Annotated in this window: 55 protein-coding genes (2 of these 55 cut by a window edge); 19 read left to right on the top strand and 36 right to left on the bottom strand. The window is 65.1% G+C overall.

Annotation, left to right across the window (positions count from 1 at the left end; all coding sequences use genetic code 11):
- The 8 genes in view from BN976_RS04445 to BN976_RS04480 are tightly spaced (at most 40 nt apart) and all read right to left on the bottom strand, a layout consistent with a single transcriptional unit that may run on beyond the window.
- Positions 1-1,168, bottom strand: partial view of an MCE family protein gene (locus tag BN976_RS04445; RefSeq protein WP_036368272.1) — the 5' portion only. 287 nt of this gene lie to the left of the window's left edge; the window shows 1,168 of its 1,455 coding nt (coding positions 1-1,168); its start codon is at positions 1,166-1,168; its stop codon lies beyond the left edge, outside the window.
- A gap of 3 nt (positions 1,169-1,171) precedes the next feature.
- Positions 1,172-2,314: an MCE family protein gene (locus tag BN976_RS04450; RefSeq protein ID WP_051558284.1), complete on the bottom strand. Its 1,143-nt coding sequence runs from the start codon at positions 2,312-2,314 to the stop codon at positions 1,172-1,174.
- Entirely contained in the window at positions 2,311-3,651 is a 1,341-nt protein-coding gene (locus BN976_RS04455; RefSeq protein WP_036368274.1) for an MCE family protein, read from the bottom strand. Before BN976_RS04455 ends, BN976_RS04450 begins: the two co-directional genes overlap by 4 nt.
- A complete protein-coding gene (locus tag BN976_RS04460; protein ID WP_036369197.1) occupies positions 3,648-5,006 on the bottom strand; it encodes an MCE family protein in 1,359 nt (452 codons plus the stop codon). The genes BN976_RS04455 and BN976_RS04460 overlap by 4 nt, the downstream gene beginning before the upstream one ends.
- Complete coding sequence (locus BN976_RS04465; protein WP_036368276.1) at positions 5,003-6,031, bottom strand: virulence factor Mce family protein; 1,029 nt, start codon at positions 6,029-6,031, stop codon at positions 5,003-5,005. The genes BN976_RS04460 and BN976_RS04465 overlap by 4 nt, the downstream gene beginning before the upstream one ends.
- A gap of 40 nt (positions 6,032-6,071) precedes the next feature.
- Positions 6,072-7,460 (bottom strand): MCE family protein, encoded by a 1,389-nt coding sequence (locus BN976_RS04470; RefSeq protein ID WP_051558285.1) that lies wholly within the window; start codon positions 7,458-7,460, stop codon positions 6,072-6,074.
- Between the two features lie 4 nt (positions 7,461-7,464).
- Positions 7,465-8,319, bottom strand: a complete 855-nt coding sequence (locus tag BN976_RS04475; RefSeq protein ID WP_036368279.1) for an ABC transporter permease — start codon at positions 8,317-8,319, stop codon at positions 7,465-7,467.
- Entirely contained in the window at positions 8,316-9,125 is an 810-nt protein-coding gene (locus BN976_RS04480; RefSeq protein WP_036369202.1) for an MlaE family ABC transporter permease, read from the bottom strand. Before BN976_RS04480 ends, BN976_RS04475 begins: the two co-directional genes overlap by 4 nt.
- A gap of 150 nt (positions 9,126-9,275) precedes the next feature.
- On the opposite strand from BN976_RS04480, the gene BN976_RS33505 reads away from it, so the two are divergent.
- Complete coding sequence (locus BN976_RS33505; protein ID WP_145977912.1) at positions 9,276-9,563, top strand: hypothetical protein; 288 nt, start codon at positions 9,276-9,278, stop codon at positions 9,561-9,563.
- 88 nt (positions 9,564-9,651) lie between these two features.
- Here the strand turns inward: BN976_RS33505 and BN976_RS31955 are convergent, their stop codons facing one another.
- The 11 genes from BN976_RS31955 to BN976_RS04535 form a co-directional block, all read right to left on the bottom strand.
- Entirely contained in the window at positions 9,652-10,530 is an 879-nt protein-coding gene (locus BN976_RS31955; RefSeq protein WP_051558286.1) for a hypothetical protein, read from the bottom strand.
- 27 nt (positions 10,531-10,557) lie between these two features.
- Positions 10,558-11,997, bottom strand: a complete 1,440-nt coding sequence (locus BN976_RS04490; RefSeq protein WP_036368282.1) for an aldehyde dehydrogenase — start codon at positions 11,995-11,997, stop codon at positions 10,558-10,560.
- 26 nt (positions 11,998-12,023) lie between these two features.
- The gene (locus BN976_RS04495; RefSeq protein WP_109489537.1) at positions 12,024-13,211 is read right to left on the bottom strand and encodes a cytochrome P450; all 1,188 of its coding nucleotides are present in this window, start codon (positions 13,209-13,211) and stop codon (positions 12,024-12,026) included.
- A 41-nt stretch (positions 13,212-13,252) separates the two neighbouring features.
- Positions 13,253-14,230 (bottom strand): PDR/VanB family oxidoreductase, encoded by a 978-nt coding sequence (locus BN976_RS04500; RefSeq protein WP_036369205.1) that lies wholly within the window; start codon positions 14,228-14,230, stop codon positions 13,253-13,255.
- A gap of 61 nt (positions 14,231-14,291) precedes the next feature.
- Positions 14,292-15,083: an IclR family transcriptional regulator gene (locus BN976_RS04505; RefSeq protein ID WP_036368287.1), complete on the bottom strand. Its 792-nt coding sequence runs from the start codon at positions 15,081-15,083 to the stop codon at positions 14,292-14,294.
- Positions 15,083-16,135: an AraC family transcriptional regulator gene (locus BN976_RS04510; protein ID WP_145977913.1), complete on the bottom strand. Its 1,053-nt coding sequence runs from the start codon at positions 16,133-16,135 to the stop codon at positions 15,083-15,085. The genes BN976_RS04505 and BN976_RS04510 overlap by 1 nt, the downstream gene beginning before the upstream one ends.
- Before the next feature lie 66 nt (positions 16,136-16,201).
- Entirely contained in the window at positions 16,202-17,425 is a 1,224-nt protein-coding gene (locus tag BN976_RS04515; protein ID WP_036368292.1) for an NAD(P)/FAD-dependent oxidoreductase, read from the bottom strand.
- Positions 17,426-17,430: 5 nt separating this feature from the next.
- Positions 17,431-17,754 carry a 2Fe-2S iron-sulfur cluster-binding protein gene (locus BN976_RS04520; protein WP_036368295.1) on the bottom strand — a complete coding sequence of 108 codons (324 nt, stop codon included), beginning with the start codon at positions 17,752-17,754 and terminating at the stop codon, positions 17,431-17,433.
- Positions 17,755-17,794: 40 nt separating this feature from the next.
- The gene (locus BN976_RS04525; RefSeq protein WP_036368298.1) at positions 17,795-18,205 is read right to left on the bottom strand and encodes an SCP2 sterol-binding domain-containing protein; all 411 of its coding nucleotides are present in this window, start codon (positions 18,203-18,205) and stop codon (positions 17,795-17,797) included.
- 13 nt (positions 18,206-18,218) lie between these two features.
- Entirely contained in the window at positions 18,219-18,530 is a 312-nt protein-coding gene (locus BN976_RS04530; protein WP_036368301.1) for an EthD family reductase, read from the bottom strand.
- 19 nt (positions 18,531-18,549) lie between these two features.
- Entirely contained in the window at positions 18,550-19,890 is a 1,341-nt protein-coding gene (locus BN976_RS04535) for a cytochrome P450 (RefSeq protein WP_036368304.1), read from the bottom strand.
- A 179-nt stretch (positions 19,891-20,069) separates the two neighbouring features.
- On the opposite strand from BN976_RS04535, the gene BN976_RS04540 reads away from it, so the two are divergent.
- Positions 20,070-21,086, top strand: a complete 1,017-nt coding sequence (locus BN976_RS04540; protein WP_235621967.1) for an AraC-like ligand-binding domain-containing protein — start codon at positions 20,070-20,072, stop codon at positions 21,084-21,086.
- 76 nt (positions 21,087-21,162) lie between these two features.
- On the opposite strand, the gene BN976_RS04545 is transcribed toward BN976_RS04540, so the two are convergent.
- From BN976_RS04545 to BN976_RS04570, 6 genes are read right to left on the bottom strand one after another with little or no spacing between them, the layout of a single operon-like run.
- Positions 21,163-21,621: a MaoC family dehydratase gene (locus BN976_RS04545; protein ID WP_036368306.1), complete on the bottom strand. Its 459-nt coding sequence runs from the start codon at positions 21,619-21,621 to the stop codon at positions 21,163-21,165.
- Positions 21,618-23,237 (bottom strand): acyl-CoA synthetase, encoded by a 1,620-nt coding sequence (locus BN976_RS04550; RefSeq protein WP_235621968.1) that lies wholly within the window; start codon positions 23,235-23,237, stop codon positions 21,618-21,620. Before BN976_RS04550 ends, BN976_RS04545 begins: the two co-directional genes overlap by 4 nt.
- Positions 23,234-24,118, bottom strand: coding sequence for an amidohydrolase family protein (locus BN976_RS04555; protein ID WP_036368308.1), 885 nt, complete (start codon positions 24,116-24,118; stop codon positions 23,234-23,236). The genes BN976_RS04550 and BN976_RS04555 overlap by 4 nt, the downstream gene beginning before the upstream one ends.
- Positions 24,119-24,120: 2 nt before the next feature.
- A complete protein-coding gene (locus BN976_RS04560) occupies positions 24,121-25,038 on the bottom strand; it encodes an SDR family oxidoreductase (protein WP_036368309.1) in 918 nt (305 codons plus the stop codon).
- Positions 25,039-25,072: 34 nt separating this feature from the next.
- Entirely contained in the window at positions 25,073-26,179 is a 1,107-nt protein-coding gene (locus tag BN976_RS04565; RefSeq protein ID WP_036368310.1) for an NAD(P)-dependent alcohol dehydrogenase, read from the bottom strand.
- 27 nt (positions 26,180-26,206) lie between these two features.
- On the bottom strand, positions 26,207-27,691 hold the full coding sequence (locus tag BN976_RS04570; protein ID WP_084182205.1) for an aldehyde dehydrogenase family protein: 1,485 nt from the start codon (positions 27,689-27,691) through the stop codon (positions 26,207-26,209).
- Between the two features lie 182 nt (positions 27,692-27,873).
- On the opposite strand from BN976_RS04570, the gene BN976_RS04575 reads away from it, so the two are divergent.
- Positions 27,874-28,323, top strand: a complete 450-nt coding sequence (locus BN976_RS04575) for a MarR family winged helix-turn-helix transcriptional regulator (RefSeq protein WP_109489538.1) — start codon at positions 27,874-27,876, stop codon at positions 28,321-28,323.
- Between the two features lie 23 nt (positions 28,324-28,346).
- Here BN976_RS04575 and BN976_RS04580 read toward each other — a convergent pair whose 3' ends face one another.
- A complete protein-coding gene (locus BN976_RS04580; RefSeq protein ID WP_235621969.1) occupies positions 28,347-30,029 on the bottom strand; it encodes an FAD-binding oxidoreductase in 1,683 nt (560 codons plus the stop codon).
- Between the two features lie 260 nt (positions 30,030-30,289).
- Between BN976_RS04580 and BN976_RS04585 the strand changes: the two genes are divergently transcribed.
- The gene (locus BN976_RS04585; protein WP_036369220.1) at positions 30,290-31,465 is read left to right on the top strand and encodes a 4-hydroxybenzoate 3-monooxygenase; all 1,176 of its coding nucleotides are present in this window, start codon (positions 30,290-30,292) and stop codon (positions 31,463-31,465) included.
- A gap of 91 nt (positions 31,466-31,556) precedes the next feature.
- Here BN976_RS04585 and BN976_RS04590 read toward each other — a convergent pair whose 3' ends face one another.
- The 3 genes from BN976_RS04590 to BN976_RS04600 all read right to left on the bottom strand — a co-directional run bounded on the left by BN976_RS04590 (position 31,557) and on the right by BN976_RS04600 (position 34,189).
- Positions 31,557-32,213, bottom strand: a complete 657-nt coding sequence (locus tag BN976_RS04590; RefSeq protein ID WP_084182206.1) for an MBL fold metallo-hydrolase — start codon at positions 32,211-32,213, stop codon at positions 31,557-31,559.
- Positions 32,210-33,295: an S-(hydroxymethyl)mycothiol dehydrogenase gene (locus BN976_RS04595; protein WP_036368313.1), complete on the bottom strand. Its 1,086-nt coding sequence runs from the start codon at positions 33,293-33,295 to the stop codon at positions 32,210-32,212. The genes BN976_RS04590 and BN976_RS04595 overlap by 4 nt, the downstream gene beginning before the upstream one ends.
- Positions 33,296-33,442: 147 nt before the next feature.
- Entirely contained in the window at positions 33,443-34,189 is a 747-nt protein-coding gene (locus BN976_RS04600; RefSeq protein WP_036368315.1) for an IclR family transcriptional regulator, read from the bottom strand.
- A gap of 82 nt (positions 34,190-34,271) precedes the next feature.
- On the opposite strand from BN976_RS04600, the gene pcaH reads away from it, so the two are divergent.
- The 13 genes from pcaH to BN976_RS33510 all read left to right on the top strand — a co-directional run bounded on the left by pcaH (position 34,272) and on the right by BN976_RS33510 (position 47,103).
- On the top strand, positions 34,272-35,036 hold the full coding sequence (gene pcaH, locus BN976_RS04605; RefSeq protein WP_036368318.1) for a protocatechuate 3,4-dioxygenase subunit beta: 765 nt from the start codon (positions 34,272-34,274) through the stop codon (positions 35,034-35,036).
- The gene (gene pcaG, locus BN976_RS04610; RefSeq protein WP_036368320.1) at positions 35,029-35,589 is read left to right on the top strand and encodes a protocatechuate 3,4-dioxygenase subunit alpha; all 561 of its coding nucleotides are present in this window, start codon (positions 35,029-35,031) and stop codon (positions 35,587-35,589) included. Before pcaH ends, pcaG begins: the two co-directional genes overlap by 8 nt.
- The gene (locus BN976_RS04615; RefSeq protein WP_036368323.1) at positions 35,582-36,811 is read left to right on the top strand and encodes a lyase family protein; all 1,230 of its coding nucleotides are present in this window, start codon (positions 35,582-35,584) and stop codon (positions 36,809-36,811) included. The genes pcaG and BN976_RS04615 overlap by 8 nt, the downstream gene beginning before the upstream one ends.
- On the top strand, positions 36,808-37,590 hold the full coding sequence (locus BN976_RS04620) for an alpha/beta fold hydrolase (RefSeq protein WP_036368325.1): 783 nt from the start codon (positions 36,808-36,810) through the stop codon (positions 37,588-37,590). Before BN976_RS04615 ends, BN976_RS04620 begins: the two co-directional genes overlap by 4 nt.
- Positions 37,591-37,619: 29 nt before the next feature.
- Positions 37,620-37,976, top strand: coding sequence for a 4-carboxymuconolactone decarboxylase (gene pcaC / locus BN976_RS04625; protein WP_051558339.1), 357 nt, complete (start codon positions 37,620-37,622; stop codon positions 37,974-37,976).
- Complete coding sequence (locus BN976_RS04630; protein WP_036368330.1) at positions 37,973-39,166, top strand: thiolase family protein; 1,194 nt, start codon at positions 37,973-37,975, stop codon at positions 39,164-39,166. The genes pcaC and BN976_RS04630 overlap by 4 nt, the downstream gene beginning before the upstream one ends.
- On the top strand, positions 39,163-39,846 hold the full coding sequence (locus tag BN976_RS04635; protein WP_036368332.1) for a 3-oxoacid CoA-transferase subunit A: 684 nt from the start codon (positions 39,163-39,165) through the stop codon (positions 39,844-39,846). The genes BN976_RS04630 and BN976_RS04635 overlap by 4 nt, the downstream gene beginning before the upstream one ends.
- On the top strand, positions 39,843-40,520 hold the full coding sequence (locus BN976_RS04640) for a 3-oxoacid CoA-transferase subunit B (RefSeq protein WP_199558887.1): 678 nt from the start codon (positions 39,843-39,845) through the stop codon (positions 40,518-40,520). Before BN976_RS04635 ends, BN976_RS04640 begins: the two co-directional genes overlap by 4 nt.
- A 73-nt stretch (positions 40,521-40,593) precedes the next feature.
- Positions 40,594-42,921 carry an FdhF/YdeP family oxidoreductase gene (locus tag BN976_RS04645; protein ID WP_036368337.1) on the top strand — a complete coding sequence of 776 codons (2,328 nt, stop codon included), beginning with the start codon at positions 40,594-40,596 and terminating at the stop codon, positions 42,919-42,921.
- 942 nt (positions 42,922-43,863) lie between these two features.
- Complete coding sequence (locus BN976_RS04650; protein ID WP_036368340.1) at positions 43,864-44,112, top strand: DUF2188 domain-containing protein; 249 nt, start codon at positions 43,864-43,866, stop codon at positions 44,110-44,112.
- Positions 44,113-44,116: 4 nt separating this feature from the next.
- Entirely contained in the window at positions 44,117-44,734 is a 618-nt protein-coding gene (locus BN976_RS04655; protein WP_235621970.1) for a hypothetical protein, read from the top strand.
- A 760-nt stretch (positions 44,735-45,494) separates the two neighbouring features.
- Positions 45,495-45,668: a hypothetical protein gene (locus tag BN976_RS33725; RefSeq protein ID WP_158497997.1), complete on the top strand. Its 174-nt coding sequence runs from the start codon at positions 45,495-45,497 to the stop codon at positions 45,666-45,668.
- Between the two features lie 7 nt (positions 45,669-45,675).
- Complete coding sequence (locus BN976_RS33510; protein WP_145977914.1) at positions 45,676-47,103, top strand: hypothetical protein; 1,428 nt, start codon at positions 45,676-45,678, stop codon at positions 47,101-47,103.
- Positions 47,104-47,293: 190 nt separating this feature from the next.
- On the opposite strand, the gene BN976_RS33730 is transcribed toward BN976_RS33510, so the two are convergent.
- The 3 genes from BN976_RS33730 to BN976_RS32400 form a co-directional block, all read right to left on the bottom strand.
- Complete coding sequence (locus BN976_RS33730; RefSeq protein ID WP_158497998.1) at positions 47,294-47,446, bottom strand: hypothetical protein; 153 nt, start codon at positions 47,444-47,446, stop codon at positions 47,294-47,296.
- Between the two features lie 639 nt (positions 47,447-48,085).
- Positions 48,086-49,711: an exonuclease domain-containing protein gene (locus BN976_RS31960; RefSeq protein WP_158497999.1), complete on the bottom strand. Its 1,626-nt coding sequence runs from the start codon at positions 49,709-49,711 to the stop codon at positions 48,086-48,088.
- A gap of 442 nt (positions 49,712-50,153) precedes the next feature.
- The gene (locus BN976_RS32400; RefSeq protein ID WP_158498000.1) at positions 50,154-50,300 is read right to left on the bottom strand and encodes a type II toxin-antitoxin system Phd/YefM family antitoxin; all 147 of its coding nucleotides are present in this window, start codon (positions 50,298-50,300) and stop codon (positions 50,154-50,156) included.
- A 381-nt stretch (positions 50,301-50,681) separates the two neighbouring features.
- Between BN976_RS32400 and BN976_RS32405 the strand changes: the two genes are divergently transcribed.
- Positions 50,682-51,056, top strand: a complete 375-nt coding sequence (locus BN976_RS32405; RefSeq protein ID WP_036368350.1) for a type II toxin-antitoxin system RelB family anti-toxin — start codon at positions 50,682-50,684, stop codon at positions 51,054-51,056.
- A 105-nt stretch (positions 51,057-51,161) separates the two neighbouring features.
- Here BN976_RS32405 and BN976_RS34270 read toward each other — a convergent pair whose 3' ends face one another.
- Positions 51,162-52,349, bottom strand: a complete 1,188-nt coding sequence (locus tag BN976_RS34270) for a TniQ family protein (RefSeq protein ID WP_235621996.1) — start codon at positions 52,347-52,349, stop codon at positions 51,162-51,164.
- 201 nt (positions 52,350-52,550) lie between these two features.
- On the opposite strand from BN976_RS34270, the gene BN976_RS04680 reads away from it, so the two are divergent.
- The gene (locus BN976_RS04680) at positions 52,551-52,763 is read left to right on the top strand and encodes a helix-turn-helix domain-containing protein (RefSeq protein ID WP_036368353.1); all 213 of its coding nucleotides are present in this window, start codon (positions 52,551-52,553) and stop codon (positions 52,761-52,763) included.
- 9 nt (positions 52,764-52,772) lie between these two features.
- Here BN976_RS04680 and BN976_RS04685 read toward each other — a convergent pair whose 3' ends face one another.
- The 3 genes in view from BN976_RS04685 to BN976_RS04695 are tightly spaced (each overlapping or abutting the next) and all read right to left on the bottom strand, a layout consistent with a single transcriptional unit that may run on beyond the window.
- On the bottom strand, positions 52,773-55,343 hold the full coding sequence (locus tag BN976_RS04685) for a TniQ family protein (RefSeq protein ID WP_036368356.1): 2,571 nt from the start codon (positions 55,341-55,343) through the stop codon (positions 52,773-52,775).
- A complete protein-coding gene (locus BN976_RS04690; RefSeq protein WP_036368359.1) occupies positions 55,340-56,521 on the bottom strand; it encodes an ATP-binding protein in 1,182 nt (393 codons plus the stop codon). The genes BN976_RS04685 and BN976_RS04690 overlap by 4 nt, the downstream gene beginning before the upstream one ends.
- A protein-coding gene (locus BN976_RS04695) for a TnsB C-terminal domain-containing protein (protein ID WP_036368360.1) crosses the window boundary here: on the bottom strand, positions 56,518-57,671 show its 3' portion. The gene runs 1,015 nt beyond the window's last position; 1,154 of the gene's 2,169 nt are visible here — the last part of the coding sequence; its start codon lies off the right edge, out of view — the gene reads right to left on this strand; the stop codon is at positions 56,518-56,520. Before BN976_RS04695 ends, BN976_RS04690 begins: the two co-directional genes overlap by 4 nt.

The following is a 57,671-nucleotide window of genomic DNA, read 5'->3' on the forward strand; positions in this document are numbered from 1 at the left end:
CTTTGACCGTGGCGGCGCGTTTGCCGGGTCGCGTCGCGCAGGGCAGGTTGCGCGCTCCGCGCACGGCAAGCGCCGAGTCCTGCGGCACACGGCAGTAGAGGTCGCCGGCGATGCGGTCGGGATAGTCCACCGCGGCCGGTGGTCGCTGCTGGGTGGCGGGCAGGTAACCGGTCGTGCACGGTGGCGGGAGGTTGATGTTGAGGTTGAACGACAGGAAGAAGCCTTTGTAGTCCTGCTTGGTGTTCCGGTTGGCCAGACCCGCGCCTTGGAGGACTTCGATGCCCGGCGGTAGCAGTACGAGCAGCTGTTCGAGATTGGGTTGGTAGGTGACCGCGACGTCGGCGACGCTGACGAGGTTGCTCAACAGCACGGGCACGGTCGGTTTGACGCGGTCGATGAGTGCGCGCGCCTCCTCGACAGCCGCGGGGCCCTGGTTCAGCACGCCCTGCAGGTCGCCGTCCTGGTCGCGCAGTTGCCCGGTGACGCTGGCGATGTTGGCGGCCCAGCGTTGGATGGAGTCGGCGGTGTCGGTCTGGGTGTCCAGGACGGGCTTGGCTTCATCGACCAATGCGGTCAGTGAATCCAGGTTGGCGCGCGCGTCAGCGGCGAGATTTGTTGTGCCGTCTACGATTCGGGACAGCTCGGGTCCGAGTCCGCCGACGGCGGTGTAGGCCTCGTCGATGGCTGTGCGCAGGTTGTCGTTCGGAATTGCCTGCAGGCCGCGGTTGGTCGCGGTGAGCAGGGCGTTGATGTCGGGTGGCACGACGGTGCGGTCGAGCGGGATGACGTCGGCGTTCTTCAGTGCGGGGCCGTCGCCGCTGTTGGGAACGAGTTCGACGTACTGCTCGCCGACGGCGTTGGTGCTGTGCACCTGCGCCTGCAGGTCGGCGGGGATCGGTATGTCCGAATCGAGCGCCAGGACGGCGTTCACACCGGAGGGGGTGACCTCCATGTCCTGCACGCGTCCGACCTCGGTGCCGCGGTAGGTGACGTTGGCGTTTTTGTAGAGCCCGGCGGCCTCGGAGAGGTTGACGGTCACGGTGTATTCGCCGATGCCGAAGAACCGGCTGGGCACGTGCATGATGAGCGCGGCCATCAGGGTCCCCGAGACGAGGGTGACGATGGCGAAGAACGCGAGTTGCAGTTTCACGCGTCGGTTGAGGTGCATCGGTCAGGGCCCCTGGTTCAGGTTGTACGGCGCCAGAATGGGATTGACCGCCGTGTACGGGCTGGGGAGTTGGCCGATGGTGCGACCCCACTGCATCTCGAGTTCGGTGAGGTCGCCTTCGAACCTGGTGCCGGTGAAGAACGAGGAGTCGAGTCTGCTGAGGGTGAGATCGGCGATGACGCTGATGTTGGCGTAGTCACCGCGGAACCACTTGTTCAGGTTCTCCTTGGAGAAGGGGTAGGTGGTCAGCAGGCTCAGCGATCGCGTCAACGCGGGTCCGGCGTCGGCCAGCGACTTCAGCACTGGACCGAGGTCCTTCAGTTCGGCGACGAGCGCGTCCTTGGTCTGATTGACCGAGTCGGCGGCGAGTGCGCTGAACTTGCCGAGTTGGTCGACGGCGTCGATGAGGTTGTCGCGCTGGTCGTTGAGCACCGTGAGGGCCTGGGGCAGCGTGTCGAGCGCGCGGTCGAGCACCGGCTTCTGTGCGGCGAACTGTCCGGCGAGCTTGTTGATGCTGTCGGTGGCCTCGATGATGTCCTGGGTCTGTTCGTTGACCCGCGCGGTGAATGTCTGCAGCTGACCGAGCAGGGTCCGCAGCTGGTCTTGCCGCTTACCGCCGAACGCGGTGTTCAGCGCGGTGGTGATGTCCTGTACTTCTCCGATGCCGCCGCCGTTGAGTAGCAGCGAGGCCGCGGCCAGTGTCTGTTCGGTCGACGGGTACGCCGCGCCGTCGGCGAGTTCGATGAGTGAGCCGTCGTGCAGTCGGCCCGAGGGTGCCGCATTCTGCGGTGGGGCGAGCTCGATGTGCAACGATCCGAGCAGGCTGGTCTGTCCCACGGTGGCGGTGGCGTTGGCGGGCAGAACGACGTCGCCGTTGAGCCGGATCGTCAACAGCGCGTGCCAGTCCTGGCGCTCGATTCGGGTGACGGTGCCGACGTTGACGTCGCCGACGCGGACCCGCGAATTGGGTTCGATGTTGTTCACGTCCGGCAGCTGGGCCTGAATCGTGAACGCCCCGTCCCCGACCCCTTGTGCGCCCGGCAGCGGCAGGGTGTTCAGACCCTTCCAGTCGCTGCACCCGGTCAATGCGCCGGTGGCGGCGACAGCGGTGAGCAGCGCCGCTGCGCGGCGCGTCGCGCGGCTCACGATCCCGCTCCGGGCGGTGCCATCATGCCGGGCAGTCCTGCAGCAGGGTCGGTGTCGACGACCTGTGTGGCTGGCGGCACGGCCTCGGCCGGCAGCAGGGGTCCCGGAGGTGGCGCATCGGGCACGGGCCCGGCCTGGGGTGCGGCGGCGGCCGGCTGCGGCGGAACGAAGTCCGGCCTCATCCAATCCTCGCTGTAGGTGACCTCGTTGGGCCGCACGCTGGGTCCGACAAACGGGTTCACACCGAAGGGCAGGAAGTTGTATTGGCGGTTCTTCACGATGGGCGCCAGATACTGCACACAGAGCTTCGAGGACTGTTCGGCGTTCAGCCGCGACGCGGCCTGGATGGCGCCGCAGAGGAACGAAATCGGGTTGGCGAAGTTGTTGAGTGCCAGAGCACCGGTCAGTGTGCCCTGCGCGGGTTGGTAGATGTTGATGAAGTTGGCCAGCGTGTTGGGCGCGATGTGCAGGAATTGTTCGAGGTCGCCGATGCTGTCGTGGGCGGCTTGCGACACCGACGCCAGTTTGTCGGTGGTGGTTCCGAGCGATTCGCGGTTCTCGGCGACGAAGCTCTGCACGTCGCCGACCACCGAGTTGAGATCGCGTACGGCGTTGGCGACCTGGCCGGGGTCGGCGGCCAGCGCGCCGGTGACCGATGCGAGATTCTGGTTGAGCTGGCGGATCAGGTCGGTACTGCCCTGCAGTGCGGACACGAGCATCGACAGGTTCTTGATGCTGGTGAAGGTGTCGTCGCTGTGGTCACCGAGCGCCGAGACCGTCTGCGACAGTCTGATGATGGAGTCGCGGATGGCCGGGCCGTTGCCGCGCAGGTTGTTCGCGGTCGTAGTGACGAACTCGCCGAGTGTGCTCACCCCGCCGGGCTGGGTGGGTTGCAGTGTGTCGGTGAGCTTTTCCAGTTGTACGCGGAAGTCGTCGAACTCAACGGGCACTGCGGTGCGGTCCTCGGGGATCACGGCGTCGTCGGTCAATGTGGCTCCGCCGGTGTAGGGCGGGGTGAGCTGAATGGCACGGGAACTGACCAGTGTGGGTGACAGGATCGCAGCCTTGACCTCGGCGGGTACCGCGTACTGGTCGTCGATCCAAAACGAGATCTTCACGCGTGTCGGCTCGGGGTCGATGGCGGCGATCTTGCCGACGTTGACTCCGCGGATGCGGACGTCGTCGCCGACGAACACGCCGTTGCTGTTCTCGAAGTACGCCACGATCTGTTTGCGCGACACCGCCTGGGTGGCGGACACGATCAAATAGCCGCCGGCGATCAGTGCGGCCACCAATGCCGCGGCGATGCCGATGCGGAGTGTCCGACGGTCCTTCATCGAGTGGGCTCCTCAGCGTTGGGGGCCGCCGCGGGCGGCTCACCGGGTGCGAGTTGGAACACCGGTGGGGTCGCGGTGGCGTTCGGGTCGTTGCCGGGTCCGGGGGCGGGCGGACCGGGTGGGGGTCCCCCCGGAGCCGGGGCCGGTCCCGGATCTCGGTAGGGGTAGCAACCGGTCGGACCGGGCAACGGCACTCCCGGTGGGCCGCAGCCCTGGTCGCCGGGATTGCCGGTGATCGCGTCGGGCAGTGTGAGGTTGGGGTCCCCTCCCTGGCCGGTGCGCGGCATCGGGATCGGCAGGCTGGGGATGCCGGGCTGGCCGGTCTGCGGGTCGACCCGTTCCGTAGGTGCCAGGACGTTCGGGTCGAGCCCGAGATCGGAGAACGCGGCGTCGATGAACGGCTGCGCGAACTGTCCGGGGACGAGGTTGGCGAGGTAGGCCTTGAAGAACGGACCCGAGGCCAGGGTCTCCCCGAGTGCCATCGCGTAGGTCGAGAAGCCGCGGATCGACTCCTGCACTTGGGTTTTGCGGTTGTCGACGATCGTCAGCACCCCGTTGAGGCGATCCAGCGTGGGCTTGAGGCTTTCGCGGTTCTCGGCGATGAAGCCCTTGATCTGCCGGGCCAGTGCCGAGACGTTGCCCGAGATCTGCTCCAGGGCGGCGTTCTGCGCGCGAAGTGCGACCAGCAGCGCGTTGGTGTCGCGGATCAGGCCGACCACTTCGTCGGTGCGCTCCGACAGGACCGTCGTCGCCTTCTTTGCGTTCTCCAGCAATGTGCGCAGTTGTGCGTCGCGCTGATTGATTGAGTCCGAGAACCGTGCCACGCCGTCGACGGCCGCGCGGATCTGAGGCGGGGTGTCACGCAGCGTGTCCGACAAGGTGGCCAGGGAGTCAGACAGCTGGGTAGTGTCCAGGCCGCTGATCGTGGAGGTCAGGTCGCCCAGGGCGTCGGGCAGCTGGTAGGGCGAATTCGTGCGGGCCATCGGGATGGTGTCGCTCAAGTGGCCGTCGCCGCGCGGGGTTACCTCGACGACCTTGTTGCCGAGCAGGCTCTTGGTCTTGATGGCTGCTTCGGAGCGCTCGCCCAGACGGATGTCGTCGTCGACGGTGAATTCGACGAGCACTCCGTCGGGGGTGAGGCTGATCTTCTGAACCTGGCCGGCGCGCACACCCGAGACCTGCACTGGGGCATCGGAGGTCAATCCGCCAAGTTCGTCGAAATAGGCTGAGTACGTGTCGGTTCCCGAAAGGAACGGGATGCGCGTGAAGTTGAAGCCGATGACCACGGCGGCCAGGACGGCGACCGTGCCGATAGCGCCGATCACGGCGAGGTTGCGTTCCCGGAAGGGTTTCATCGCGGCGTGCACCTGCCCGAGTCCTGACCGGCGATCTTGATGTAGACGGGTTGGCCGCCCTTGCCGTTCACCTTGAGTGCCAGGTCGCAAAGGTAGAAGCTGAAGAAGTCACCACTGAGTCCCTGTCTGTTCAATGTGCGGTAAGCGTCGGGCAGCGTGGCGAGCAGGTTGTCGAAGTATTCGTGGTCGGCCAGGACGGTGCTGGCCACGCGGTCGGTCTGGTCGAGAGTGGTCTTCAGCGGCGGCCGGGCCTGTGACAGCAGGTCGGCGATCGACCCGGCGGCCTCATTGGCGTAGGCCACCCCGTTGCTGATGTCCTGCTTACGGCCTTCGAGACCGTGAATCAGTTCCGACAGTGAGTCGACCGCCGAGCCGAACTTCTCGCTGTGGTCGCCTAGCGATCCCAGCACGGAGTTGAGGTTGCCGATCACCTCGCCGATGAGCTGGTCCCGGTCGGCGAGCGTGTTGGTCAGCGCTGCAGTCTGATCCAAGACCGCGCCGATGGTGGCGCCCTGGCCCTGGAACGCGGTGATGAGCTGGTTGGTCAGCGTGTTCACCTGGGTGGGGTCCAGGGCGCGGAACAGCGGGCGGAAGCCGCCGATGAGGGCGTCGAGATCCAGGGCGGGTGCAGTGCGCTCCAGCGGGATGGTGCCGCCGGGTGCGAGCTTGGTGGTACCGCCCGCACCCTCCTCCAGCGCGAGGTAGCGACCGCCGATGAGGTTGTCGTAGCGAATCACCGCGCGGCTGCCGCCGGTCAGCACCACGGTGTCATCGGCACTGAAGGCGACGTCGACGGTGGAGTCGTCGCGGACGTGGAGGCTCTTGACCTTGCCGACCTCGACGCCGGCGATGCGCACGAAGTCGTCTTCCTCGAGGCCGCCGACGCCGGCGAAGATCGCGTTGTAGGTCTTCTCGGGTTCGAATCGCAGTTGTGCGAACACAGTCACCAACGCGAAGGCACCCGCGGCGCAGAGGGTGACGAACAGCGCTAGGCGCCATAGCGTCCCGGACAATTTCGCGCGCAAAGTCTTTGGCCTCTCTTTGAGATCGGACGTCGGTGGTGGGTCAATTGCCTGCCGGTGGTGCCGCGGCGTCGGGCACGGCCTGCGGCCCTTCGGGTGCCGGTGGCGCGGGCGGGACACCCGGATACAGCGGGGTGCCGTCGGGCCCGTACAGCGGTGCCCCATAGGGCGGCGCACCGGGGTACGGGATCGGTCCGGGTGCCGGGCCTCCGGGGTAGCGGATGCGGGGTGGCTCCGGGATCGCCTTGGTGACCGGGAAGTAGTTCGCCAGGCCGGGGAACCCGATGCCGGGGTTGGGTCGCAGATCCAGACCGGTGCCGAACCCGGTGTTGGCGATCAGTGCCCTCACCGGCCAATTCTTCGCGACGTCGGGCAGTGAGCCGCAGCCGGGCTTGCCGCCGGGCCCGCCCTTGGCCGCATTGATGGGGAGATTGGCCGGGTAGCGGTAGGGGTCGTCGCCGAACAGGAGCGCGGCGTCCATGATCAGCGACTTACCGTTGGCGCCGCCGGTGTAGTCGGCCAGTCCGTCGTCGAGTGCGGTCTTTGCGCCGACCAGCATGCAGGTCAGCGACGGGTTGTACTTCATCAGGAGGTTTGTCGTCGGTTCGAGCAGGTTCACCGTCCTGATTAGGTTGTCCTTGCTGGGCCCGAGCAACTCCACGCCGCTGCGCGACAGACCGGCCACGCCGACGAGCAGCGCGTCAACCTGCTGGGCCTGATTGCTCACCGTGGTGCTGGTGGTGGCCACCGCGTCCAGAACGCTGATGAGATTCTGCGCCGCTCCGGAGTAGACGTCGGCGACGTCGCGGACGGCGTGCAGGTCCTCGCGGACGGTATCGGTGCGCGGGATCAGTTGCGTCAGTACGACGTTGGTGTCCTCGGTGGCCTGCCCGATGCGTTCGCCCTTGCCGCTGACGGCTTCGTTGACCGCCGAGAGGATGGAGTTCAATTTCGCTGGGTCGATCTGATCGAGCAGGGTAACCAGGTTTTGGAAGACTGTGTTGACCTCAAGGGTGGTGTTCAGCGAACGCAGCACCGTGCCGGCGGCGATACGCTGCGGGCTGGGTTGGTCGGGGTAGATCAGGTCGACGTACTTCGATCCGAACAGGGAGGTCGCGTTGATGCGCGCCTCGACGTTGGCGGGGATCTTGTCGACCTGATCGCGGTCGATCTTGAGCGTGATGCTGGCGGTGTCGCCGCCCCCGGCGATGGTGGCGACGTGGCCGACCTGCACACCGCGCATCTTCACCTTCGAGTTCGGTTCCATCACCAGACCGGAGCGGTCCGCGGTCAGGGTGACAGCCAGGTCGCGGCTGAAGTCGCGATTGAAGGCAGCCACGCACAGGGCGACGAGTCCGACGATCGTGACGATGAGGGCCAGTGCCAGCCATTCGGAGGCGATGCGGGGGCCCGTCTTGCGTTCGGTGGACACTGTTCTACCCCGAGAAGTTGAAGTTGCCGGTCTGGCCGTAGAGCGCCAGAGTCACGAAGAGGATGACGAAACCTGCAGCGACAAGCGATGTTCGAGTGGCTTGGCCCACCGCGCGTCCCACCCCCGCGGGCCCGCCCGATGCATTGAAGCCGTAGTAGGTGTGGATCAGCATCACCACGATGCACAGCACGATGACGGTGATGAACGAGTTGACGACGTCCCCGGGGATCAGGAACGTCCTGAAGTAGTGGTCGTAGACGCCGGTGGACTGTCCGTACAGCACGGTTGTGCCGAACCGCGCTGCGAAGTACCCCATGAGTAGCGAGACGCAGTACAGCGGGACGACCACGATTACGCCCGCGGCCACTCTGGTGGAGGCGAGATACGCAACGGAGCGGATGCCCATGACCTCGAGTGCGTCGATCTCCTCGTTGATGCGCATCGCACCCAGTTGGGCTGTGGCACCCGCGCCCAGGGTCGCTGAGAACGCGATGACCGCGGTGCCCAGGCCGATGAGACGAGTGAAGAGGAACGCCGACCCGAAGCCCGTCAGCGCTTCCACGCCGAGTTCGGAGAACTGATTGAACCCCTGCGCGGCGACGATGGCACCGGTGGAGATGTTGAGGAAGGTGATGACGACGACGGTGCCGCCGATCATCGCGAGTGCGCCCGTGCCGAGGCTCATGATGGCGATCTGACGGAGCAGTTCGGCCTTGTAGTGCACGGCGACGTCGACGATCGAGCGCAGCGTCAGTCCGTAGAAGCGCGCCTGCTCGCCGATCTGCTGCAAGCCGCCGCGGATTCCGGTTGCTCGACTCAGGACACGTGGAAAGCGTTGTCGCACAGCGGTGGCGGTCATTTGGTCACCTCGAAACCGATGGCAGTGACGACGATGTTGATGACGAAGAGCAGCACGAAGGAGAAGACCACCGTCTCGTTCACGGCGTTGCCCACGCCGGCGGGACCGGTACGCACGCTGATGCCCTGATAGCACGCGATGAGGCCGGCGCTGAGGCCGAACAGCGTGGCTTTGATCATCGAGACGACGACGTCGCTGAGCCCGGTGATGAGTGTGAGGCTGGCGACGAAGGCGCCCGGCGTGACGTGCTGGAAGAACACCGAGAAGAAGAATCCGCCGGTGAGGCCGGTCAGCGTCACCAGCGACGACAACAGGAACGCGACCACAGTGGCTGCGAGCACCCTGGGGGCGATGAGCGCTTGGATCGGGTCGATGCCCATCACTCGAAGGGCGTCGAGTTCCTCGCGAATGGTTCGGGCCCCGAGGTCGGCGCACATCGCGGCGGCACCCGCCCCGGCGACGACCAGCACGGTGACGAACGGCCCGATCTGATTGACCGCGCCGAGAGCGGCGCCGGTGCCCGAGAAGTCGGCGGCGCCGAATTCGACCAGCAGCACGTTGAAGGTGAAGACGGTTAGCACCACATACGGGATGGACAGCATCAGCGCCGGCAGCAGAGCGACGCGTGCCAGAAAGACTGTCTGCTCCAGAAACTCCCGCCAGGCGTACGGGGGGCGCACCATGGTGATCATCGTGTCGAGGGAGAAGGCGAAGAAGCCGCCCACGCTCCGTAGCGGAGCGAGCGCCGCCGTTTGACTCAAGTGGCCGGTCCCCGATCGACGACGCAGGAAGGACGTGGCGCTCATCGACACAACCCCCCGCGCCATGCCGTTCGGCGCGCGGTCCGACACCGGTGGGATTGCATGCTGTTGGAGCTCCTCTGTCGTTCGCGGCGTGTAGACGCTTGGTCGGTTCGGCGAGTGTCTTTTCGTTTGCGGTGCGCGACACTGCGTGTGGTGATCGTGACGCCGACCACAAGAAGTCTTGCGGCGCCAGCGTCCGTCGACAATCCGTTGTACGCGCCCTGGAAACGTCGTGTTTACCGTGCCGCCGCGGTGTTCTCGCAGTTCATCGCGCCGGTACGGTGCCGAGGGGACAACCCGGTATCCGAAAAGCGCGACGGACGGATCGGGGCCGCGATCTCCGCCGCCGAATGTTGGCGTTCGACATACCGCGATGAAGAAATTAACGCGCAGGAAGGCCGGATGTCGAGTTTGGACTTCGCCGGTCCGCCAAGCACTTAACATAGAATGGTCCCCGAAAGACGTTGTCCTACAACGCCGCATGCCCGCCGCGGAGAATCGCGACGGGCATGAGCATGGGGGTGGGGGATCAGGCGGCTACGAGCTGACCCTTCTGCGCTCGCATCTTCTTCTTCGCCGGCGTGGAGTGCTTGGGGTCCGGCAGAACCTTCTCCTGCATCAGGAACGTCATCTTCAGCCCGAACTCGAAGAACTTCCGGGTCAGGGGATGGACATCGGGGATCCTGTGGACGCGGTGCACGGGTTCGTCCCACAGCGCCATGATCATCTTACGGCCGATCCATCGAGTTCCCTTGGGAAACCACCGATTCTGGAACTGTTCGATGACGGCCTCGCACGTCATCCCGCCCTCGGGTGAGTACTCCCAGTCGGTGCCTTCGTAATCGGCCATGTACTGAAGCATTCCGTCGAAGTCGTCCGGGAAGTCCGTGACCGGGCCGTTGGCGGTCCACATGAGCTTGGCGATCTCCGCCCAGTACAGGTGACAGGCGATCCTCTGATTCTCGGTATAGCCGGGCAGTCCGATGCGGAGCCTGAGGCGGTGCATGTCCGCACCGATCCAACACATCGTGTACACGAAGTCCTCGTTGTGGGCGAAGTTGCCCGGCATCTTCTTCTCCATGGCCATGTGCAGTCGATTGACGTGCTCGACCGATTCCTTGGTGGCCATGCTCGACGGTCCGTGCTCGAACCATCTCCAGAACGCGTCGGCGGTGTCCTTCTCGCGCTTGTCCTGATGCTTGATTATTTTCCCACTGCCCTTACGTGCGATGGTCTCCCCGCCCCACGGAGGCAGGATGAAGTGCGGAAAGCCCGTCGAGTAGAGAACGTTCATCTCGAAGTCGCCGACGTAGTAGCACGTCGACAACTGCCAGATGCGCTCGTAATCACGGCGCGGATCGAGCCTTTCGATCTCCTTGGCTATCCACTTGTATCCCTTGGCGCTCATCGTCTTTGATCCTTTCAAGGTCCGCTGTCAGGAGTAGATGGTCTGCACGTTGAGGTAGGCGTTGAGGCCGTCGGGCCCGAGTTCGCGTCCGATGCCGCTGTCCTTGACGCCGCCGAACGGTGCGCTGGGATCGGGCAGGTAGCGGTTGATCCCGATCGTGCCGGTTTTGATCCGGCGCGCTACCGCGCTACCCCGTTCCGGATCGGAGGTCCAGACGGTGCCGCCGAGCCCGTAGCGGGAGTCGTTGGCGATGCGAACCGCGTCGTCGACATCGCGGTACCGAATGACACCGAGGACCGGGCCGAAGATCTCTTCCTGGGCGATGACCGAGTTGTTGTCGACGTCGGCGAACACGGTGGGGGTGACGAACCAGCCCCGGTCGCGGTCGCTGCGCTGGCCGCCGGTGACGACGCGCGCGCCGTCGCCCTTGCCTTTGTCGATGAAACCCTCGACGCGGTCGCGGTGTATGGCCGACGCCATCGGACCGATCATGGTGTCGGGGTCGAGTGAGTCACCAACCGGAAGGCTGGATACGAAAGCGGCCAGCGTGTCGACGATCTCGTCGTGGCGGTTGTCCGGCGCCAGGATCCGCGTACCGAGGTAGCAGGTTTGGCCGTTGTTGACCAGCAGGCTCTCGAACAGACGCTCGCCCATTGTCTCGGGGTTGAGGTCGGCGTCGTCGAGAACGATCGCCGCCGACTTCCCTCCGAGTTCGAGCGTGACCGGCCGGAGCAGCCGCCCGCACGTTTCGGCGATGAGTCGTCCCGCCGACGTGGATCCGGTGAACGCCACCTTGTCGACGTCGGGATGTCCGACGAGGTACGCGCCCACATCCCGCCCACCGGGTACGACGTTGACCACGCCTGCCGGAATCGAGGTCTCGGCAACGGCTTCGGCGAAAAGGAATGCGTCGAGTAGCGTCTCCGGTGACGGCTTCAGCACGATCGTGCACCCGGCGGCGAGCGCGGGTGCGATCTTGAAGGACGCCAGGGTCTGCGGGTAGTTCCACGGCGAGATCGCCGCGACGACCCCCATGGGTGCGCGGCGGACTGTAGAAGTGCCGCCGAGCAGGTGAGGTTGGGACGTCTCGAACGACGTCTTTCGCAGGAGGTCCGCGTAGTACCGCAGCACGATCAGGGGGAAGCCGCCTTCAAGCTGCCCCGCGATGGTGATCGGCATTCCGTTCTGTGCGGATACGCGACGCGCCATCTCGTCGGATCGGGATTCGAGCTGCGCGGCGAGTTCCTCGATCGCCTCCGCACGGCGCAACGGATCCCACGACGCCCAGCCGTTCGGGTCGTCGAACGCCCGCCTCGCCTCGCTGACGGCGGCGTCGACGTCGGCCTCGCTGGCAGCGGGTACCGAGCCAATCGGTTCCTCGGTGCTGGCCGAGGACAATTCGTAGGTGTCGCCGGACGCCGGCGTCACCCAGTCGCCCCCGATGAAGAGACGGTCGTACGTGGTCATGGTCGCGGTTCTCCTTCGGACGGCAATCAGGCGGGGGTGAGCGTGATGGGCAGGGTCTCCCAGGCACGCAGGGTGTTGTTGTGATGACGACGCGGTGTGCCAGTCATGGCGATGGACTCGAACCGCTGGGTGAGCGCGACGAGCAGGGCTTCGGCTTCCAGCCGTGCGACGTGCTGTCCGACGCATTGGTGGATCCCCATGCCGAACCCGACGTGTCCGGAGGGGTTTCGGCGCAGGTCGAACTGATCCGGATCTGCCCATCGCCGGGGATCGCGATTGGCCGAGCCGAGGAACATGAGGATCTTCTTGCCGTCGGGGACCACGTGGTCGCCGATCGCGATGTCCTTTGTCGCCGTGCGGAAGAACGTCTGCACCGGCGACTCCCACCGAACCGCCTCGTCGAACGCCACACGCGCCAATGCCGGATTGTCCCGTACGGCCCGCCACTGGTCGGGATGGTGGGCAAATGCCGCCAAGACCGCCGATATTCCCAGCACGGTGGTGTCCACGCCCGCGGACAACAGCGAGCGCACCACGAGGGGGGCCTGCTCGTAGGTGATATCACCCCGGTCTGCGGCCGCCCATATCTGTGCGCCGAACGTCGGTTGGCCGTCGATCACCTCGTCACGGAGCGCGGCTCTCTCACACTGTGCCATCACCCACGCCGACAGTTCACCGATCCGGTGCGCACCCTTCGCGACCAGTTCGTTGGAGGGGCCGAAAGCGTTGAATAGGTGGTCGCCGTACGGCAGCAGGTTGTCGCGGCCGGTGCGGCCGATGCCCACGGCGTCGGGAAACACCCGCAGCGGGAAGACCCGCGCGATGTCGGCGACGGCGTCCACCTCGCGGCGATCACACAGTTCGTCGACGAGGGCTGCCGCGTCGGCGATCCAGTTGTCGCGCAGTCCCTTCAGCGCGCGAACGTTGAGAATCGCGGAGAGGACCCCTCTGGGCGCGTCGTGGCGAGGGGGGTTGCTCTCGAGCAGGAGACTTGGTGGGCGCCAGGGCTTCTCGTATCTGAAGTTGCTCAACCCCACCCCCGCTGCGGACTCAAAGGACTGCCAGTCGATGAGCGCGGCGTGGACGTCGTTGTACCGGCCCATGCCGTACACGTCGTAGCGGGAGAGGTACACGATGGGTCCGCGCTCCCGCATGTTGCGGTGGAAGTCCGAGGGGTCTTCCAGGATCGTCGGTCCGAACGGATCGTCGGACATTCGGGGCAGGAGCGGAGTTGCACTGAGGGTCACGGTCGGCCTTACAGATCAAGTACGAGTCGGTCGGAACACGCGCGCGAGACGCACGGCAGCATGACGGTGTTGCTGGAACGTTCGTCGTTTGTGAGCAGTGAGTCGCGGTGATCGGGGACGCCGTCGACGACGGTGGATTCGCACGTTCCGCACAGACCCCTCCCGCACGACGAGAGAACGGGAACACCGGCCTCGGAGACGACGTCGAGAATCGACTGGTGGGGTTGCACGGTGACGGTGACCCCAGAACGTCGCAGTTCGACCTCGAACGGAGTGCAACGAACGGGTGACGCCAACGGTTCGGCGACGAAACGTTCGATGCGGACGGTTCCCGGCTTCCTATCGCCGCCGACCGCCTGGACGGCCGCCAGAAGGGGCGCTGGTCCGCAGCAGTACACCTTGCCGTCGGCGGGAAGTGCCTTGATGGACTCCCGAATCGGCAACAGCCCGTGCGTGTCCTGAGGCCGGATTCGGACCTGCCGCCCGTACCGTGACAGCTCGTCGACAAACGCCATCGACGCCGCGGTGCGGCCCCCGTAAAGCAACGTCCACGACGCGTCGACCATCTGCGCTTGGTGAATCATCGGCAGGATGGGGGTGATGCCGATCCCGCCGGCGATGAATAGGTAGTGCTCGGCGGGGGCCATCGCGAAGTTGTTGCGCGGCCCTCCGACGCCCACGACGTCACCCACTTTCAGGTGGTCGTGGACGTAGGCCGACCCGCCGCGACCGTCGGGTTCCCTCAGGACCGCGACCTGGTAGGTGTGTGCGTCCCATCGATCGCCGCACAGGGAGTACTGACGTATCCGGTCACCGGGCAGGAACAGGTCGATGTGGGCTCCCGGCGCCCAGTCCGGCAGTCGAGCGCCGTCGGGCTTTCGGAGCACGAGCCGGCGCACGCCCTCGGCGATGACCTCGGCGGATACCACCTGCAGGGCAAGGTCCGTGTTCGCGCCGGCGCTGGTACGCATGGGCGTCGCGGGCAGCGAAGTGGTCATGGTCATGACGATCCCCTGTGAGTGTCCTGACTCACAACGTCGCTTCCATTCAATGAGAGCGAAGTTGGTGCAATGGCGGCGCGGGCGGGATCACGGGTGTGCTCAGTGCGCGGTGGATGCCTCGACTGCTTGCCAGCAGAGCCGGAACGTGGCTGATGGCGCTCGCATCGCGCGGCACGATCGCCGACAGCGCCCCCACGACCCGCTCGCCGGAATCACGAATTGGGACCGCGATCCCGGTGGCGTCGTGGTGGATGTGTCCCGCGCAGAGGGCGTAGCCGTTGCGGCGGATGTCGACCAACGTGGCTCGCAACTGGGCGCCGTCGCCGATGGTGTGCTCGGTGAATACCTCGAGGTGCCCGTTCGTGATGCGCTCCTGCATCGCGTACGGACTGTTGGCAAGGAGAACCAGACCCGATGACGAGGCGTGAATGGGCAGGCGACCCGCTATGCGCGTCACGTTGATCACCGCACCGGGAGCACTGAGCCGTTCGATGAACAACACGTCGTCGCCATCCAGGACTCCGACTTGTACGTGGTGCCCCACTACGGAGTGCAGGTCTTCGAGGAACGGCATGGCGGCATCACGCAGGTTCCTCATCGGCGAGGCGCGAGATGCCAACTCCCACAGTCGTATTCCTATGCGGACACGACGTTGGGAGTCACGTCGCAAAAGACCGTGTTCGACCAGTTCGTCGATCAATCGCGATGCGGTCGACAGCGGCAGGCCCGCCCGTTCGGCGATGTCGGACACCGACACCGCGACGTTGTTCGAGTCGAACACCTCCAGAATCCTGACGGCGCGCTGCAGCACCGACTCTCCGGAGGGGGATCGAGCCATCAGGACAGCGTCGCATCCGCACATTCGTCGGTGGCGTGAATCGGCGAACGCGTTCCGTAGCGTCGAACGCCGGTGTTCAGCGCGGCCGACGGGCTCTCGCCGAAGGTCTGTCGGTACAGGCACGCGAAGCGACCGAGATGGGTGAAGCCCCACCGGTGAGCGATCTGGGTGACCCCTTCGTCGCCGGTCGCGCAGCGGAGGTCGTCACGAGCCTGGCGCAATCGAGCCTGACGCACGTAGCGCATGGGCGTTGTGCCGAAAGTCGCTCGAAAACCCTCCTGCAGCGCGCGCACACTCAGTCGGGCGTGCGCGGCGATTGACGTGACGTCGAGCGGCTCACCCAGATTGTCCTCGATGTAGTCGACGGCTCGCTGGATGGTTGGCGCGCGTACAGCTGACGAATCGACGTGGAGGGCGTCGGTGTAGTTGTGACGCGCGGCCAGCATGAGGCCGGTCATGATGCTCGCGGACAGGCTCTCCGCCATGAGCGGGTGGAGGCAGATCGATTCCGGGCGGTGTACTTGAACCGCGAGGTCGCGGAGCATCGACCACCACTGCGCGCAGCGCGGTTCAGTGAGATCGATGGCCATGTCGAACTGAATCGGTTCGACGGTGTGGCGATTCAGCATCTTCGCCAGATGCCGTTCGGCCGAGGTTCTATCGATTTTGACGGCGAGCACCCAATCGCGGCCGTCACCGAATCCGCGCATCATCGTCTGCCGGTCGTGCCGGTACACGGCCGCGCGCGACGGTGTCGCGACCACGCGGTCGGTCCCGCAGCTGGTCTCCAGCCTCCCTCGCATGGGGATGTTCACCTGGTAGGCGTCGTCGAGTGCGGCGGTGCCGATCTGCACTTCGGTGCCCCACGACAGCCAGCCCAGCGTGACGGCGCCGAGGTCGACCCCGTCGATCTGCAGCGCGAAGCGGGACGTCGCCCCCAGCACCGCGACGCTGTGCGGATAGAACACCCGCGCGCCGACCGCGCGCGATTCGTCGACGTCGCGGCTACGGATTGATACGCGTCGACGGGTATCGGCAAACTCTACGGACATCGGCACATCACACCAGCGCAACGCGCTACAGTCTCACTGGCCATTTCACTGGGCGAAAACCTCCGCTCAGGTCGTGACGAGGGACTTCAGGTCGACGCCGACATCAGCCGCTTGTTCGGGCGTGATCGCGCACCGCCCCGCCAGCAGCTTCCTGGCGGCCATGTGGTCGCGGGCGGCGTTCACCGATTCGACCCCGAGGAGTACGTCGCCGCCAAAACAGAACACCGAGAATGAGCCCCGCCCGGGGTCCCCGCGAAGAATTGCACGGTCGTATCCAGTTACGAGACCGGCCATTTGAAGCTTGCTGTCGAACTGTTCGGTCCAGAACCAGGCGACCCTGTCGTAATCGCTCGCCTGGCCGGTGAGTCGCGCGGCGACGCAGCGCGCATGGTCGACGGCGTTCTGCACCGATTCCAGGCGGACGAGGCCGGGCCGTGAGGGCAGCGGATACGCCGCACAGTCGCCTACCGCGGAGATGTTCGCGTCCTCGGTGCTCAGCATCGAGTCGACGACGACACCGTTGTCCACGGCGAGGCCGGCCGCTGCGGCGAGTTCGGTGTTCGGTATCACGCCGATGCCGACGACGATCACGTCGGCGTCGATCCGCTCCCCCGCCGTTGTGATGACAGTGGCTGCGCGGCCGTCCTTCTCGGCTATCTCGCCCACGCCGGTGTTCATCAGCAGGCGAACGCCGTTGGATCGGTGAAGGTCGGCGTAGTAGTCCGACATCTGCCGGCTCACGGCGCGGCCCATTGGCCGCTCGGCGGCTTCCACGACGGTGACGTCGGCGCCGTGCGCACGGGCGGCCGCGGCGACCTCGAGGCCGATGAAACCGGCGCCTATCACCACTACCGAGGCACAGGACTTCAGGCGTGCGGTGAGTGCGTGCGCCTCGTCGAGGGTGCGCAGATAGTGCAGACCGCCGAGATCAGCGCCGGGGACATTCAGCCGCCGGTTGCGAGTCCCGGTCGCGAGCACCAGGTGTTGGTAGGTCTGGGCCGTCCCGTCGGCCAGCCTGACACTCCCTGCGTCGCGGTCGATCCCGGTCACGTTGCGTCCGCAGCGCAAGTCGATGTTGTTGCGGTCGAAGTAGGCGGCAGGTCTCAGTGCGATGTCGTCGCTGTCGGTGGGTGCTTTGAGGAACTCCTTGGACAGCGGCGGCCGCTGGTAGGGTGCGCACCTCTCATCGCCGAGGATCACAATGGGATCGTCGAACCCCTTGCTGCGCAATGCGACTGCCGTCTCGACTCCCGCCTGGCCGGCCCCGACGATGACGACTGGTGCGGTCATGACGTTCAGGCCTGTTCGTCGGGTAGACGCACCACGATGCCGTCCAGGTCGTCAGTCACCGGGATCTGGCACGACAGGCGACTCTCCCCGGTGCGGGGGCTGGCCGTGCCGTCGAGCATCTCGTCCTCCTCGTCGGTGATCGGCGGAACGCGGTCGGCCCAGGCTTCATCGACGTAGACGTGGCACGTGGCACACATGACCTGGCCTCCGCATTCGCCGACGATGCCGTCGATGTCGTTGGCGATCGCCGAGTGCATGATCCGTTTGCCGGCGGCGACGGTGACGTCCTGCTTGGTGCCGTCCGGATGGACGTACGTGATGGTAGGCATCGTGAATCCTCTTGTGTTTAAGCGTCTTCGAGACGGGTTACTAAGCGAGGAGATCCTCGCGCCCGGCGTCTTTGAGGTCCTGGATGTAGATCGGGTAGAGGAACTTCGTGTTCGGCACCAGCTTGAGCACCTTCATGATGGCACCCTCGGCCTTGACCTGACCCTTGGCCATCGCCAGGGTCATGTTGACCTTGCCCTGCCAGAAGCGGTTCGCCGTATCGGTGTCCATCTTCAGTGTCGCGTTGGGGGTGACCGACCCCTCTTCCGCGGTGGTGTAGACGGCCTTGTTCGGCATGTCGAGAACGACCGAGCTGTCCGGGTCGGTGCACGAGACCAGCAGCACGGCACCCGTCGCGGACAGCTTCGGTCCCAACTCTGGGTCCTGGTAAGCCTTTTCGAAGATTCCACCGACGAATTTGCGGAGGTCTGAGGGATGGGAGTACTTGGGCATGGATCAATTCCTTTCAGGGAATGCTGATGTCGTCGTTGCGGAAGGCCAGGGTGGCACCGCCGGTGGCGAAGTTCGCGATGTCGGCGGCTGCGGCCTGTCCCTCGGGTGAGGACAGCCCCGCCGCGGCGTCCTCTCTGCTGGCGAATCCGATGTCGGCGAGCATGTACACCGCCGGCGGGGTGCCGTCGAGCGATTCGCATCGTCCGGCGACGAACTGCTGCACACCCGGAATCTGCGCGGCGAGAGCGAGGTGAGTTCCGCTGTAGTACTCGTCGAAGACCGCGGGGTCGTCGGGGTGGCCGTAGCTGATCAGTACGCGATACACGGTGCGGGCTCCAGTCGAGTCAGGGCCGGTCGGCCGGGATCGGGTTCGCGGCGGGATCCCAGTGCACGAGAACGTGTTCGGGCCCTCGGAACGACGTATTGGGCAGATAGGTGTACTCCTGGCCGTCGACGAGGTGCATGTGCGGCAACCGGGTCGCGAGGATCTCCAGGAAGATCTTCATCTCTGTGCGAGCGAGGGTGGCGCCCATGCAGGTGTGCGTCCCTAGTCCGAAGGTGAGGTGTCGGCGCGAGTTGGAACGGTGGATGTCGAACCTGTCCGGCTCGTCGAACACCGTGTCGTCCCGGTTGGCCGAAGCGGTCACGATCAGCAGCCGCGAACCGGCCGGGATCTCGACGCCTCCGACGGTGACGTCGTCGGTGGTCATCCTGCGCCAGGCGACCACCGAGCCGGCGTAACGCAGGCACTCCTCGACGACCTTGGGGATCAATGACAGGTCGTTGCACAGTTCGTCCCAGGCCTCCCGGTTCTCGAGCAGGGTGCGGAACGCATTGGCGGTCGCATTGGTCGTCGTCTCATGAGCGGCGAGGATGCCGCTCATCATGATGTTCTGCAGGTAGTTGTCGGTGATCAGCTCCGGGTTGACGGCCTGCGCGCGGATGGCATGCGGAATCCAACCCGGTGCATCGGGCGTCTCCTTGAGTCGCTGAACCAGCGAACCCGCGAACTCCCAGAACTGACCCATGCCCGTGGCCACGCGCTCCTGTTCGGACTCGTCCGGCCTTCCCCAGGTGAACAACGTCTGCTGCATGCCGAACTGGCGGCAGGTCTCGATGTCCTCGTCGGGGACCCCGAGGAACATCAGCGCCACGATGCAGGGCACCTCGTAGATCAGGTCGTCGATCAGATCGGCTTGACCACGCTTGATGAACCGGTCCACGTACTCGGTGATGACCTCGTGGATGCGGGGAGCCAGCACCGAGACAGAGTCGATCTCGAAGGGTTCCATCAGTGCGCGACGATGCGCCGTGTGCATCGGCTCGTCCTCGTTGACGATAGTCGGCCCCGGCGCGAAGTCGTACTTGTCCAGGATGTCGATAGCCTCTTCGCTGATCGGGGTGATCTGCTCCAGGGTGATGGCCGCGGAGAACGTGTCCGGGTCGCGGAAAATCGCCTTGACGTCCTCGTACCTCGTCACGACCCAGTAGTCGAGGATCGGGCTGTAGAAGACCGGCTCCTCGCGGCGTGCACGCGCCAGGCTGTCCGCCGGATTGACCTGGTAGGCGCCCGTGAACGGATCGAACTGGGCCGCCATCGACGACACCGGACATCCGGTGGGCGTCACGGCGTGAGTCACAGGGCATCCACCGGTGTCGGCGGCGGTGTCGGGCTGAGCGGTCATGGTCTCTCCGAAGGGGCTGGTGTGATCTCTGGCACTTCCTTCCTGCGAAGTTAGGCCCAGCTACCGAGCACCGTCGATCCACCCAACGCGCCCCTCTATCCCCTTTGCGCGGCGGTTTCAATGGTGATGATTATCAGGGTTCCTTGCATTCTCCGGTGTGACTCTGGTCTCATAGACGGGTGGCAAGTGAGTTGGCTTTACCCGCGCGGCCGTCGATGTCGATGTGCAGCCGAGACATAGAAGAGGCGCAGACCATCGGCGGGGCGATCTACTACCCGCACCGCGTCGACGTCTTGGGACACGCCTCCGACTTCTCGATGCACATCGATGCCGCTCAGCTCGGTCCGGTGACGATGGGTTGGCTCTCGTACGACACGGAGGTGCAGGTCGGTACGGGCGCGCTGACCGCGGCGTACCACGTCAACATTCCCGTGCGCGGTGAGCTGAAGACCGGGTCCGGCGTGGACCGCGTGATCGCCACGTCGACGCGCGCGGCGGTGTATCGATGCGACCGACCGACCGTCATGCGCGGCTGGCGTGACGACCAGTGCCGCATGCTGGCGGTGAAGATCTCCCGCCCCGCGCTCGAGGAGCAGCTCGCGACGCTGCTCAACCGCCCCGTCGACGGCCCCATTCAGTTCGCGCTCCCGCTCGACCTGACCGAGGTGCGAGCACAGCAGTGGTGGACGTTCCTGCGCGATCTCGCCAATCAGATGAGCACTCCGGACGCGCTGTGCCGGCACCCGATGATGGCGGCGAGCCTCGCCGGCAGCGTCATGACCGGCCTCCTGCTCGCCGCGCGGCACAACTACCGCGAGGAACTCGACGCCGATGCCCAACCCGCGCGTCCCGCCACCATCCAGCGCGCCGTCGAGTACATCGAGGAGCATCTCGCCGAGCCCATGGATGTTGCAACCATCGCCGCACACGTCCGCCTCAGCGTGCGCTCGCTGCAGGAGGGCTTTCAAACCTCCTTGGGCACAACGCCTATGCGGTATGTTCGCGACTTGCGGCTGCGCCAGGCCCGCCGCGATCTCGTCGCCGCGGATCCCCGCTCCGACGGTGTCGCGCAGATCGCGATGCGTTGGGGATTCACACATCTGGGCCGTTTCGCCGGGCAGTATCGCGATGCGTTCGGGGAGTCGCCGTCGGACGCGCTGCACGGTTCGCTGCTCGTCGACGCAGCCCACGCCTAGCGGCACCGGAGAAGTGCGAACGCGCCGCAGGTGGCTGCGGCCGACTGGCGCAACCACCTCCGCCGCGTACGGGGGTTCAGGCGTAGTAGCGGTAGACCATCTCGGCCACCACGGCGGGCTTCTCGCTGCGATTCGATTCGACGGTTCCGTTCACGGTGACCTGGTAGCCGCCGCCGGATACCTCCTCCACCGCCGCGACGGTCGCGGCGAGCCGCACCTTCGCGCCTGCGGGAACGGGCGCCGGGAAGCGAACCTTGTTGAGTCCGTAGTTGATCGCCATGCTGAGTTCCTTGATCTCCAGGAGCTCCGACCAGAGCGGGATTAGCAGCGACAACGTCAGGTATCCGTGGGCGATGGTCTCCTTGAACGGACCGTCCTTCGCCTTCTCCGGGTCGACGTGGATCCACTGGTGGTCGTGGGTCGCGTCGGCGAACAGGTCGATGTCCGACTGGGGGATCTCCAGCCAGTCGCTGTGTCCGAGGTCGCTACCGGCCAGCGAGGGCAGATCGTGCGGGGTGGTGATCGTCGTGGTCACAATGTCCTTTCAGGGGTTGTTGTTCGATTCGGTGTTGATTTGCTTGCACTGAGCCGCAATTCGGTTCTGCGGATCTTGCCCGTGGCGTTGCGGGGGATGGCGTCGATCACCTCGAAGTACTTGGGGATTTTGTAGCGCGCCAGTTCGGTGGACAACGCCGTGCGTGCGGACTCCTCATCGAAGCCGGAATCTTCAGGAACCACGTAGGCCAGTCCGACCTCACCCCACTTGTCATCGGGCACGCCGACTACGGCCGCCGACGCGATTCCGGGCAGACGTTCCAATGCGGCCTCGACTTCGACCGGATAGATGTTCTCACCGCCGGAGATGATGATGTCCTTGACGCGGTCGACCACGGCGGCCAGACCGTCCTCGCCGGTGGCGATGACGTCGCCGGTCCGATACCAACCGTCGTCCGTCAACGCCGCAGCGGTGTCGTCCTCGCGCTGCCAGTAGCCCGCGAACATGTGCGGTCCGCGCACGACGAGTTCCCCGGACTCTCCGGGGCGCGGCGGTCGCGCGCGACCGTCGTCGATCATCGCCACGTCGGTGAAGAAGTGCGGCACGCCGATCGCGGTGGGTCGGCCCGCGGCCGTCTGGTCGGTGGCCATGTAGACACCGGCGGCGGCCTCGGTCATGCCGTAGCCCTGGAGTAGGGGTACACCGCGACGCAGCCACTCGACGGCGACCCGCTCCTGCACCGGGGAACCTCCGTACACCACGGTGCGCAGCGAAGTGAGATCCGTTGCCTCCCAATTAGGATGGTCGCACAACATCTGCAGGATCGTCGGGACCGCGGAGAATCCGGTCACTCTACCGACGGTGATCGCATTCAGAACCACCGCGGGATCAAAACGGCTGACCGGGCGCACCTGTCCGCCCTTGAACAGGGTGGGCAGGGTGACCTGACCCAAACCCGTCACGTGGAAGATCGGAGCGATGCACAACGTCCGGTCGCTGGACGTGACGTCGAAGTGTGCCAGCTGGTTCACGGTGTTGAACGTGACGTTGCGATGAGTCAGCACAGCACCTTTGGGTGCGCCGGTGGTCCCCGACGTGTACAGGATCAGGCAGGGGTCGTCGAAGTCCACGGCGGGGAATGCACCATCGGGTCGACCCTCCTCGACGAACAGTTCGTAGGGCCGATGCGCCGCGTCGAGATTCGCGTCCTCCAGGGCCAGGACGGTCCTCAACGGCGCCGGTGACGAACCGATCTCGTTGACGATCTGCGCATGGCTGGCGGCGACGACGACGAGCACGCTCGCTCCACTGTCGTCGAGTATGTAGGCGATCTCGCGGGCGGTCAACCTGGTGTTGAGCGGAACGAAGACCCCGCCCGCCAACCCCGTGGCGAACAGCGCTTCGAACGCGCTCACGTCGTTGGGCCCGAGATAGGCGACGCGCCCACCGGGCGCCAAACCGTCCGTGAGCAGTGCCGCCGCGAGTCGCGCAGTGCGCCTGGCCAATTCGCCGTAACTGAGACTGCGACCGTCCTGGACCAGGGCGGTGGCGTCGGCGTTGATGCGGGCGCGGCGCCACGGCCAACTGCCGAGCCCGTAGTTGTGTCCACCCGCGTACAACGCGGCGTCCAGTCCCACCGTGGTCGGGGTGCTCACGGTGTGCCGAGTTTCAGCGCGGCGATGGCGTTGTGCTTGACGATCAGCGGGCGGACCTCGTCCTTGATCGGCAGGTCCGCGAAGTCCTTCATCCACCGGTCCGGGCTGATGAGCGGGAAGTCGGAGCCGAACAGCACCTTGTGCTTGAGCAGGCTGTTGGCGTACTGCACCAACTGCGGGGGGAAGTACTTCGGGGACCACCCCGACAGGTCGATGTACACGTTGGGCTTGTGGGTCGCCACGGCGAGGGCCTCGTCCTGCCAGGGGAACGAGGGGTGCGCGATGATGATGGTCAGTCCGGGGAAACGGGCGGCGACCTCGTCGAGCGCCATCGGATTGCTGTAGCGCAATCGGATTCCGCCGCCACCGGGAAGACCGGCGCCGATGCCGGTCTGTCCCGAGTGGAACAGCGCCACCATTCCGAGTTCCTCGAGCGCTTCGTAGAGCGGGAACACCGCCGGGTCGTCGGGCCAGAACGCCTGCAGGCTGGGGTGGAACTTGAACCCCCGCACCCCGTGCTCGGAGACCAGCGCGCGAGCCTCCTCCACGCCGGCGGCCCCCTTGGCCGGATCGACGCTACCGAAGGGGATCAGCACATCGGGGTGTCGGCGCGCGGCGGCGGCGATGTCCTCATTGCGGATCCGGCGATGCCCCAGGGCCGACTCGGCGTCGACGGTGAACACGACCGCGGCCATGTCGCGTTCGCGGTAATAGGCCGCCAGCTCGTCGAGATTCGGTGGTCCCGACTCCGCGCCGAAGTACTTGTCTGCACCGGCGCGCAGCGGCTCGGGTAGCGAATAATGTCCGCAGCCGTCCGTTTCGGCGTGCGTATGTACGTCGATCGCGACGATGCGGTCGAGATCCAGACCGGTGGCACCCATCGTCACGCGTTGGCGGTTGTCGGGATCTGCGGGAGTGCGATGCCGTAGGTCTGCTGCTGCTCGCCGATGCTGGAGTCGAACGCCTCGGCGATGGCGTCGGCACTCCAACCGCCGTCGTGAAACGCCGACGCGATCTCGGCCGGATGCGACCAGAGCGCCAACCGGTCACCGCCGATGCCGATGCACTGACCGGTGACGTGTGCGGACGCGTCCGATGCCAGATACACCACGAGACCCGCGACGTCCTCCGCCGTGCCGAACGACGCCGCACGGCGCACGACCGAGGGAATAGGCTTGCCCGCCTTCAGATCTTCGACGTAGGGAGCGAGGAACGGGATCGTTTCGGTCATGGCGGTGGCCGCATTGGGAATGATCGCGTTGACGGTGACGTTCGCCTTGGCGCACTCCATGGCCCAGGTCCGCGCCATCGCGGCGATGCCTGCTTTAGCCGCTGCGTAGTTCGTCTGCCCGAAGTTTCCGCGCTGGCCGGCGGGTGAGCCGGCGAGGATCAGGCGTCCCCCCTCCTTGGCCTCGCGGAAGTGACGCACCGCCTCGCGGGCACACAGGAAAGTTCCGCGCAGGTGTACCGCGATGACCGCGTCGAAGTCCTCGGCGCTCATGTTCCACAGCACCTTGTCCCGCAGGATGCCTGCGTTGGTCACGACGGCGTCGAGGCGGCCGAACTCGGCGACGGCGCGTTCGACCAGTCCGGAAGCGGCCTCCTCGGTGCCGACGGCCACCGTGTGGGCGACCGCACGACCACCGGCGGCGACGATGGACTCCGCGGCGGCCTGTGCGACGTCGTCGTTCACGTCGTTGACCACTACCGCTGCTCCGGCGGCGGCGAGCGCCTGTGCGTACGCCAGCCCGAGGCCTCGCCCGCTACCCGTGACGATCGCGACCTTGCTATTCAGATCCATTACTCGGCTTTCCTTTTCGTGGGTGTGCCCGCGGTCAGAACCGCAGCACCGGCTTGATCGCCGCGCCGCTGATCATGTCGGCGACGGCGGAGTTGATATCGGTGAAGTCGTAGAAGCTGACGAGCTTGTCCAGGGGGAATCGCCCCGAAGCAACCAGGTCGACCAGCACGGGAATCAACGTCTGAATTTCGCTGTCCCCCAGTGTCAATCCGACGACGCTGCGGCCGGGGATCATCGCGTTGACGTCGAGTTCGACGGTGGTGCCGAACGGCGGCGCTCCGACGATCACGGATGTGCCCCGCGGCGCGAGGGCGTCCACCGTGGTGCGGAGAACGCCGACGTTGCCGGTGGTTTCGACCGCGCCGTGCACGCCCAGTCCCCCCGTGATGGTCGTGACGGCATCGCCGACGTCCTCGGTGGTGGCGTCGATCGTGTGCGTGGCACCGAGGGACTTGGCCAACTCCAGTCGTGCGGGGACCCGGTCCACGGCGATGATGCTGGCAGCCGGGGTCAGCCGGGCCGCCATGACCGCTGACAGTCCCACCGCGCCCGCACCCGTGATCAGGATGTGCTGGCCCGGAGCGGGTTTCAGTACGTTCCAGACCGCGCCGGCTCCGGTCTGGACGCCGCAGCCCAGCGGAGCCAGCAGCTCCAGCGGCGCCGCCGGATCGACCTTGACGACGCTGCGCTCGTTGACGACGGCGAGACGGGCGAAGGAGGACTGTCCGAAGAAGTGTCCGCCGAGCGCGTGTTCGCCGCGTGCGATGGGACTGGTGCCGTCGGGACGGGTGCCTCCGATCAGGTTCAGCGGCAACCAGGTTCGGCAGTAGGCGGGGTGTCCGTCTCGGCAGCTGTCACACGCACCGCAGGAGGCGAAACTGCAGAGTACGTGGTCTCCGGGCGTCACTCCGCGCACGGCGGCGCCGACGCGTTCCACGATGCCGGCGCCCTCGTGTCCCAGCACACCGGGCAGCGGGAAGGGCAGCGCTCCCGAGGCGACGCCCAGGTCGGTATGGCACACTCCCGCCGCGACGACGCGCACCAGTACTTCGTGAGACTGCGGTTCGTCGAGTTGAACCTCGCCGAGTTCAAATGCAGCACCGCCTGTTTCGACGACGGCGGCGGTAGTGGTGATCGTCATGGTGGCTCCTCAGCTCTCTCGCGTGTCCTACAGCGCGATCACGACGGACTTGGTCTTGGTGTAGGACTCGAGTACTTCGGGGCCGTATTCGCGGCCGAACCCGGACTGCTTGACTCCGCCGAACGGGATCGCGGGATCCAGCAGGGCCCAGTCGTTCACCCAGACGATGCCGGCGTGCAATTCCGCGGCGACGCGGTGTGCGCGGCCGATGTCAGCGGTCTGCAATCCGGACGCCAGCCCGTACGGCGTGCTGTTCGCCAGTGCGATCGCCTCGGCCTCGTCGGTGAAGGACTGCACGGTCAGGACCGGTCCGAAGATCTCCTCCTGGACGACGGGGCTGTCGTTGTGCACGTCGGCGATCACGGTGGGCGCATAGAAGAATCCCCCACCCGCGTCGATACGGCTTCCACCGGTGACGACGCGTGCACCCCCGGTACGGGCCTGGCTCACGTAGTCGTCGACCTTCTGCAGATGCCGCTCGGCAACCATCGGACCCATGAGCGTCGTGGTGTCGAAGGGGTCGCCGACGGGCACGGTGGGCACCGCCTCGGCCAGGATTCCCAGCACGGTCTCGTAGATCTCCGCGGCGACGAGCAGGCGCGGACCGCCCATGCAGAACTGGCCGGCGTTGAACGTGAATGCCTTGATGATCGCTGGAATCGCGCGCTCGAGGTCGGCGTCGGCGAACACGATGTTCGCAGCGTTACCACCCAGCTCGAGGGTGATGGGCTTGAGCGCCTCACCCGCCAGAGCTCCGGCGTGGCGGCCGATTCCCGTCGACCCGGTGAATGCGATCTTGTTGACGTCGGGGTGCCGCAGGAGCGTCTCGCCGACAACCTGACCCGGACCGGTGACGACGTTGAGAACACCAGCGGGGACACCTGCCTCGCTGAGGATCTCCGCCATCACCAGAGCACTGAGCGGCGTCTCGTCGGACGGCTTGTGGACCACGGTGTTACCCGCTGCCAGTGCGGGTGCGAGTTTGGTGCTCGACAGGATCAGGGGGAAGTTGAACGGCGTGATGGCGCCAACGACACCCAGCGGTTCCCTGCGGGTGTAGGCGTGTGCGGGAAGGGGCGTCGGCCGGGTGTGCCCACCCAGTGTGTGCGCCAGGGCTGCAGCGTACTCGTACTGATCAGCGGCGGTTAACACGTCGACCGGTCGGCACAGCGTGACCGGTTTGCCGACGTCGATACTCTCGACGGCCACCAACTCGTCGGCGCGGCTGCGGATGAGTTCGGACGCACGGGTCAGCACCCTGGCCCGCTCCCGCGCGGGGAGGTCCGACCACCGACCGTCGTCGAACGCCGTACGCGCCGCCAACACGGCGGCGTCGACGTCGGCGGCCTCCGCCGCTGCTACTCGGGTGATGACCTCGCCGGTGGCGGGATCGAGAACCTCGGTCTGCCGGCCGCCGTCAGCGCCGCGCCAGCGCCCGTCGATGAACAGCCCGTAGGACTCAGCCAGCTCGGGACGCGGAACGGTGGTCGGGGCTTCGGTGGTGGTGGTCATGGACGTTCCTTCGCTATCGCTGCTGACGCCAGGTTTGCGTGGGCAAGGCTCACCGGCCGGCGGGATCGGCACGCCGGCCGGCGGTGTCCTGGTGGGGTGCCGTAGCCGTCGCCGACGGCGCCGCGGCCCGTTAGAGTAGGCAGGAAACCTGATACTCCCGCTACCGATCGGAGCGCGCCGCTGTGACCGCAGTGGAATCTGAAGGTGTTGGCCACCAGCAGCATCCGTCGTTGCTGTACGCGATCAAGCAGGTCGAATTGGCAATCAGGTCGCACCTCGACACGCTCTTGAAGCCGTACGGCATCACGGCTCTGCAGTACACGGCGCTGACGGTGTTGCAGCACAGTGCTGACCTTTCGGCCGCTGATCTGGCGCGCCGTTCGTTCGTCACGGCCCAGTCGATGGGCGAGATGGTCGACACTCTGCAGCGGCAGGGGCTGGTCAGCAGGCATACCGATCCTCAACACCGTCGCCGGATGCTGATGACCCTCACCGCCGACGGTCGCCGACTGCTGGCCGAATGCGATGACGCCGTCAACGCCCTGGAGGCTGCCATGGTCGCCGGTCTGAGCTGGCGCCAGCGTCGAGCCCTGCGCGTCTACCTGGACAGCTGCCGAGCCGCGCTGCACTGACCGCACCCCGGCGGTGGTCGCCGTCATCGGTGCGACGCGTCCCTGAGGTGCTTCGGCCACACACCCGACTTGCCCGGAGCGATAACACCGTTGGGGTCGAGTGCGTCCTTGATCTGCTCGTGAAACTTGAGCAGCGCGCCGTCGCCCCAATTGAAGGTGGCCATGACCTCGTCCATGAGCGCGTTGTGGGTACGGTATTCGCCGTAGCCGGCTTCGGCGGCCTCGCGAACGAGGACGCGCGTCATCTGCAGAGCCTCTTCACGGACGTCGGGCTGCGTGGTGTCGTAGACGAACAGGCACACGTGGTGCATCTCGCGCAGGCCGATGATGAATTGCGCCGCGTAGTCCTTGTTGTAGTCGTTGGCGCGGTCGCGAACCATCGTGAACTGCCTGAGCGCATCACGGCCATCGGGGGCCGACACCGGCGAGAAGCAGATGTGGCCGCCGTTGGGCACCCAATTGAGCAGTTCCAACTCGTCGAGACTCGGGACGCCGTTGTTGATCTTGTGACGATCCTGGAGCACGTGGCCACCGCGGTCGTTCCGCTCGTCGTTCGTGAAGAACCGCGCTCCGGAGATCTGGCCGAACGCCTCGCGGATCATGCCGTAGTACATCTCGATCACCGGCGGGGGTCCGTAGAGTGTGCCGTAGAAGTTCCAGTAGCCCAGGTCCAGTTCGCGTTTCATCGTTTCGATCGCCTCGGCGGGCATCGGACCCTCGCCGTCGAACCACTCACTGCGCCGCGAGACCGCGGCGGCGTCCATGAAGATGTTGCGCAGTACCGGGACGTTCTGCAGCGGCGCCATGTTGATGCGCAGCGGCAACATGATGTCAATGATCTGCTCGAGATCCTCCTCGCGATCGAAGGTGATCAGGAAGGACTGCGAGCCCGGCGGTTTGGGCATCAACGCGATACCCATCTTGGTCACGATGCCGAGGTTGGACTGAGTGAAGAGACCGTCGGGATACGGGCCGAAACCGTACGGGAACAGCTGCCAGGTGTTGCTGCCGGGCAGTGCGCCCATCCCGGTGCGCATGACATCACCCTGTGGCAGAACGACTTCCAGACCGGTCTGCCACATGAAGTGATCGCCGTACGGTGTGTAGCCGACGCCGCGGTCCAACGCGTTGCCCACGACGCTGCCCCACCCCAGGTCCGGACAGTCGAGCATGAGGTTGATGTTGTTCGCCTGGAGATACTCGTAAAGGTCGAAGTAGGTCACACCGGGTTCGAGCAGTGCGTACCCGAACCGCTCGTTGACCTCCAGGATCCGGTTCATCCGTTCGCCGGTCTTGACGATCACGGCACCGGACAGCCGGGGCGAGGCGCCACCGTAGCCGTTGTTCTTACCCGTCGACACCGGTTGCAACGGGATACCGAATTCATTGGCGATCAGGACGATGTCGCGGACCTGCTCGGTGCTCTCCGGTGACACAACGGCCGACGGCAGGTATTCGATTTCGGCGCCGACCGGATAGGGATCCTGGAAAGCGGCAAGGTCCTGCTCTGCCGACAACACCCACTTGTCGCCGACGACGTCGCGGAATCGCTGCAGTGCCGCGTCGAAATCCTGCTCGCTGACTCCGGGAGGGAGAATCCGTGCCATGTTGGTCTGCTCCTCGATCGAGCGCCGTACCGTGCCGCCGTCAGCGGCTGCCGTCGCGCCGGGTTGAACCGTGGAAATGGTCCACGCTCCTTGCGTCATCGAGTCTTCCGTTATGCGCGGCGGCCCTCAATCCGCTGTGCGCGGCCAATGACGGCGCGGCGGGAATTTCCGAATGCGCATGTCAAGCCCGTGATCAAGCACCGTCGCAACAGTGACTATCCGTATTGCGCGCAACCGAGGAGTCGAGCGTCGGGCGATACCGTGATGTTGAGCGACCACCCTGCCCCGACCGGTGTCATGCTTTCGTTCAGTGAAATTCGGGGGTGGGTGAACGGTGGCCGATGTCGTTCACTGGCGGTATGCGCACTCAAGTCGCCATCATCGGCGCCGGCCCGGCCGGCATGTTGCTGTCTCATCTGCTGGCCGCTGACGGTGTCGACTCCATCGTCATCGAAGCCCGCACCGAGGAATACGTTCTCGCCCGTATCCGCGCCGGCATCCTGGAGCACTCGTCGGTGGAGTTGCTGCGGTCGGTCGGCCTCGGCGATCGGCTGTCGCGCAACGGAATCGAGCACCGCGGTATCTACCTACAGACACCGGGCGAGCGGCGTCACCTCGACTTCGTCGACCTCGTCGGTCGCAGCGTGTGGGTGTACGGGCAGACCGAGGTGCAGAAAGATCTCGTCGCCGCGCGGCACGCCGCTGGCCAGCAGATCGTGTACGAGGCCGCTGACGTGGCCGTGCACGACATCGAAACCGAACGGCCGTACGTCACTTTCACCGTCGACGGCGCCCAGCAGCGCGTCGAGGCTGACGTCATTGCCGGCTGCGACGGCTCGTTCGGCCCCAGCCGCGCCGCCGTCCCGAAAACGGTGAAGCAGGTGTGGGAGAAGACCTATCCCTACTCGTGGCTGGGCGTTCTCGCCGACGTACCTCCGTCGACCGACGAATTGATCTACGCCTGGCATCCCGACGGGTTCGCGATGCACTCCATGCGGTCGGACACGGTGAGCCGCCTGTACCTGCAGGTGCCCAACGACACCGACGTCGGATCCTGGTCCCACGACAGGATCTGGGACGCGCTGTCGACGCGCCTGGGTGCCGGTATCGAGGGCTGGACCTTGCAGACCGGCCCCATCACCGAGTCCAGCGTGCTGCCTATGCGTAGCTACGTGCAAACGCCTATGCGCCACGGGCAGCTCTTCCTGGCCGGCGACGCCGCGCACATCGTGCCGCCCACCGGCGCCAAGGGCCTCAACCTCGCCATCGCCGACGTGTCCCTTCTCGCACCGGCGTTGATCGCGTTGCTCAAGAAGAGCGACCCCGAGCAAGCCGCGAATTACTCGGCGAACGCGCTGCAGCGTGTGTGGCGGTGCACCCACTTCTCCTGGTGGATGACCAGCATGCTGCACATCAGCGGCGATTCGTTCGATGCTCAGCTACAGCAATCCCAGTTGAGGTGGGTCGCGTCCAGTCGTGCCGCGGCGATGGGACTCGCCGAGAACTACGCCGGCTTGCCGCTCAACATCGGCTGACGGCTAAAGACCCAACGAACTGGGCCCGGCGGTGATCCGCCGGGCCCTAGTCGTCCCCATGAAAATCGCTCGTCTTAATCCGATGTGCACTTCAGTGGCCGCGGGCGATCCACTCCTCGAGGTGCGGCGCCTCACCGCCGATACTGGTGGCGTCGCCGTGGCCGGTGTAGACGTGCGTGTGCGCAGGCAGCGTCATGATCCGTTCCCTGATGGACTCGATGATCGTCGGGAAATCGGAGAACGACCGACCCGTCGCACCCGGACCACCTGAGAACAGCGTGTCGCCGGAGAACAGCGCGTCCGCTTCCGGCAGGTACAGGCACACCGATCCGGGCGAATGTCCCGGCGTGTGAATGACGGAGACGTGTGTGCCCACGAATCCGATCCGCTGAGAGTCGTCGAGGGCCATGAACGGCGTGTCGTCGTGCACTGTGCGCCAAAGCATCTCGTCTCCAGGGTGCAGAAGCACCGGGGCGTATAGCCTCTCCCCGAGTTCCGTGGCGACGTTGACGTGATCGTTGTGACCGTGGGTGCAGATCACCGCGGTGACGTCTCGACCGTCGACCGCAGACGCGATGGCGTCCGCGTCGTGCGCGGCGTCGACCACGATGACGTCGGTATCGGTGCCGATCAACCAGACGTTGTTGTCCACCTCCCACGTTCCTCCGTCGAGGCTGAAGGAACCGGAGGTGACGACGCGCTCGACCCGCAGGCCCGCCCGCTCGGCGACCAGGGCGGGGGTCGTCACAGCACGACCACCGATCGAAGAACGTGGCCGTGGTGCATGGCATCGAAGGCCGTTTCCACGTCTTTCAGGGTGATGCGCTCGGACACGAACCGCTCCAAAGGAAGTCGACCCTGCTGATACAGAGCGACCAGAGTCGGGAAGTCCCGCTCGGGTAGGCAGTCCCCGTACCAAGACGATTTCAAGGCCCCGCCGTGCGAGAAGAAGTCGATCAACGGCATCTCCAACCGCATGTCCGGCGTCGGCACCCCGACGAGGACGACGGTCCCGGCGAGATCGCGAGCGTGAAACGCCTGCGTCCACGTCTCCGGCCGCCCCACCGCGTCGATCACGACGTCAGCTCCAAATCCATCTGTCAGGTTGCGAATCGCCTCGACCGCGTCCACGTCGCCGGCGTTGACAATGTGGGTCGCTCCGAAATCGACCGCCCATTCCAGCTTCTTCGGATCGCGGTCGACCGCGATGATGGTCGATGCACCCGCCAGGTGAGCACCCGCGATCGCTGCATCGCCGACGCCGCCGCAACCGATGACTGCCACGGAGTCTCCGCGACCGACACCCCCGGTGTTCACCGCCGCGCCGAGTCCGGCCATGACGCCACAGCCCAGGAGGCCTACCACGGCGGGGTCCGCGTCGGCGTCGACCTTGGTGCACTGCCCCTCATGCACCAAGGTCTTCTCGATGAACGCGCCGATGCCCAGAGCCGGTGTCAGCGGCGTCCCATCTGTCAACGTCATCGGCTGCGAGGCGTTGTGGGTGTCGAAGCAGTACTGCGGTCGCCCGCGCTTGCAGACCCGGCACTGCCCGCACACCGCGCGCCAGTTCAGGACGACGAAGTCTCCAGGTTCGACGTGCGACACGTCGGGGCCGACGGCTTCCACTACACCGGCGGCCTCGTGGCCCAGCAGGAACGGAAACTCATCGTTGATTCCGCCTTCGCGGTAGGTCAGGTCGGTGTGGCACACCCCGCAGGCCTGAACTCTGACGACAACATCGTGCCCTGTCGGATCAGGTACCACGACGTCGACGATTTCTGTCGGCGCTTTCGAACTTCGGGCGATAACCCCACGGACGGTACTCGGCATGCTGGTTCCTCGTTGTTGGCGGCGCGCGGTGCGCGTCGTGTTTCGACCCGCCACACTGTGCTGCCCGAACCACCTGCAGCAAGAGGCGAGTTTCACTGGCCGAAAGGCATCGGATTCGCCGTTGGTGTAAGCCAAAAGTCGGAGCCGTTAGACCAGGCTGCGTGAAATCCCCTGCGCAGCAACGTGCAATGCAGACACCAACCGCAGCTTGTCTCGCTTCAGATTCGGCACCACCAACCCGAGTGCTGCGACGGCGATTTCGTCGCGAAGCACCGGCACCGCCACCGAACACGCGCCCAGCGTCATCTCCTCCACCGTGGTGGCATAACCGTCTCGGTGGACCCGGGCGAGCTGTCCCTTAAGTACGCCTGCGTGGACGATGGTGTGCGGTGTGACCCGTATCAGGTGCGACACCACTTCCGCCTGGATCTCTTCGGGTGCATACGCCAGCAGCACCTTGCCGACCCCGGTGGCGTGCAACGGAAGTCGCGAGCCGATCCTTGACACCACGGGCACTGACGCGTGGCCTGCAAGTCGGTCGAGGTAGAGCGCGTGCGCACCCTCGCGCACCGCCAGGTGCACCGTAGCGAGGGTCGCCCCGTAGAGGTCGTGCAGGAACGGCGACGCCAACTCGCGCAGGCCGGTCTGCATCGGAGCGAGCAAGCCGACATCCCACAGACGGCGCCCGATGACGTAGTCGCCGTTCGCCGTGCGTGCGAGGGCGCCCCACTGCTGCAGTTCGTTGACCAGTCGGTACGCGGTCGGGACCGGCAGGCCCGCGCGGTGCGCCATCTCGGTCAAGGTCAATCGACGATGACCGGCGTCGAAAGCCGCGAGCAGCGACAGCGTGCGCGATGCGACCGATGTGCCACTCTCCGCCACATTGCCCGCCATCACGTCCTCCTCATTCGGGTTCTTTCACTGGATGAAAGCATAGCCTCGGGTTCACGCGATCGTGTGCTTAACGTCACCTGATATGACAGCTCTAACGGACACCGCAGCCCTGGCGTCCCAGCGCGAGATTTCGACCGAGATCGCGGCATCCTGTTCGACAGGAACGCACGTTCAACCTCAGCTCGACTACCCGCCGTATCGCAGTAGCGTCCTGCGCCACCCCGGAAACCCGTTGCTGCTAGCCGACCCCCACGACCTGGAGTTGGCAGCGCCGTGTTTCGGCGCCCACGACGTCACGGCCCTGGACTCCGACCTCACCATCGGGCGCGCTGGAGAGCCGATCGGCGAGCGCATCATCATCACCGGGCGCGTCACGGACACCCGCGGACGCCCCGTCGCCGGGCAGCTCGTCGAGATCTGGCAGGCCAACGCCGCCGGCCGCTACATCCACCTGCGCGACCAGCACCCCGCTCCCCTGGACCCGAACTTCACCGGCGCCGGTCGCTGTCTCACCGACGCCGACGGCACCTACCGGTTTCAGACAATCAAGCCGGGGCCGTACCCGTGGCGCAACCACCACAACGCCTGGCGCCCCGCCCACGTGCACTTCTCGCTGTTCGGCACGCAGTTCACCCAGCGGCTCGTCACGCAGATGTACTTCCCCGGCGACCCCCTGTTCCCGCTCGATCCGATCTATCAAGCGATCACCGACCCCGCGGCCAGAGACCGGTTGATCGCCACCTACGACCACGACATCACCCTGCCCGAATACTCCACCGGTTACCGCTTCGACATCGTCCTCGACGGCGCTCGACGCACCCCCACCGACGAGGACGCCCATGCCTGACCTCGCACCCACACCCGGACAGACCGTCGGACCCTTCTTCCACTACGGCCTACCCTTCCCCGGTGATAGCGAACTCATCCCCGCAGCGCATCGCAACGCGATTCGACTGCACGGCAACGTCTTCGACGGAACCGGCGCACCCGTCCCCGACGCACTCATCGAAGTCTGGCAAGCCGACAGCAAGGGTGAAATCGTCGCCGAGCAGGGCTCGCTGCACCGCGACGGCTGGACGTTCACCGGATGGGGACGCGCGGCGACCGACGCCGCCGGCCACTACAGCCTGAGCACCGTGACCCCCGGAAGCACCGGCCCCGGACAGGCACCCTTCTTCGCCATCACCGTCTTCGCGCGTGGTCTGCTCGACGCGCTGTTCACCCGTGCGTACCTGCCGCACGGCAACGTGTCCGGTGATCCGCTTCTCGCCGGACTCGCCGTCGACCGACGCAACACGTTGATGTGCACACCCGAAACCACGGGCTACCGGTTCGACATCCACCTGCAGGGACCGGACGAGACCGTCTTTCTAACCTATCCGCGCTCCCCGCATGACTAATCTGCTGTGGCCCGGTGATCACCGTGCGGGCGCGCTGCTCACCGACACCGCCGTGCTGCGGGCGATGGTGGACGTGGAGAGCGCCTGGCTACAGGCGCTCGCGGCCAACGCGCTGGTGCCATCACCCGCCGCGAACTGCGACCTACTGAGCCTGCTGGGGGACACCGATCTCGACGACCTCTCGACGGCCGCCGACGCCGGGGGAAATCCGATCATCCCCTTGGTCACAATCCTGCGCGAGCGCGCCCCGGAACCAACGCGCAAGTGGATACACCGCGGTCTGACGAGCCAGGACGTCGTCGACACCGCACTAATGCTCGCGCTGCGCGACACCGTCGAGCACCTGCGCGGCGGCCTCGCCAGCCACATCCGCCGCCTCGCGAACCTGGCCGACGGTCACCGATCAACTGCCATGGTGGCCCGCACCCTGACACAACCCGCGGTCCCCACCACCTTCGGCGTCAAGGTCACCGCCTGGCTCACCGCTGCGTGCGACGCCGCCGAAACACTCGAAAGCGTCCGCACGCCCGTCCAGATCGGCGGCGCAGCGGGGACTCTGGCAGCAGTGACGGAGATCGCCACTCCGATACAGGGGCCCGCACACGCGGCCAAGACCGCCCTTGCACTAGCCGACGACACTGCCGACGCGCTCCGCCTGGAGCGGCGCGCACCCTGGCACACCAGCCGTGCACCGATCACAACGATCGGTGACGCGCTCGTCGGGTGCACCGACGCGTGGGGCCGCATCGCAGCCGACGTCCTGACACTCGGGCGACCCGAGATCGGCGAACTCGCCGAAGGCGTCGAGCCCGGCCGCGGCGGATCCTCCACGATGCCAGACAAGAGCAATCCTGTTCTGTCCATTCTTATTCGACGCGCCGCGTTGGCGGCTCCCCCGCTTGCAACCGCCCTCCACACCGCCGCAGCGCTTGCCAACGACGAACGTCCCGACGGCGCGTGGCACGCCGAATGGGACACGGTGCGCACGCTCGGGCGGCGGACCCTCGTCGCTGCATCCCACGCGGGCGACCTGCTGAACGGGCTGCGCGTCGACTCCGATCGGATGCTGGCCAACCTGAAGGCCGTCGACGTCTCCGGAGAGCAACGCGCTATCGCGGCATTGACCGCAAACGATCCGGCGACAACGTATCTCGGTGCCGCTGACGCGATCATCGACCGCGCCGTTGCACGCGCGCACCGACACTCGGATAAGTCGACGTGACCACACCCGTCATCACCACGATCGACTTCGGCGGACCGCGGGACGCGCCACTGCTTCTGCTCGGCCCCTCGCTGGGTACGTCCGTAACAGCTTTGTGGTCGACTGCCGCGCACCTCCTGACCGCTCGACACCGCGTGGTCGGGTTCGACCTGCCCGGTCACGGCCGCAGCCCCGCGCCCACCGCGGCATTCACGATCGCCGACGTCGCCTACGCGGTACACGAAGCAGCGGTCACCTACGGCTCTGATCGCTATCACTACGCCGGAGTGTCCGCCGGAGGCGCGGTGGGTCTCGAACTGCTTCTACGACACGGTGACTCGATCAGCAGCGCCACCTTGATCTGCACGGCGGCCAAGATCCGCACCACGGCGGCGTGGCTAGAGCGAGCCCAGCTCGTCAGGTCGAAGGGCACCGCGGTGATGCTCGCATCGGCGACGAGCACCTGGTTCGCCGACGGCTTCACCGACCGTGACCCGGACACCGCGGCCGCGCTACTGACGTCGCTGCACGACACCACGTCCGAGGGCTACGCGGCAATCTGTGAGGCCCTCGCACAGTTCGACGTCCGACAGAGTCTGGAAGCGATCACCAACGACGTCACGGCGATCTCCGGGAGCCACGACATCGCGACCCCGCCCAGCTCTCTGCGATACCTCGCTGAACACATTCCACGTTGTCGCTATCTAGAACTCGCCGACGCCGCTCACCTCGCCCCCGCCGAACAGCCCGCCCTGATCGCCGACGAACTACTCGCCATCACCCAACGGAGCCCACTGTGACCTGTGAAACCGACCGATACACCGCCGGCATGGCGGTGCGCCGAAGCGTGCTCGGCGACGCGCACGTCGAGCGCGCGATCCAACGCACCACCGCCTTCACCGAGGACTTCCAGCACCTCATCACCGAGTACGCCTGGGGATCCATCTGGACACGTCCGGGACTGGACCGCCGCTCGCGGTCCATGATCACCCTCACGGCGCTGATCGCTCGCGGACACCACGAGGAACTCGCGATGCACCTGCGCGCCGCACGCACCAACGGGCTCACCGACGACGAGATCAAAGAGGTAATCCTGCAGTCCGCCATCTACTGCGGAGTGCCCGACGCGAACACCGCATTCCGCATCGCCACCGACACCCTCTTGGATCAGGAGCGGGAATCGTGAGCACAGCCTTCCTGTACGCGGCGACACGTACGCCGTTCGGACGATACAACGGCGCACTCGCCGAGGTGCGGCCCGACGACCTGGCCGCCGCGAGCCTCACCGCTCTGCTGGACCGCACACCCGAACTCGATCCCGAGCGGATCGACGACGTCATCCTGGGAAACGCCAACGGCGCCGGCGAGGAGAACCGCAACGTCGCCAGAATGGCCCTGTTGCTCGCCGGCATGCCGGTCACCGTGCCCGGCAGCACCGTGAACCGCCTCTGCGGTTCCAGCCTCGACGCCACCATCGCCGCCACCCGCGCCATCGAATGCGGCGACGCCGATGTCGTCATCGCCGGGGGCGTGGAATCGATGACCCGCGCCCCCTGGGTACTGCCCAAGCCGTCGCGCGCATTCCCGGCCACCGACGTCACCGCCGTGTCAACCACCCTGGGATGGCGCCTCGTCAACCCCGCGATGCCCGCCGCCTGGACCGCGTCACTGGGCGAGTGCAACGAACGGCTCCAGCAGGCTCATGCGATTTCGCGGGAACGACAGGACGCATTCGCCGCTCGCTCCCATCGGCTCGCCACCAATGCCTGGGCGGCGGGCTTCTACGACGATCTCGTAGCTCCCGTGCCGGGCGCCGAGCTCACACGCGATGAGGCGATCCGCGCCGACAGCACCCCCGAACGCCTCGCGGGGCTCAAGCCCGCCTTCCGCCCCGACGGCACTATCACGGCAGGGAACGCCTCCCCGCTCAACGACGGCGCCGCCGCCCTACTTCTCGGCTCCGCGGACGCAGCCGCGATCATCGGCGTCGATCCTCTTGTGCGTATCGCCGGAAAGGCCGCAGCGGCAATCGAACCCGACAAATTCGGCTTCGCACCGGTAGCCGCGGCGGACGCGGCCCTCGCTCGCGCCGGGGTCACCTGGTCGGAAGTCGGTGCGGTGGAACTCAACGAAGCCTTCGCCGTGCAATCTCTGGCATGCATCGATGCCTGGAAGATCGATCCCGACATCGTCAACATTCAAGGAGGCGCGATCGCGATAGGACATCCGCTTGGTGCGTCCGGCGCCCGACTCGTCGGCACACTCGCCAAGACGCTGCGCGAGGGCCGCCACCGTTGGGGTGTCGCAGCGATCTGCATCGGCGTCGGCCAGGCCCTCGCGATCGTCGTCGAGAACTGCTCGGAAGGAACGTCGTGACCGCTGTCATCACCACCAACGCCGCGGAGTCCGTCGCAGGCATCGAGGACGGTGCCACCATCCTCGTCGGCGGCTTCGGAATGGCCGGCATGCCCACGACCCTGATCGACGCGCTCATCGATCAAGGTGCCACTGAATTGACCGTCGTCAGCAACAACGCGGGCAACGGCGACACGGGGCTCGCAGCCTTGCTGGCAGCGCGACGTGTCCGCAGGATTCTCTGTTCGTTTCCCCGACAGCATGATTCGCACGTCTTCGACCGGCTCTACCGCGCGGGCGACATCGAACTCGAACTCGTCCCGCAGGGCAACCTCGCCGAGCGCCTGCGAGCCGCCGGGGCCGGGATCGGGGCGTTCTACTGCCCGACCGGAGTCGGCACACCACTCGCCGAAGGCAAGGAGACGCGGGTAATCGACGGTCGCGAGTACGTGCTGGAATACCCCATCCGAGGCGACTACGCCCTCATCGGAGCGCACCGAGCCGACCGGCTCGGAAACCTCGTATACCGCAAGACGGCGCGGAACTTCGGTCCCGTCATGGCCACCGCGGCAGCGACCGTCATCGCGGAGGTGTACGACGTCGTCGACGTGGGAGCCCTAGATCCCGAGAACGTCGTCACCCCCAGCATCTACGTCGACCGCGTCCTGCACGTCGCCGCATCGAACAGGAGGGCATCGTGACCACCCCCGTCGAACATCTCGACCGCGGCCCGCTCAGCCGCGACGAACTCGCCGCGGCCGTCGCCCGCGACATTCCGGCGGGCTCGGTGGTGAATCTGGGTATCGGCCAGCCCACGTCGGTAGCCGACCACCTGCCCGCGGACAGCGGGGTCGTTCTGCACACCGAGAACGGCATGCTGGGAATGGGACCGGAGGCCCACGGCGACGACATCGATCCCGACCTCACCAACGCCGGCAAAATCCCCGTCACCGAACTGCCGGGAGCCGCCTACTTCCACCACGCCGACTCGTTCGCGATGATGCGCGGCGGTCACCTCGACGTCTGCGTAATGGGCGCCTTCCAGGTGTCCGAACGCGGCGACCTGGCGAACTGGAGCACCGGCGCACCCGACGCCATCCCCGCAGTCGGCGGCGCCATGGATCTCGCCATCGGAGCGAAGTCGGTGTACGTCATGATGTCGTTGTTCGCCAAGGACGGAACCCCGAAGCTGGTGACGGAGTGCACCTACCCGTTAACGGGAAAACGTTGCGTACGGCGGATTTACAGCGACGCGGCGATCATCGAGCTCGACGCCGAGCGCGGCGCAACCGTGCTGGAGACGTTCGGAATTGCCGCCGAGGAGTTGGAGCGCAAGCTCGACCTCCGGATCCTGCCGGCGCCGGTCACATCGTGACCGCGAAACCGAACGAGCCGACCGCAAGCCCGCGGATCGAGGTGGTCTTCCTCGGCTACCGGATCGGGCTTCCGTGACCCGTCGCAACCGCCTCGGCGACTTCGACGTACCGGCCAGCGCCGATGAGGACGAACTCACCGTCAGCGGCGCCCAACACGAGGCGGCGGGCGTCAAAGCCGTACTCGTGTCGATGCAGCGAGGCCTCGAGCAGATGGGACCCGCACGCACCGCGGCGACACTCGCCAAACTCAACCAGCGTCACGGATTCGACTGTCCCGGATGCGCGTGGCCGGAGGAGCAGGGCGGCCGAAAGCTCGCCGAGTTCTGCGAGAACGGCGCCAAAGCCGTCGCCGAGGAGGCCACCAAACGACGCGTCACCCCCGACTTCTTCGCCCGCCACAGCGTCGACGAGTTGGCCGCCCGCCCGGAATACTGGCTGTCGCAACAGGGCCGGCTCACTCACCCCGTCCTGCTCGAACCCGGTGCAACGCACTACCGCCCGGTCACGTGGAACGGTGCCTACAACGTGATCGCCGAACACCTGCGTGCACTATCCAGTCCCGACGAAGCGCTGTTCTACACCTCCGGGCGCACCAGCAACGAGGCCGCGTTCCTCTACCAACTCCTCGCGCGCAGCTTCGGCACCAACAACCTGCCCGACTGCTCAAACATGTGCCACGAGTCGTCCGGCACGGCGCTCACCGAATCCATCGGCATCGGCAAGGGTTCCGTGACCGTCGACGACATGATCCACGCCGACTGCATCGTGATCGCGGGACAGAATCCCGGCACCAACCACCCGCGCATGCTGTCGATCCTAGAGAAGGCGAAAGCCAACGGCGCCAGAATCATCGCCATCAATCCGCTACCTGAAGCCGGTCTCATGCGGTTCAAGGATCCGCAGAAGGTGCACGGTGTGGTCGGCCACGGTGTGCCGATCGCCGACGAGTTCGTTCAGATCCGCATCGGCGGGGACATGGCACTGTTCGCGGGCCTCGGTCGGCTGTTGCTGGAAGCTGAGGACGCCGAGCCCGGCTCAGTCGTCGACAGGATGTTCATCGAGCGGCACTGCGCACGCTTCGACGAGTACGAGACCCGAACGCGCTGCTTCAATCTCGACATCGTCACTGAGGCGGCGGGCGTCGACCGGCAACAGCTGCGTCGCGTGGCCGACATGCTCATCGCATCCGAACGCACCGTCCTGTGCTGGGCGATGGGCCTCACCCAACAGCGGCACGCGGTTGCGACCATCGGTGAGGCCACCAACATCCTCTTGATGCGCGGCATGATCGGCAAGCCCGGAGCCGGTGTGTGCCCGGTGCGCGGCCACTCCAACGTCCAGGGCGACCGCACCATGGGTATTTGGGAGAAGATGCCCGAGAACTTCCTGGCAGCGCTGGACACGCGGTTCGGGATCCGCAGTCCCCGCCGGCACGGTTACGACACGGTGGACGGCATCAGGGCGATGCGCGATGGGCGGGCGTCGGTCTTCATCGGCATGGGTGGAAACTTCGCCGCGGCCACCCCAGACACGAGCGTCACCGAGGATGCTCTGCGAGGGTGCGCACTGACGGTGCAGATATCGACGAAGCTCAATCGGAGCCACGTCGTCCACGGTGCGACGGCGCTCATACTTCCCACTCTGGGCCGGACCGACCGCGACTACCGCAACGGCGTGAAACGGGTTGTGTCGGTAGAGGACTCCATGTCGATGGTGCATCTGTCCCGCGGCGGGCTGACCCCGCCGAGCGAGTACCTGCGTAGCGAGGTGGCCATCGTCTGCGAGATGGCGCGTGCGGTCCTGGGTCCCGACCATCCGGTGCCGTGGGAGTCGTTCGCCGCCGACTACGACCTGATCCGCGACGCGATCGCCGACGTCGTGCCCGGATGCGCCCACTACAACAGCCGTGTACGGCGCCCCGACGGTTTCCAGCTGCCGCACCCGCCGCGCGACTCCCGAGAGTTCCCTACTACGACGGGCAGAGCGAACTTCTCCGTCGAACCACTCGAATGGGTGCCGATACCGCCTGGGCGGCTCGTGTTGCAGACCCTGCGCAGCCACGACCAGTACAACACCACCATCTACGGCCTCGACGACCGCTACCGCGGCGTCAAGGGAGGCAGACGCGTCGTCTTCGTTAACCCCGCCGACATCGCCGCACTCGGACTGACTTCCTCATCCAAAGTCGACATCGTTTCCGAGTACCACACAGCTTCAGGGGACATCGAAGAACGCGTCGCAAAGGACTTCGTCGTCGTCCCCTACTCGACGCCCGAGGGCAACGCCGCAGCCTACTACCCCGAAACGAATCCTCTTGTGCCGCTCGACCACACCGCTCGACGGTCGAACACCCCGGTATCCAAAGCGATCATCGTTCGACTCGAACCGACACGTGGGTAGCGTTACGGTCCGTCGAACTATCCGGGACACGATCGCCAACGCGTAGCAATGCGGCCGCACACACACCCCCACCCCACTCGGGTCAGGTAGAGCCGGCCGCAGCCATCAGCGCAATCGCACCCGTCCAGATGTCGCAGTCCGACACCGTGGGCCCGCACACCACATGGCGGTGAAACCGTGCGATCTGCGAGGCGTGCACACGCCGATCGCGATCAGCTTCCCCGCACTCCTCATGACCGGTGAACCCACCCGCCGGCACTGACGTTCAACGCGGCCCGCCTGATCGGCCGCACCCCGCCGCGCGTCCCGGCGGACCCCGCCCGTGGCGCCAGACCGCGATCTTGCATCCGGCGCGCGGCTGCGATGGACTACTAGTGGGCGCAGCAGCGCCCCCGGCGGACCTCGCGCCCCCGGCGTACCTCGACTCCGCGCTGCGACTTTCAGCGTCGCAGGATGCACTGCCCGCCTTTAATGGGACCGACAAGCTGGGGCCACCTAGCGGCGTTCCTTGCGATCAGTACCAGCGCTACTGACGCACGCAGCCTATGTGCGACACGCCGAGAGTTTGTAAATTCAGCAAACATTGTCCACAGGTAACTACACTCATGTAACTCAGTGCGCGCGTCTCTGACCTGCGCATTCTTGGCTTGCTCCACAGACCGCTGTGAGTAATTCCGACCTTATCCCCATCGATGCTGGACGGTTACCTCGTCGACATACCGAGTGTTGTCCGGTGCGGGAACTAAGATTCCAAGAAGGTCCAGACCGAAATTCGATCTGGACTGAGGTCCTCGGTCTGGAACCCTCTTGGCTGCTTTGGCGGGCAGGTCTTGACGGTAACACCGGCATTCGCCGGGGGCAGCGGCAACCCGCCGTCTGCCTGACCCTGGGCTTCGCCATGCACGCATACCACCGTGCCCCACCAGTGCATAAGGAGCACCAATGGCGAAGAGTGACACCCCGAAGAATCGGCATGTCGTGCAGAACCCGAGCGGCGGATGGGACGTCAAGAAGCCGGGCGCGACGCGTTCGAGCGCCCACACTGACACCCAGCGGCAAGCGACGAAGCGCGCGACCGAAATCGTCCGCAACAACGGCGGCGGTGAGGTCCGCGTTCACGGGCGTGACGGCAAGATCCGCGACTCCACCACCGTCGCACCGGGCAACGACCCGTACCCGCCGAAGGGCTAAGGGCGTGACCGACACTTCGATCGTCACCATCAGCCTCGGCGGCATCGCCGACTTCGTGACCGCGGGATCAAGCCAGAAGCTGGCGGTGGTGCGCGGCCTGGTGGACCTCTACGGGGCGCCGTACCATCCCAGCCGCGATTTCTACGGCGACATTCGTCAGGCGATCGACGACGGAATCCTCCTGGGCGATGACCGTGACCGCGTGAACGCCGCGGCTGCGGAGTGCAACATCAAGCGCCGGGACCACTACGAGGCCGTCGCGAGCGGATGGCGAGAATGGCGGCGACGCAAGAATCTTGAACGGTTTGCGGATACGGCGTATTGGCACGAACAGCAACTGGCAGTTCGGGTCTCGCCGCGCTTCGTGTGGCGACAGACGATGAACCGCGATTTGGTCTGGCCGTACTTCAAGGGCGAAGAACTCACCAGGGACGGAGCACAGGCGGCCATCCGCATCATGGAGATGGCATGCCCCTCAGAAGCTGGCCGACCGGCAATTCTTGACGTCCGCCGTGGTCGGCTTCACCGTGCTCGACGCCGCGACCGTGACTACGACGTGCTGCTTCGGGGTCAGGTCTCTGCCCTGCTACAGATGTACGAGGCACTTCGCCCGGCTGCCTGAACCGCGCAGTGCGGCGTTCATCCGCCACCAAATTACTCACGACCCGGTGGCGAGTCACGGCCGGAACTGTCGTCGCCGTTAATGGCGGATTTCGATGTCTCGGTGCTTCGAGATCGCGCTCAGCCGATCCTCTTGCAAGCTGTGGTAAGTGGTCGACTGCGACGCCACATTCCGGACTTCGCTGTGGCGCATGGGGACTGGCTTGGTCAGCGTTGGTGTAGTCCGCAAGGAACGTCTTGGCGGAAATCCGAAGATCCAGGCGTTGTGCTCGTGGACTCGCGAGGTTATCGGATCTGATTGCTCCGCCACCAGGGCGTCCAAGAAGCGTGCGCCTCCAGCTGGGACAAAGCAATAGCGAACCAGGACCGCGTACCCGCAACCGGCAGCCAGATCCCCGCTGGCGCATCTCCCTGTTGATTCTCGCGTTCAGCGCCTGTCGGGTGATCCCGAGCAACGCGGCAGCGTCAGCGACCGGGTCTCCTGTGCAGTAGACAGCGACGACACGCCTGGTGGACTGCAACGTCTTCACACCGTGAAGCGATCCGTAGCATAGAAATACTCAGCCGGGAAGGGGTGCGGTCCACTTGACTCTGAAGGCAACGTCGCGAACGGGGCGGATCGCACCGCGCAAACGGCAGGCGTCAGCGTACATCTGGCGCAGGAGGCCCCGTCCAATGCAAACGTCTTACACCGATACCAGTGAGGCCCGCATGAGCCGTACCGTACATTGGGCAGATTGTCACCCATCAAAGGAGCAAGGATGAAGTACACCGCCGCGGTGAGCGATGATCTCACTCGACCGGAAGGTGAACCATCCCTTGCCCAGAAACGCGGAACAGATGTCATTCGAGTGCGTGTCGGCGCCTCGCCGGTCAACCGAGATGAGGCGCGGCGCGCTGCGAAGATAATCCAGCGAATTCGGAAAGCAAAGTAGCCACTAAGTGCCACTGCGAGCCAACGCACTCGATAAGGGTGCCTATTTCCATGATCTGTTAACGGACCAGACGTGGATTATTCGTCAAGTCACATCGTTTGAGTACTTAGACCTACCTTCCGTGTCGCTTCGGACATCGATAACAGTCGACGGCGCGGAGGTGCTCCGCCGGGCAGGCAAAGCGGGCCTGACCGCTGATGCCGTCGATTTTCCTCTCGGAATTTTTCCAAAGTCGCTGTTCGGTTCGTTTGATTTGACCGACTCAGAAGGCTGCGCAGTTCCACTCCTGAGAAGTGAATACGATTCCTCCATCGCTGTTGCAATTTTGAGGGACGAGATGGTATCTCAGGGTGCAGATCCTTCGCGCATTAGCCCACAGGTTCTCGATAAGCTGTATGCGATCACATCAAAGCACGACGGCGACAATTTCGTTCGTGATATTAAATGGATTCTCGCTCAAGAAGGCGCGGTCGACTTTGGAAAGCTTGAGGAAATCTTCACGCCAGATCTTTTTGACACAATCGGATATCTTAATGACGAAGGATATTACCTCGTAAAATTACTTGAACAGTTCGCCGCAGACTACATTCCGATAGTTCAGATGCGTCGCGAAGCCATGCAAGGCGTGTTTGTGCTAAAGTACCGAGAGGTGACTCATTCCCCGGAATTTAGTCTTCTATCCGGCGGTAGCGCAGCGCGGTTCATATGGACGCCGGCACCCGTCGAACTGCAGATAGATGGTGTGAACTTGGGCTTGGCAGGTAGCCAACATTTCCGCGCGAGCGCACCCGATAACACTGTTATCACCGACGCAGTAATAGTTAACCCTCAGGACGGAGACGAGTCAGGTCAGGATCACCTGGTCCACATTTCGCCCCGGTGGGCCTCTCTATATACAAACTTTCGCGACGATCAGGGTGCTCATACCGTGAGGATTTCGATCATTCCCGAAGCCCGCCCTCTGATGTTTCCAGCGATTGCGGCGCTACTCACAAGTATCGCAGTTCTAGGCTTTGGCGCCGCACTTGAGATTTCAGACGCGCTCGGAACCCGACAACCGTCGCGGCTGGAGGCCATCGCACTGAATTCGTCCGGTTCAGTAATTGCGATGTTGTTGCTGCTGCCGTCGTTATACTTGCTAGCGCTTGTCCGGCGTGATCAGCACGGAATCGCATCCGCACTACTGAGATATCCGAGGTACGCGGTCGCAGCAAGCGCTATTGTTTCGCTTGGCGCCGCGGTTCCAGCGGCCTTTTCAACCAGGCCTTTTGTAACCGTCACACTATGGTCAATCGCCTTTGCCATCTGTTTGGTGGTCGTGGTTATCGTGTTGCGCAATTGGTGGTGCGTCGAGAAACTGCAGAAAAACGCCAAACAGCGCTTATGGAATAAGGACATCGCCCGAGGCGGACCCGGGGGCGGCCTAGCCTCGTGACGGTGGGCCCGGCAGAATCGAAGTATGAGAAACAGTTAGCAACTTGCCGGATGTAACACTCGCACGGGCGTCTTTCTTCGAGGCTAGCTACGAATTTGTGTCGCTTGCGGCCTCTCTAGTCGCTCACCGACCAGAAGAACTTATTACGCTGTCCGGCTGGCCCCTCGACCTGGTTCGCGTAGGTATGTGTTTATATTCCGACCCCTGCCGCAGGTAGCAAGCAGCAACAAACCGACTTGTAGTAGCCGTTGACGGTCTCGGCCAGCGCGTTGTCGATGATGCCGCCGTAGTCAACTACTTCGGTCGGGCCGTGGCGGCCATTCAGGTCGAGTTGCAGTTGCACGCCGCCAGGATCAGATACGTTTTAGGAGTAGTACCACCGGTCAAGCTGTTCGGCATATTTGGCAGCGAACGTGGCGACGTGTCCATCGCGGCCAGCGCCGGTTTCATCGCGGAGGGCGTCCAGCGGAACTGCTGGCGCCAGGTTTGAAAGCGGTGACCCGACCCAGACACTGACGAGAGTTACACCGCGTCGCGGCGGAACAGAGCGCATTTCGCCGCCGCGATCCGACCTGCGGCTTGTGTCCGCATGCACACCCGTCAAAGGTCCGAGAGGGCGCTCGGGGACGTCTAGTGCACTTCGTGCGTGGCCGGTTCACACTCCGGGATCCCAGCTTCAGACAAGCCACTCTCGGACCGAGATTTAATGTACTACTCGGCCCCAATCCGCGATTTCGTTCCGACCCGATGTATTGGTCGCGCCGTCCATGGAGCGAAACTTACGCTCGTCGTCTTGGTGCGCGAGCCGACTGTGAGGCGTCGGTAACGCCAGATGAGCCGTCGCTGTCGTACAGGGGAGGGTCTGTGCCCCCGCGTGAAAGAGAGCCGAGCCACCGAGCGCGGCCGCGTGCGGATATGCGTCAACGCTGCCGGCGCAGTGTAATTCGGCGGGTGGCGACGAACTGCAGCTGTCCCAAGGCCCCTATGCGGGAACCGCGTCGCGCTTGGGCGCGCACTGAGGGCATCGCAAGGGTCGTCTCCCGCGGGTCCGCGGCCGTTCCCAGCTGCTCATGCATTCGGTGCAGATAAGCGTCTCGATCGCTGGCGGCGTCGACGCCTTCGGTGGTTCGCTTACGTTCGCGTCTTTCCGGGGGCTTGGTCGGTTGCCGCGGCACGGACCGCACACCGGGTTACTAGACCGTCGTGCTGCCATCCAGGAGTTTCCGCAGCTGCCGCATACCTGTGCAACGCCAGGATTCTCGATGGTAGTGACCGGCAATGGATTTCGCGTAGCCAATGCCCGGCGGTAGTCGGAGAACGACGCCACTGGGACGCCGAAGCGGCGAGCGGCGTCGACTTTGGTTGATTCGGAGGCTGTGTCGGCGGCGATGAGAAGTCCGCAGGTCTTGGTGAGCGAGTCGTGGGTGACAAGACCGAAAGTGCGCGCTTCGGGTTCGATCACCGTTTCCCGGTCGATGGGCTCTCCGAGCTCATCGAGAGCGGCGCCGGTGAAGCACACCATCATCCCAGGTTCCAGCGCGATGGTCGATTCGGTGATTCGGTAGGCGTTGGTGCGCCGGATGACCAGCTTTGCGTCTACGTTGAGAAGCGCTGCAACACGGCATAATTGGTCGAGTTCCGTGTCAGTGATGACCGAGTCTTCGAGCGCGGCGTCGATGAGACCATTGAGAAATTCGCGGTGCGCGCGTTCTCGTTGCCGGTCGTCCAAGCCGAGCTCCTGGGCGAGTGCGGAAAGTTCGGCGCGTTCCTCGCCAGTCAGTTGTAGGTCACTCATGGCACGGTCGAGCAACGTCACGTACGGAGCAACATCGGGATCGGCGTGCACGCCTCGCGCGAGCTCGGCGAGATAGGGGACCTCAAGGGTCACGGCAGCGAATCCGTCCCGGGTGAGAACGCGCCTTGGTGCGGCGTGGCGCAACGGTATTGCCGATGCAGGCGAGCAGGAACCGCTGAACATGTCTGCGACCGCGAACAGCAGCTGTCCGGTGGCTCGGGCGTCACTGAGAGCCCGGTGGGCATGCTCAATATCGATGTCGTATTCGGTGCAGGCGACGGAAAGTTTGCATCCTGTGGCGTGCAGGGTGTCGAGGCCGCTCCCCCAGTCGATATCGATACCGGTGCGGGAGAATTCGCGTTCGATCATGCGGGTGTCGAATCGCAGATTGTGGCCGACCACCACAGCGCCGTGCAGGCGAGCCGCGAGATGGTGAGCGACATCGTCGAAACTCGGGGCATCAACGAGCATGGAGGCAGTTACGCCATGGATCCATGTCGGACCGGGGTCGCGGTGCGGGTTGATTAACGTGTCGAACTCATCGATGACCGCGCCGGTTGGGTCCATCGTTACGACGGCGACCTCGACGACACGGTCGACGCGGTACAGGCCGGTGGTTTCGACGTCGATGACGGCGATGCGTTCGGCTTGCGCGAGAGCCTGCGCGACGGCCCGCGCTGGGTGCCCGGGGTCGGGGCCGTAGGTGCTGGGCGTCGTGGTGTGGGTCCAGCCGGTCCACTCGGTGCCGGTCCACCATCGAAGGTCGGCTTGCTTCCACGGGTCCGGATACCAGCCTGGTTCCACGATGCTCATCTGCAGGTCCTCCCCCATCGGTTCTGCACATTCGAGCGTAATTGCTGGTCCCAATCGTCTTGCGCGTTTTCGCGTTGACGGCCAGCTAGAGGGCACGTGGCGATGCGCCGGCCTATCATTGACCTCATGGCGTTGCCGAACCGCGACAGGCTGGGACGAGTACCTACTGAGCCGGCAGCGACTAACCAAGATGTCTTGAGCGACCTGTACGCGCAGTTGGCAGAAGCCTTTGGCGATGAGATCTTCAGTGCTGAACGGCGCACAGCTCGCGATCGATACATCCATCGCGCGCAGCGCGCGGACTAAGGCCCCGGATACACAATCTATGTCCGGTGATGCTGGCATGTAGTCAGTGACTATCGGCAGCTGTCGTTGGTCCGACAAGCACCTATACAAGGTGGTGGTGAAGCGGCTCCTGGCGGGTCATCTCAACAACATCGCGTCACGCACCCGGGCTGACGGCGCGATGCGTCTCGACCGAGACAAGCAGCGCCACCTCGCGACCACGACGTGTAATGACGAAGGTACGGCCTTTTTCTACTTCGTCAAGAATCCGGCCGAAATGTCGGCGTAACTCGGTGATACCCACCCTTGGTAACGATGGGTCAATCATGTTGCTGTGCAACCGCTTTCATGATCGTGCGCGCGTGTCGAGGCCGGAGTGAAGAGCGCAGTCTGAGTGGACCTAGTTTCCGTTGTCATTCCAAGGTGGCTGGAGCCGCTCTTGTATAGCCGGGTCGAACACTGCCATGGGTCGCGAATCCCGGGGCCGCCGACGACGACGCGAATGAAATTGGCGAATCCGTGCGGGTGCGCGGGCGTTGCCCGGCGACAACACGTGGCGTTCGGATGCGCCCTGTCCGGGATCACAGAGCTCAGCGTAATCGCCTGAATCGACAGCAGGCGGGCATTCCATCCTCAACCGGTCATGGTGCGATCGCTTATTGGCTATCGTCGAAGTGTGGCGAAAATGGGGCCGACGGCGGCGAGATACGTCGATCGTCTGGCGGGAAATATCCTGCGACTTGCCCGAGCAAGAGCCGGTCTGTCGCAACGACAGCTCGCTGCGATCGCCGGTGTCCCACAGTCGACCATCGCGCGGATCGAATCGGGCCGGCGACAGCCTTCCCTGCCGGTGCTTGCCCGCATCCTGGCTGCTATTGATTGCGAGATGCGGATAGCGATCGCTGATTATGACCGCCACGACGACTTCTTCGATGACGAGAACGCGAACCTCCAGCCCGAAGAGCTGTGGCAGCGTCGCGGCGTACATGACGACTTCGCCCGCCAACTCCGAGAAGGCTCGCTTGCCGCGGAAATTGCATCTAGGTTTGCCGACGCGTGAGCCAAGAGCCCCGAGCGATTTCGTCACGTGACGCTCAACCTAGGGGTGGGTCCCGATGCCGCGCGCTGATGCTGGCGACCTTCGAGCGAATGAGCTGGCTGGTTGTTAGCGGCCGTGGCGAGTCCCTGAGGAGAGTGCCCGCGAGTCTTCCCGCGCCGTAGTTCGCGCCTGGCGGTTCTTCGTAGTGCTCTGCCCAGACTTTGCGGCGGTGGCGTCGAAGCGCCGCCGACGCGTGATCGTGTTTCGGACGCTCTGTTGCGCCCGTTCGCAAATGAGGCGTACCGGCGCCGTGAGGGCTTCGTGGTTGTGCCCGCGGTCCGTGCCGGCGTGGGCGGACGCAAGGATGACATCGGCGAGTAGTGACACCGCTGCGGAAGCATCGTGGGCGTCCAGGATCGATACGGCGATGGTGGTGGCGATCGCTACGTCACGGGCTGTCGGATGCGCAGCCGGGGCGGCTTTGTGACCGTTGGCTGCGTAGGCGGGGTTGCACAGCTCAGCGAGTTCCGGGGATAGACTCGTTGCCGCTGCACTGTCATCAATATGTGAAAACACGTATCGCGCAATGATTGTGACGTCTATAAATATGTCCTGCGGTTCGGGTCGAGCGCTTCCGTACACCCGCAGTGGCGGTCGGAGTCCCGCGAGCAGAGCGTTCACGAGTCGTTGGCTGCGCACAGTCGCGGCATCGACAAGCTCTACGCTTTCGTCAATTTGGCCGAGGTCGGCACCGCAGCGCGTCCGCTCCCCCGATGGGTCGCGCACGGGTTCGGCACACCGGCCGAGCTGGGGTATCTGGTTCGCGGGAGGGCGGCTCCTTTGGCGGCCCGCGCAGGCGGGACATGCATCGTGGAGTAGGCGATGATGGGTAAGGCAGGCGAAGGTCCAGTTGAGGCGCCAGGCGAGTAACCAGCGGCCGCCAGTATCGGTGAGGCATTGCGGGCACCATCGAGAGTGCGCTCGCCAGCCCCACGTTGTGGACGGTAGCGTGTGCGCCGCGTAGAGCGGTCCGTCTGGATGGACGGTGCGCGAAAAGGTCAGCGCGGCAACAACTACGGGATCGTACCCAGTGATTGTGGCGATACGGTCGATGTCAGCGGGCTCGAGGAGGCGCATCCAGGACCCGTATCCCGGATGTGCTGCTATGCCACACCGCTCAAGAAGTGCGCGACGGGAGACTTGGTGCCGGACGGCCAGGGCGTCGAGCCAGGAGTCCAGGGCTTCGCCCGGGTAGGGTGCCACCCGCAACGGCAAGCTGCGCTGCAAGCTGCATGGCGGAACCGCCCGGGGCATATGCGCGCGGACGACGGCATCCGATACAGCTGCCACCTTCAACAACGCCACATGGCAGTGTATCTCTTGCTGTACATAACTATATGTGCTTCTTGAAGGGCAGACTTTTAAGTATTGCAGGTGGCTACTTATGGGGTGCCGACACGAGCTCCTGAGGATGACCCTGATCGTGCGTTGTTGTGGCAGCGTCGACGTGCGTTGGTGGGCGGGCGCATTCGCGCCTTGCGGTTAGAGCGCGGGTTGTCGCAGGAGAGCTTGGCGCTGGAGTCCGGCATCGCGCGCAATCAGTTGATCCAGATGGAGCATGGGCGGCGTGGGGTGTTGATCGAGCGTGTCTATGACCTTGCCGAGGCTCTCGGTGTATCGGTTAGCGAGATCGTTGTTGATGACCCGGCAGAGCCGCGACACCGCTAACCGCCACGGTTAGGGTCCGCCCGACGCGGCGAGTTCTGCGATGGCATCAAGGACTTGGTCGCCGAATGCGGTGCGTCGGAGCGGTCGGTGCGTGAGAAGCCTTGTGCGGAAGTCTTTCTCAAGCCGTGAGATGCAGCTGCCGGTGGCGGCGACGTTGATACCGAGGTGGTGTCCGGCGTCGGTGAGTGTGGAGTATTGCGCGATGATGGCGAATCGCTGCAGGCGTTCCCACCCGCCGTGCCCGATCAGCGCCGGAACGAGCAGCTCGGGCACTTGTGGGTTGTCTTTGAGCTGCTCCTCGGAGCGGCGTCCGACGGTGCGCATGAATGACCTGTGCGGTTGGACGAGAGCAGCGACGGTGGCGGCGGAGATATGCAGGTCTCGGGCCAGCTCGGCGCAGCTGCGGCGCTTGAGCACGTATTCGGTGTAGAGCCAGTCGGAGTCCACGGGGGGAGTTGCTCGCCCGCCTGATCGACGCAGCGCAATGCCGTAGTCGCGGGCCAAGCGTGTGATTGTCTTTCGGCCAATTCCCGTGGCCGCTTCGATGTCGGCGAGGCTGCGCTGCTGGGTGATGTAGAGGTCATCGAGGCGGTCTCGCGAGAGTCTCTGGGCGGCTCGCTGATACACGTTTCCTGGTCGTCGAGCGCCAGTTCGGGGTGTCCACGCGGGTCGCGGCTTGGCTGGTGCGGGATGATGTTCAAGGACTGCGCGGGCCAGATTGGCGGTGACGCCGAGGCGCTGACTGGCAGCAGGGATGCTGTAGTGCTGATCCCGGATCAGGCGATGAAGTTCGCTGATATCGATACCGGTGTCGCCGACGCCGGGCAGCGTTCGGTTCCCAAGCAGGCTCAGCGGGGGTGCCCATACCACCGGTTCATCCCGGATTCCCTGCTCATGCAGAAAGCGCAACGCGTAGTCATCCAGGCCTTCCAGTAGGTGCGGGGTGAGTCGGTGCGGGAACAGGGCGAGCGCGGCGTTGATACGCAGGGCACCGCGACGCGGTGCGGCGCTGCCACAGATTCGGTGCTGAAGGTAGGCACGTGTGGGCGCTGCGGGACTTGCTTGCCGACCGGCCTGTCGGCAGATGGTGTTCCATTCGGTCTGGGTTAGCAGACCACTGCAATTGAGGTGTCGGCGCCGTTGATAGTCGATAGGGCTGTCGTGAGTGTCTAGGTAGTCGGCGAGTATGCCGAGCGCTGCACGGATCTCGGGCCAGCAGGGGGACTCCTTCAGGCGCCACAGCCGATACACCGCCTGGCGGTGGGTCAGGGAAATGCCGAGCAAAGCAGAGGCGGAAGTGATATCGAGATCGCTGCCAACCAGCAGCACTGCGGCCGCCAGCACGGCCCGCGCACTCGCAAGTCCCAGCGTAGGTGGAGTCAACCGCAGCGCCCAGTCCGGCCACAGCGCCGCCGGAAGACGACACAGCAATCGCCGCTGCCGCTCCACGTTGGTGGGGTGCTTTCGTGGAAACGGCGAGTCGAGCCGGTAGTTCAGCTGCTGCACGGGGGTCAGACGATCTCCGAGCGCGGTGTAGTGCAGCCCCTGAAGTACCGGACTTGGCGTCGGGCCGTCCACCAGACCGATGCGTTCCTGTTCATGTAATACGTAGCGCGAGACCTCGTCGGGCAGCGCGGCCAGCGGCTGAGCTGCAGATACCAGATCCGACTGATTGAGTAGCGTGATCGCGGCGGTCGCCGCGGCAGCACTTTCGATCACCGATGCTGCGATGCCTCCCGCAGTGCCCTTAACAGCGTTGCCGTGCAATTGCTTTCGATACAGTGCGGCGATGTCAGCGGGTAACAGCATGTCATCGACAAAAGCGCCCTTGGTGGCCGACAAGATGCCACGTCCCAGCAGGCGTATATCCCCCAGGACATCAGATACCGCGGTGGGGTGGGCGGCGTAGAGCCCGAAACTCCCCTGCCGACTATCCAGCAGGCTGTCCAGAATGCGTTGAGCAATCAGCGCGGGGTGATCGGACGGCAGGTCAACGACCGGGGCGTCGGCCAGATCAGCGTCGCAGCGCGGGCGGCGTCGCTGCCCCGTCGTTGTGAGATCCGGATAGGTGCAGTGAGCGGGACAAGGCGGCGCGTCGGTCAGTTGCCGCGCCCGTTGCCGTCGGCCGCACCGTGGGCAGCGGTCCGCGAGCAGGCAGCGATGCCGCAGGCAAGCGAAATTCCACAACAGTCTCCACCGCAGCAGCCACGCTCCCCCACTCGCGGCGAGGCAGTGTGGGCAGAATCGCCACCCGTTGCCGTGATGACCCGGAGTGATGGCGGTAAACGCAGGACTCGTATCGGGGTGCACGGTGACCGCCGGTAGGTAGCAGGCCAGTGTCATCGCGTGGACTTGCGCCGGTGTGACCCCAGTTGCTGCGCTGATTCTGTGCGCGGTGTCATCCGTGACGGCGATAGCGCTGACCGCTTGGCGCAGGTCCTTGGGCACGTCGAGGCCCAGATGCTGGTACAGATCCTTCAGTGCGATGCCGTGGCGCACCGCCGTGGCCTCTAGCCAGGAATCCAGCGCCTCCCCCGGAAGGGGTGCGGTGGCCAGCGGTAGCGCGCGGACCGGGGTCATGGTGGCGGCACAGTTGTCCGTAGGCGTGTGGTCTTGCGGCCGGTGCGAAAGGCGGCCTGCAGTTCGCGGCGGCCCAGCTCAGCGGCGCTGTCGATGCGGCACGTGTCGACCAGGTCGGAAGTGAGTTTCTCGGTGCCTGTGCGCATCGCTTTCTGACAGGCCAACCTGATCAGCGCCATCAGCGATCCGATGTGACCGGTACTGCGCACGAAGAGCTGATCAGATAAGTCGTCAGCCAGCATGCCCGGATACTTCTGGGTCAGCAGCAGCCGTTGTTCCAAAGTGAGCAGAAGGTCGCGCCAGCGTCGCCGCTGGGTTTCGGTGTCCACGCGAAACGGCGACATATCCACCGGCGTCGTGCAGCGCAATAGCTGCTCCATCTCGTGGTCGCGGTACGCGTTGCGGTCATCAAGAAGCGCGTTGCGTTCGTGCAGCCCGATCCCGATCAGAAGTACTGTCAGCGGGAATTCGTTGGCGATGTACTTGAACTGATTGCTCAAGTCGGTCATTCGCTCGTGGCGGCCTCGCAAGAAGTGCAGATCATCGATGATCAGCAGACGTGTCTCACAAGACGACACATCGTCGAGCGCACATCGCAGAAGCTGTTGCGCGCTGGCCCGAGACACGCCGGGGTGGGCGTAGAAGTCGCATAAGGCGGCGTTGAACTCACGGGTTCCGGTGGACGCGGTCATTCCGATCCGGCATACCGGCCACCGCTCGTCGCCGGCGCGCGTGGTCTCCCCGTAGCGCTCGATGTGTCGACGGTGCACGCGCTTCCCGAAGACCCGCGATACCGTACTTTTCCCCAGTCCGGGCAAACCACTGAGCGCAATCAGGGGTTTCGTGTCCTCACCAGTCTGACAGTTGCACGCGACGAAGTCCTCGAGTTGTTCGAGCACCGATTGGCATTCGGCGGTCATCACCGTGCCCATCTGAGCATGCCAGCGGCGGCGCTGGTCGTTATAGTCCCCCGCAGCAGATGCACTCAATCGCCGAAGCGCTCTGTTGGACAACAATTCTGGCCTCTCCAGCGGGGGCGCCTCGACCATCGCGCGCCATCCCTCTTTGCGCGCCAACGTCAGGTTGTCCAGGTACTCACGCGGGTTTCGGGTGTCGGGTTTGCTGCGCGCGCGTGCCCCCGTCGTCTGCTTGGAATGCGGGGAGGCGCCTGCTGTCATTGCACCTCCAGCACAGCGTCGTAAAAGCTGCCGTGCTCCAGCGGCGGTTCGTCGGCATCGTCGAGAACATCCGGCTGGTCGGGTTCGTCGTCAAGATCATCAGCAAGGCCGTCTGCAGACTCGGCCGCAAGGCCACGCTGCCCCGGTTGACGATCCAAGGCTGTTGTCACCGAACTCAATTCGGAGCTTGATGGCGCGGCGAGATCAGTAATGAGCCCCGACTGCTCGCGGGCCACCCGGATGACCATCCGCCGCTCAGCCATAGAGTTCCCGACTGTCAGTTTTCGGCGCTCCAGAAAGCTCGTGATGGCCAGGGGGTCGTCGACGTATCGGTTCTGCGCCTTGGCCAACTGCCGCTCGAATCGCAGTATCTCCTCGCTCATCGGCGCATCGAGCATGTCGGCGTGCTCCCACGTGAGCTGATGCCAACGTTGGGTGCGCTGATCGCGGAAGAACACCTTGGTGATGTCGTCAACGTTGTAGGCGATCGGCCACTTCCCGTTCGGGTACGGGCTTTTCTCCTTCGCCCGGCCGGCAACGATGTCACCTTTATAGATTCGGCCGTCTATTTCGATGCCGTAGTGCTGGATGGTGCGCCACGCCACAGGGAGAAACTCATACGCCAGATCGGGGTCGCTCGGGACCTCGAGGTAGCCGGCGCGCGCCACCCCGTGGGCGAACATCTCCGCTGGGGTCATGTGCAGGCCGGGAATACCGAAACCCGTCAGACTGTCGTGGGACGTGTGGTGATAGATGACCGCGATCCATTCCCGGATGATGGCCTCGAGTTCATCGAGATAGAACCAGGAATCTTGTTCTGGCGACAGTCCGCGGGCGAAGACATCTTGGCCCTTATAGCCGGGTAATTCCTGCAGCAGGCCAACTCGAAGCGTGTTGAAGAACCGCTCCACTGGTCCTTTGTCGCGGGGTTGGCGCAGCCGGGCTGGCTGGATCGAAATCCCCAAACGCTGGCACACGCTGTTGAGGTGAGCGCTGACATAGATCTTGCCGTGATCAACGATCAGTGTGTCGGGCACCACCGCCGGTGTCGCCGCCAACACGCTATTGGCATCCAGCACTTGCTGTTCGACCAGGACTGAGCGCGGTATGCCCCGCGGAGGCCACATCGCCTCAGCGGGCCAGTCCCGCC

Origin of the sequence: Mycolicibacterium austroafricanum (assembly GCF_000612725.1) — a bacterium.
Lineage (GTDB): Bacteria > Actinomycetota > Actinomycetes > Mycobacteriales > Mycobacteriaceae > Mycobacterium > Mycobacterium austroafricanum.

What these genes read in the sequence shown, in the direction of transcription:
- BN976_RS04455 (WP_036368274.1), bottom strand. Translation starts at nt 3,651, where the DNA reads ATGAAGGACCGTCGGACACTCCGCATCGGCATCGCCGCGGCATTGGTG.
- BN976_RS04460 (WP_036369197.1), bottom strand. Translation starts at nt 5,006, where the DNA reads ATGAAACCCTTCCGGGAACGCAACCTCGCCGTGATCGGCGCTATCGGC.
- BN976_RS04475 (WP_036368279.1), bottom strand. Translation starts at nt 8,319, where the DNA reads ATGACCGCCACCGCTGTGCGACAACGCTTTCCACGTGTCCTGAGTCGA.
- BN976_RS04480 (WP_036369202.1), bottom strand. Translation starts at nt 9,125, where the DNA reads ATGAGCGCCACGTCCTTCCTGCGTCGTCGATCGGGGACCGGCCACTTG.
- BN976_RS31955 (WP_051558286.1), bottom strand. Translation starts at nt 10,530, where the DNA reads ATGAGCGCCAAGGGATACAAGTGGATAGCCAAGGAGATCGAAAGGCTC.
- BN976_RS04490 (WP_036368282.1), bottom strand. Translation starts at nt 11,997, where the DNA reads ATGACCACGTACGACCGTCTCTTCATCGGGGGCGACTGGGTGACGCCG.
- BN976_RS04495 (WP_109489537.1), bottom strand. Translation starts at nt 13,211, where the DNA reads ATGTCCGACGATCCGTTCGGACCGACGATCCTGGAAGACCCCTCGGAC.
- BN976_RS04505 (WP_036368287.1), bottom strand. Translation starts at nt 15,083, where the DNA reads ATGGCTCGATCCCCCTCCGGAGAGTCGGTGCTGCAGCGCGCCGTCAGG.
- BN976_RS04510 (WP_145977913.1), bottom strand. Translation starts at nt 16,135, where the DNA reads ATGTCCGTAGAGTTTGCCGATACCCGTCGACGCGTATCAATCCGTAGC.
- BN976_RS04515 (WP_036368292.1), bottom strand. Translation starts at nt 17,425, where the DNA reads ATGACCGCACCAGTCGTCATCGTCGGGGCCGGCCAGGCGGGAGTCGAG.
- BN976_RS04520 (WP_036368295.1), bottom strand. Translation starts at nt 17,754, where the DNA reads ATGCCTACCATCACGTACGTCCATCCGGACGGCACCAAGCAGGACGTC.
- BN976_RS04525 (WP_036368298.1), bottom strand. Translation starts at nt 18,205, where the DNA reads ATGCCCAAGTACTCCCATCCCTCAGACCTCCGCAAATTCGTCGGTGGA.
- BN976_RS04535 (WP_036368304.1), bottom strand. Translation starts at nt 19,890, where the DNA reads ATGACCGCTCAGCCCGACACCGCCGCCGACACCGGTGGATGCCCTGTG.
- BN976_RS04555 (WP_036368308.1), bottom strand. Translation starts at nt 24,118, where the DNA reads ATGGGTGCCACCGGTCTGGATCTCGACCGCATCGTCGCGATCGACGTA.
- BN976_RS04560 (WP_036368309.1), bottom strand. Translation starts at nt 25,038, where the DNA reads ATGGATCTGAATAGCAAGGTCGCGATCGTCACGGGTAGCGGGCGAGGC.
- BN976_RS04565 (WP_036368310.1), bottom strand. Translation starts at nt 26,179, where the DNA reads ATGACGATCACCACTACCGCCGCCGTCGTCGAAACAGGCGGTGCTGCA.
- BN976_RS04570 (WP_084182205.1), bottom strand. Translation starts at nt 27,691, where the DNA reads ATGACCACCACCACCGAAGCCCCGACCACCGTTCCGCGTCCCGAGCTG.
- BN976_RS04580 (WP_235621969.1), bottom strand. Translation starts at nt 30,029, where the DNA reads ATGACGCAAGGAGCGTGGACCATTTCCACGGTTCAACCCGGCGCGACG.
- BN976_RS04585 (WP_036369220.1), top strand. Translation starts at nt 30,290, where the DNA reads ATGCGCACTCAAGTCGCCATCATCGGCGCCGGCCCGGCCGGCATGTTG.
- BN976_RS04595 (WP_036368313.1), bottom strand. Translation starts at nt 33,295, where the DNA reads ATGCCGAGTACCGTCCGTGGGGTTATCGCCCGAAGTTCGAAAGCGCCG.
- BN976_RS04600 (WP_036368315.1), bottom strand. Translation starts at nt 34,189, where the DNA reads ATGGCGGGCAATGTGGCGGAGAGTGGCACATCGGTCGCATCGCGCACG.
- pcaH (WP_036368318.1), top strand. Translation starts at nt 34,272, where the DNA reads ATGACAGCTCTAACGGACACCGCAGCCCTGGCGTCCCAGCGCGAGATT.
- pcaG (WP_036368320.1), top strand. Translation starts at nt 35,029, where the DNA reads ATGCCTGACCTCGCACCCACACCCGGACAGACCGTCGGACCCTTCTTC.
- BN976_RS04615 (WP_036368323.1), top strand. Translation starts at nt 35,582, where the DNA reads ATGACTAATCTGCTGTGGCCCGGTGATCACCGTGCGGGCGCGCTGCTC.
- pcaC (WP_051558339.1), top strand. Translation starts at nt 37,620, where the DNA reads ATGGCGGTGCGCCGAAGCGTGCTCGGCGACGCGCACGTCGAGCGCGCG.
- BN976_RS04650 (WP_036368340.1), top strand. Translation starts at nt 43,864, where the DNA reads ATGGCGAAGAGTGACACCCCGAAGAATCGGCATGTCGTGCAGAACCCG.
- BN976_RS33725 (WP_158497997.1), top strand. Translation starts at nt 45,495, where the DNA reads ATGAAGTACACCGCCGCGGTGAGCGATGATCTCACTCGACCGGAAGGT.
- BN976_RS31960 (WP_158497999.1), bottom strand. Translation starts at nt 49,711, where the DNA reads ATGAGCATCGTGGAACCAGGCTGGTATCCGGACCCGTGGAAGCAAGCC.
- BN976_RS32405 (WP_036368350.1), top strand. Translation starts at nt 50,682, where the DNA reads ATGGGGCCGACGGCGGCGAGATACGTCGATCGTCTGGCGGGAAATATC.
- BN976_RS34270 (WP_235621996.1), bottom strand. Translation starts at nt 52,349, where the DNA reads ATGCCCCGGGCGGTTCCGCCATGCAGCTTGCAGCGCAGCTTGCCGTTG.
- BN976_RS04685 (WP_036368356.1), bottom strand. Translation starts at nt 55,343, where the DNA reads ATGACCCCGGTCCGCGCGCTACCGCTGGCCACCGCACCCCTTCCGGGG.
- BN976_RS04690 (WP_036368359.1), bottom strand. Translation starts at nt 56,521, where the DNA reads ATGACAGCAGGCGCCTCCCCGCATTCCAAGCAGACGACGGGGGCACGC.